This window comes from Streptomyces sp. NPDC035033 (genome assembly GCF_040636735.1).
In the GTDB taxonomy this organism is placed as follows: domain Bacteria; phylum Actinomycetota; class Actinomycetes; order Streptomycetales; family Streptomycetaceae; genus Streptomyces.
Genome location: NZ_JBEZUZ010000023.1, coordinates 1 through 55,809 on the forward strand (window position 1 = coordinate 1; position 55,809 = coordinate 55,809).

The 55,809-nt window shown below is 72.1% G+C and carries 50 protein-coding genes and 2 pseudogenes (1 of these 52 only partly in view); 19 read left to right on the plus strand and 33 right to left on the minus strand.

Translation table 11 applies throughout. The features are described 5' to 3' along the window. Positions 1–567: 567 nt before the first annotated feature. The 5 genes from AB0E83_RS12365 to AB0E83_RS12385 form a co-directional block, all read right to left on the minus strand. Positions 568–882 (minus strand): hypothetical protein, encoded by a 315-nt coding sequence (locus AB0E83_RS12365; RefSeq protein WP_362109409.1) that lies wholly within the window; start codon positions 880–882, stop codon positions 568–570. 227 nt (positions 883–1,109) lie between these two features. Beyond that, on the minus strand, positions 1,110–2,006 hold the full coding sequence (locus AB0E83_RS12370; protein ID WP_362109411.1) for an ATP/GTP-binding protein: 897 nt from the start codon (positions 2,004–2,006) through the stop codon (positions 1,110–1,112). Then, positions 2,000–2,599, minus strand: coding sequence for a hypothetical protein (locus AB0E83_RS12375; protein WP_362109413.1), 600 nt, complete (start codon positions 2,597–2,599; stop codon positions 2,000–2,002). Before AB0E83_RS12375 ends, AB0E83_RS12370 begins: the two co-directional genes overlap by 7 nt. A 942-nt stretch (positions 2,600–3,541) precedes the next feature. Then, entirely contained in the window at positions 3,542–4,003 is a 462-nt protein-coding gene (locus tag AB0E83_RS12380; protein ID WP_362109415.1) for a nucleoside deaminase, read from the minus strand. Further along, entirely contained in the window at positions 4,000–4,821 is an 822-nt protein-coding gene (locus AB0E83_RS12385; RefSeq protein WP_362109417.1) for an LLM class flavin-dependent oxidoreductase, read from the minus strand. The genes AB0E83_RS12380 and AB0E83_RS12385 overlap by 4 nt, the downstream gene beginning before the upstream one ends. A 93-nt stretch (positions 4,822–4,914) precedes the next feature. On the opposite strand from AB0E83_RS12385, the gene AB0E83_RS12390 reads away from it, so the two are divergent. Further along, a complete protein-coding gene (locus tag AB0E83_RS12390; protein WP_362109419.1) occupies positions 4,915–5,364 on the plus strand; it encodes an Lrp/AsnC family transcriptional regulator in 450 nt (149 codons plus the stop codon). Positions 5,365–5,895: 531 nt separating this feature from the next. On the opposite strand, the gene AB0E83_RS12395 is transcribed toward AB0E83_RS12390, so the two are convergent. The 3 genes and pseudogenes from AB0E83_RS12395 to AB0E83_RS12405 all read right to left on the minus strand — a co-directional run bounded on the left by AB0E83_RS12395 (position 5,896) and on the right by AB0E83_RS12405 (position 9,018). After that, positions 5,896–6,330, minus strand: coding sequence for a hypothetical protein (locus AB0E83_RS12395; RefSeq protein WP_362109421.1), 435 nt, complete (start codon positions 6,328–6,330; stop codon positions 5,896–5,898). A gap of 806 nt (positions 6,331–7,136) precedes the next feature. Further along, positions 7,137–7,229 (minus strand): annotated as a pseudogene (locus AB0E83_RS12400). 1,291 nt (positions 7,230–8,520) lie between these two features. Further along, positions 8,521–9,018 (minus strand): hypothetical protein, encoded by a 498-nt coding sequence (locus tag AB0E83_RS12405; RefSeq protein WP_362109423.1) that lies wholly within the window; start codon positions 9,016–9,018, stop codon positions 8,521–8,523. Positions 9,019–10,290: 1,272 nt separating this feature from the next. Between AB0E83_RS12405 and AB0E83_RS12410 the strand changes: the two genes are divergently transcribed. Both AB0E83_RS12410 and AB0E83_RS12415 read left to right on the plus strand, forming a co-directional pair. Then, entirely contained in the window at positions 10,291–10,548 is a 258-nt protein-coding gene (locus AB0E83_RS12410; protein WP_362109425.1) for a hypothetical protein, read from the plus strand. A 395-nt stretch (positions 10,549–10,943) separates the two neighbouring features. Next, positions 10,944–11,201, plus strand: a complete 258-nt coding sequence (locus tag AB0E83_RS12415) for a hypothetical protein (protein ID WP_362109427.1) — start codon at positions 10,944–10,946, stop codon at positions 11,199–11,201. A 311-nt stretch (positions 11,202–11,512) separates the two neighbouring features. Here AB0E83_RS12415 and AB0E83_RS12420 read toward each other — a convergent pair whose 3' ends face one another. The 3 genes from AB0E83_RS12420 to AB0E83_RS12430 all read right to left on the minus strand — a co-directional run bounded on the left by AB0E83_RS12420 (position 11,513) and on the right by AB0E83_RS12430 (position 15,435). Next, complete coding sequence (locus AB0E83_RS12420; RefSeq protein ID WP_362109429.1) at positions 11,513–11,947, minus strand: hypothetical protein; 435 nt, start codon at positions 11,945–11,947, stop codon at positions 11,513–11,515. Between the two features lie 1,094 nt (positions 11,948–13,041). Then, a complete protein-coding gene (gene ltrA, locus AB0E83_RS12425; protein ID WP_362109431.1) occupies positions 13,042–14,295 on the minus strand; it encodes a group II intron reverse transcriptase/maturase in 1,254 nt (417 codons plus the stop codon). Between the two features lie 837 nt (positions 14,296–15,132). Next, on the minus strand, positions 15,133–15,435 hold the full coding sequence (locus tag AB0E83_RS12430) for a hypothetical protein (protein WP_362109433.1): 303 nt from the start codon (positions 15,433–15,435) through the stop codon (positions 15,133–15,135). Between the two features lie 258 nt (positions 15,436–15,693). Between AB0E83_RS12430 and AB0E83_RS12435 the strand changes: the two genes are divergently transcribed. After that, positions 15,694–16,704, plus strand: a complete 1,011-nt coding sequence (locus tag AB0E83_RS12435) for a quinone oxidoreductase (protein ID WP_362109435.1) — start codon at positions 15,694–15,696, stop codon at positions 16,702–16,704. Positions 16,705–16,912: 208 nt separating this feature from the next. Here AB0E83_RS12435 and AB0E83_RS12440 read toward each other — a convergent pair whose 3' ends face one another. Continuing rightward, the gene (locus tag AB0E83_RS12440) at positions 16,913–17,212 is read right to left on the minus strand and encodes a hypothetical protein (protein ID WP_362109437.1); all 300 of its coding nucleotides are present in this window, start codon (positions 17,210–17,212) and stop codon (positions 16,913–16,915) included. Positions 17,213–17,765: 553 nt separating this feature from the next. Next, complete coding sequence (locus AB0E83_RS12445) at positions 17,766–17,918, minus strand: hypothetical protein (protein ID WP_362109439.1); 153 nt, start codon at positions 17,916–17,918, stop codon at positions 17,766–17,768. On the opposite strand from AB0E83_RS12445, the gene AB0E83_RS12450 reads away from it, so the two are divergent. From AB0E83_RS12450 to AB0E83_RS12470, 5 genes are all read left to right on the plus strand, one after another. Continuing rightward, positions 17,917–18,066, plus strand: a complete 150-nt coding sequence (locus AB0E83_RS12450; RefSeq protein ID WP_362109441.1) for a hypothetical protein — start codon at positions 17,917–17,919, stop codon at positions 18,064–18,066. The genes AB0E83_RS12445 and AB0E83_RS12450 overlap by 2 nt on opposite strands. Positions 18,067–18,115: 49 nt before the next feature. Continuing rightward, entirely contained in the window at positions 18,116–18,808 is a 693-nt protein-coding gene (locus AB0E83_RS12455; protein WP_362109443.1) for a hypothetical protein, read from the plus strand. After that, on the plus strand, positions 18,805–19,296 hold the full coding sequence (locus AB0E83_RS12460) for a hypothetical protein (RefSeq protein ID WP_362109445.1): 492 nt from the start codon (positions 18,805–18,807) through the stop codon (positions 19,294–19,296). Before AB0E83_RS12455 ends, AB0E83_RS12460 begins: the two co-directional genes overlap by 4 nt. A 670-nt stretch (positions 19,297–19,966) precedes the next feature. Continuing rightward, positions 19,967–20,842, plus strand: coding sequence for an AraC family transcriptional regulator (locus tag AB0E83_RS12465; protein ID WP_362109447.1), 876 nt, complete (start codon positions 19,967–19,969; stop codon positions 20,840–20,842). A gap of 323 nt (positions 20,843–21,165) precedes the next feature. Then, positions 21,166–21,930, plus strand: a complete 765-nt coding sequence (locus AB0E83_RS12470) for an SDR family oxidoreductase (RefSeq protein WP_362109449.1) — start codon at positions 21,166–21,168, stop codon at positions 21,928–21,930. A 290-nt stretch (positions 21,931–22,220) separates the two neighbouring features. Here AB0E83_RS12470 and AB0E83_RS12475 read toward each other — a convergent pair whose 3' ends face one another. Both AB0E83_RS12475 and AB0E83_RS12480 read right to left on the minus strand, forming a co-directional pair. Continuing rightward, positions 22,221–22,766 carry a dihydrofolate reductase family protein gene (locus AB0E83_RS12475; protein WP_362109451.1) on the minus strand — a complete coding sequence of 182 codons (546 nt, stop codon included), beginning with the start codon at positions 22,764–22,766 and terminating at the stop codon, positions 22,221–22,223. Between the two features lie 201 nt (positions 22,767–22,967). Beyond that, the gene (locus AB0E83_RS12480) at positions 22,968–23,165 is read right to left on the minus strand and encodes a hypothetical protein (RefSeq protein ID WP_362109453.1); all 198 of its coding nucleotides are present in this window, start codon (positions 23,163–23,165) and stop codon (positions 22,968–22,970) included. Positions 23,166–23,465: 300 nt separating this feature from the next. Here AB0E83_RS12480 and AB0E83_RS12485 point away from each other — a divergent pair, with 300 nt between their 5' ends. After that, the gene (locus tag AB0E83_RS12485; protein WP_362109455.1) at positions 23,466–26,369 is read left to right on the plus strand and encodes an NACHT domain-containing protein; all 2,904 of its coding nucleotides are present in this window, start codon (positions 23,466–23,468) and stop codon (positions 26,367–26,369) included. A gap of 186 nt (positions 26,370–26,555) precedes the next feature. Here the strand turns inward: AB0E83_RS12485 and AB0E83_RS12490 are convergent, their stop codons facing one another. From AB0E83_RS12490 to AB0E83_RS12505, 4 genes are all read right to left on the minus strand, one after another. Continuing rightward, positions 26,556–27,563: an MASE1 domain-containing protein gene (locus AB0E83_RS12490; RefSeq protein WP_362109457.1), complete on the minus strand. Its 1,008-nt coding sequence runs from the start codon at positions 27,561–27,563 to the stop codon at positions 26,556–26,558. Positions 27,564–27,805: 242 nt separating this feature from the next. Next, positions 27,806–28,648, minus strand: a complete 843-nt coding sequence (locus AB0E83_RS12495; RefSeq protein WP_362109459.1) for a PP2C family protein-serine/threonine phosphatase — start codon at positions 28,646–28,648, stop codon at positions 27,806–27,808. A gap of 937 nt (positions 28,649–29,585) precedes the next feature. Next, positions 29,586–30,053, minus strand: a complete 468-nt coding sequence (locus tag AB0E83_RS12500) for a hypothetical protein (protein ID WP_362109461.1) — start codon at positions 30,051–30,053, stop codon at positions 29,586–29,588. Between the two features lie 542 nt (positions 30,054–30,595). Beyond that, positions 30,596–32,248, minus strand: a complete 1,653-nt coding sequence (locus AB0E83_RS12505; RefSeq protein WP_362109463.1) for an AMP-binding protein — start codon at positions 32,246–32,248, stop codon at positions 30,596–30,598. A gap of 248 nt (positions 32,249–32,496) precedes the next feature. Between AB0E83_RS12505 and AB0E83_RS12510 the strand changes: the two genes are divergently transcribed. After that, a complete protein-coding gene (locus AB0E83_RS12510) occupies positions 32,497–33,393 on the plus strand; it encodes an alpha/beta fold hydrolase (RefSeq protein WP_362109465.1) in 897 nt (298 codons plus the stop codon). A 218-nt stretch (positions 33,394–33,611) separates the two neighbouring features. On the opposite strand, the gene AB0E83_RS12515 is transcribed toward AB0E83_RS12510, so the two are convergent. Further along, positions 33,612–34,883 carry an NAD(P)/FAD-dependent oxidoreductase gene (locus AB0E83_RS12515; RefSeq protein WP_362109467.1) on the minus strand — a complete coding sequence of 424 codons (1,272 nt, stop codon included), beginning with the start codon at positions 34,881–34,883 and terminating at the stop codon, positions 33,612–33,614. Between the two features lie 210 nt (positions 34,884–35,093). Here AB0E83_RS12515 and AB0E83_RS12520 point away from each other — a divergent pair, with 210 nt between their 5' ends. Together AB0E83_RS12520 and AB0E83_RS12525 are read left to right on the plus strand one after the other, a co-directional pair. Next, positions 35,094–36,023, plus strand: a complete 930-nt coding sequence (locus tag AB0E83_RS12520; protein ID WP_362109469.1) for an SDR family oxidoreductase — start codon at positions 35,094–35,096, stop codon at positions 36,021–36,023. A 420-nt stretch (positions 36,024–36,443) separates the two neighbouring features. Further along, the gene (locus AB0E83_RS12525; protein WP_362109471.1) at positions 36,444–37,310 is read left to right on the plus strand and encodes a hypothetical protein; all 867 of its coding nucleotides are present in this window, start codon (positions 36,444–36,446) and stop codon (positions 37,308–37,310) included. A 283-nt stretch (positions 37,311–37,593) separates the two neighbouring features. Here the strand turns inward: AB0E83_RS12525 and AB0E83_RS12530 are convergent, their stop codons facing one another. Further along, a complete protein-coding gene (locus AB0E83_RS12530) occupies positions 37,594–38,268 on the minus strand; it encodes an NUDIX domain-containing protein (protein WP_362109473.1) in 675 nt (224 codons plus the stop codon). Further along, positions 38,265–38,483 carry a hypothetical protein gene (locus AB0E83_RS12535; RefSeq protein WP_362109474.1) on the minus strand — a complete coding sequence of 73 codons (219 nt, stop codon included), beginning with the start codon at positions 38,481–38,483 and terminating at the stop codon, positions 38,265–38,267. The genes AB0E83_RS12530 and AB0E83_RS12535 overlap by 4 nt, the downstream gene beginning before the upstream one ends. A 48-nt stretch (positions 38,484–38,531) precedes the next feature. Here AB0E83_RS12535 and AB0E83_RS12540 point away from each other — a divergent pair, with 48 nt between their 5' ends. Both AB0E83_RS12540 and AB0E83_RS12545 read left to right on the plus strand, forming a co-directional pair. Next, positions 38,532–39,290 (plus strand): DeoR/GlpR family DNA-binding transcription regulator, encoded by a 759-nt coding sequence (locus AB0E83_RS12540; protein ID WP_362109475.1) that lies wholly within the window; start codon positions 38,532–38,534, stop codon positions 39,288–39,290. A 280-nt stretch (positions 39,291–39,570) separates the two neighbouring features. After that, the gene (locus AB0E83_RS12545; protein WP_362109477.1) at positions 39,571–40,449 is read left to right on the plus strand and encodes a MurR/RpiR family transcriptional regulator; all 879 of its coding nucleotides are present in this window, start codon (positions 39,571–39,573) and stop codon (positions 40,447–40,449) included. Between the two features lie 101 nt (positions 40,450–40,550). Here AB0E83_RS12545 and AB0E83_RS12550 read toward each other — a convergent pair whose 3' ends face one another. The 5 genes from AB0E83_RS12550 to AB0E83_RS12570 form a co-directional block, all read right to left on the minus strand. Beyond that, entirely contained in the window at positions 40,551–41,843 is a 1,293-nt protein-coding gene (locus tag AB0E83_RS12550) for a cyanophycinase (RefSeq protein WP_362109479.1), read from the minus strand. Between the two features lie 198 nt (positions 41,844–42,041). Next, positions 42,042–43,259, minus strand: coding sequence for a M20 family metallopeptidase (locus tag AB0E83_RS12555; RefSeq protein ID WP_362109481.1), 1,218 nt, complete (start codon positions 43,257–43,259; stop codon positions 42,042–42,044). Continuing rightward, positions 43,256–44,008 (minus strand): amino acid ABC transporter ATP-binding protein, encoded by a 753-nt coding sequence (locus AB0E83_RS12560; protein WP_362109549.1) that lies wholly within the window; start codon positions 44,006–44,008, stop codon positions 43,256–43,258. The genes AB0E83_RS12555 and AB0E83_RS12560 overlap by 4 nt, the downstream gene beginning before the upstream one ends. Positions 44,009–44,016: 8 nt before the next feature. Continuing rightward, entirely contained in the window at positions 44,017–44,982 is a 966-nt protein-coding gene (locus AB0E83_RS12565) for an amino acid ABC transporter permease (protein WP_362109483.1), read from the minus strand. A 2-nt stretch (positions 44,983–44,984) separates the two neighbouring features. Continuing rightward, positions 44,985–45,926 carry an ABC transporter substrate-binding protein gene (locus AB0E83_RS12570; RefSeq protein ID WP_362109485.1) on the minus strand — a complete coding sequence of 314 codons (942 nt, stop codon included), beginning with the start codon at positions 45,924–45,926 and terminating at the stop codon, positions 44,985–44,987. Positions 45,927–46,236: 310 nt separating this feature from the next. Here AB0E83_RS12570 and AB0E83_RS12575 point away from each other — a divergent pair, with 310 nt between their 5' ends. Both AB0E83_RS12575 and AB0E83_RS12580 read left to right on the plus strand, forming a co-directional pair. After that, entirely contained in the window at positions 46,237–47,664 is a 1,428-nt protein-coding gene (locus tag AB0E83_RS12575) for a hypothetical protein (RefSeq protein ID WP_362109487.1), read from the plus strand. A gap of 197 nt (positions 47,665–47,861) precedes the next feature. Beyond that, complete coding sequence (locus tag AB0E83_RS12580) at positions 47,862–49,157, plus strand: UDP-glucose/GDP-mannose dehydrogenase family protein (RefSeq protein ID WP_362109489.1); 1,296 nt, start codon at positions 47,862–47,864, stop codon at positions 49,155–49,157. Between the two features lie 131 nt (positions 49,158–49,288). Here the strand turns inward: AB0E83_RS12580 and AB0E83_RS12585 are convergent. Next, positions 49,289–49,405 (minus strand): annotated as a pseudogene (locus AB0E83_RS12585) (IMP dehydrogenase); the annotation flags it as partial. 47 nt (positions 49,406–49,452) lie between these two features. Then, on the minus strand, positions 49,453–50,058 hold the full coding sequence (locus AB0E83_RS12590) for a dihydrofolate reductase family protein (protein ID WP_362109491.1): 606 nt from the start codon (positions 50,056–50,058) through the stop codon (positions 49,453–49,455). A gap of 275 nt (positions 50,059–50,333) precedes the next feature. Here AB0E83_RS12590 and AB0E83_RS12595 point away from each other — a divergent pair, with 275 nt between their 5' ends. Beyond that, the gene (locus tag AB0E83_RS12595) at positions 50,334–50,744 is read left to right on the plus strand and encodes an SMI1/KNR4 family protein (RefSeq protein WP_362109551.1); all 411 of its coding nucleotides are present in this window, start codon (positions 50,334–50,336) and stop codon (positions 50,742–50,744) included. A 143-nt stretch (positions 50,745–50,887) separates the two neighbouring features. Here AB0E83_RS12595 and AB0E83_RS12600 read toward each other — a convergent pair whose 3' ends face one another. The 3 genes from AB0E83_RS12600 to AB0E83_RS12610 form a co-directional block, all read right to left on the minus strand. Next, entirely contained in the window at positions 50,888–51,583 is a 696-nt protein-coding gene (locus AB0E83_RS12600) for a triacylglycerol lipase (RefSeq protein WP_362109493.1), read from the minus strand. A 248-nt stretch (positions 51,584–51,831) separates the two neighbouring features. Then, entirely contained in the window at positions 51,832–52,095 is a 264-nt protein-coding gene (locus AB0E83_RS12605; protein WP_362109495.1) for a hypothetical protein, read from the minus strand. 108 nt (positions 52,096–52,203) lie between these two features. After that, on the minus strand, positions 52,204–53,067 hold the full coding sequence (locus AB0E83_RS12610) for a hypothetical protein (protein WP_362109497.1): 864 nt from the start codon (positions 53,065–53,067) through the stop codon (positions 52,204–52,206). A gap of 159 nt (positions 53,068–53,226) precedes the next feature. Here AB0E83_RS12610 and AB0E83_RS12615 point away from each other — a divergent pair, with 159 nt between their 5' ends. Next, positions 53,227–53,640 (plus strand): hypothetical protein, encoded by a 414-nt coding sequence (locus AB0E83_RS12615; protein WP_362109499.1) that lies wholly within the window; start codon positions 53,227–53,229, stop codon positions 53,638–53,640. A gap of 142 nt (positions 53,641–53,782) precedes the next feature. Here AB0E83_RS12615 and AB0E83_RS12620 read toward each other — a convergent pair whose 3' ends face one another. Then, on the minus strand, positions 53,783–55,809 hold the 3' portion of the coding sequence (locus AB0E83_RS12620) for a PQQ-dependent sugar dehydrogenase (RefSeq protein WP_362109501.1). It continues 106 nt past the right edge of the window; the window shows 2,027 of its 2,133 coding nt (coding positions 107–2,133); its start codon lies off the right edge, out of view — the gene reads right to left on this strand; the stop codon is at positions 53,783–53,785.

The window sequence follows — 55,809 nt, forward strand, 5'->3', positions numbered from 1 at the left end:
CCCCGAGCGGGCGGCGGCCGATGCGCGGCGCGGCTGCGGGACGGTCGGGAGCGGCGGTCCACTCCCCCGCGGCGGCGAGGCCGGCGGCCGTGCGGGCCCAGCGGTCGGGCGGGAGCTGGTCGGGGACGTCGGGGCCGGGGCCCAGGGGGCGGCGGGGTGCGGTGCTCACCCGGCCCAGTCTCCACCGCACTGGCGGGGTGTCAGAAATTTCTGACACCTCCGTCCGCCGGCTCGCCCCGCCCCTGCCCCGGCGGGAGGGGGAAGGATGCCTCTCCTGGTCTCCAGGAGAGGTGTCGGCGCCGGGATCGAGTGACCCACGGCCGGTGACCAGCGCGGACGCGGGGTGCGGCCGGAGAGGTGGGCAACCGGTGACGCAACCGGTGGCGCAACCAATGACGCAACCAGTGGCGCAACCGGTGAGGCAACTGGTGGCGCAACCTGCGGGGCGTGCCCGTGCGCCTGCTTCCGTCCGCCACAGGGTCAGGAGTGTCGCCCGCCTATGCCCAACGGCTCGGCGTGCGGGTCGAGCGGGCCGGCCCGGGGTCGCGTCCTGGGTGGCGGGAGCCGCTACCGGCCGCAGTCGCAGTCGGGCGGGCACGTCTCGCCGGTGCCGTACGGGTTCAGTGCCCGCTGGGCGTTCACCCGGATCCGGGTCTCCTCGGTGAGCCCGTTGACGAATCCCTCGAACAGCTTCGGACGCGACTCCTGCGGCCCGGCGTGCGGGTGTTCCTCGCGGACGTGGGCGCTGACGGCGGCGAGGACGTCGGGCAGGGGCGTGGCGATCCAGTGCGTCGGGCCCATGTACGAGCACAAGCGGCAGACGGCCGTGACCGTGTTGGCGGGCGGCTGGGCGGTCGGACGGCCGAGGAAGTCGAGACTCATGCCCACCCCAACTCGGCCACGCCCCGGTCGGTCACAGGCCGACGGCCCACCCGGACCCCCGCCGGCCCGCCGGACGAAGGTCCGGCGTGGCCCTGGGGACACGCCCGGGCAGTGACCCAAATACTGACCCTTGCAGGTCAGGACGGTGTGGCGGGGCTTGGTAAGGCCGGTGGTAAGCGGTGAGGGGGCGTGGTGAGTACGGGTCCGTCCGTACTCACCATGGCTGGTCAGGGCGCGTCGGGGACGTTGAGGACCTGGACCTCGACCACGCGGACGGTGAACGGCGTGGTGCGGGTCTCGGTGAGGGTGCCGGAGTCCCCGAGGGCCGGTGCCTCCCACTCGACGGTCCAGGTCGAGGTGGCGGAGCCTTTGTAGCGCTGGTCGGGGCCGACGTCGGAGACGCGTTCGTAGCGGTGTCCGCAGTCCGGGGACATGCGCTTGCCCTGGTCGGGGGTGTAGGGGGTGCCGGGGCTGTGGCAGGTGATGGTGGTGTCGTCGCCCATGTCCCAGCGCACCGAGGTGACCCGGGCGGTCGCGGTGACGGTGACGGCGCCGGCGGTCGCGGACGCGGAGACCGGCCCGAACGTGCTCGGGCTCGGGGTGGCCCGCATCCACATCGGCATCCCGATCACGTACGTGCCCGCCGCGCGCGGCGAGGCGACGACGGGGCCGTCCAGGCGCATGGCGTCGACCGCCCGGCGGGCGAGGGCCTCGGGGTCGATGACCGGCTCGTCGGGCGCGAGGACATCGGCGGTATTCGGGATGAAGACGATCCGGGTGGTGTCGCTGTCGGGACAGATGACGCCATAGAGCGCGCCCTTCTCGCGCTCGTGGCCGCGCCAGTACATGTTCTCCCCGCGGGAGGGCTGCGGGTTCAGCTTCTCGTACGTGCACGTCGGCTCCGACGAAGACGAACCGCCCTTCGCCCCCGCCCCGCCGCCGCTCCCGGTCCCGGCCGGGGTGACGCCGGCGGTCGAGGAGGAGTCCTCGGCGCAGACCGTCACCACGAGCCCGGAGGTGTCGCAGAGGCCGCCGGCGGGGCCGTCCGCGTGCGCGGCCGGGACGAGGACAGCGGCCAGGACCACGCCCCCGGCCGTGGCGGCTGCGCGGTGCCGGGTCAGCACGTGCGGGCCCCTTCCGGGGTGTAGGTGGTGACGATCCATCCGGCGTCCCACTTCTCCACCGTGGCGGTGGCGACGTACCGGCGCGGCTGGGCGGAGGGCAGCGGGATGACTTCCTTACGCGTGGTGCTGTACGCCTCGTAGGTGGTCATGTCGACGCAGCTGGTGAGCGTCGCGGTCGGGATCTCGGCGGCGAGGTCGAGCGTGGTCACGGTGGCGGCGGTCTGGCGCGGGGCGCTGCGCACGACGGTGCCGGCCTTCTTCATGCGGGCGAGGTCGAGGCGGATCTGGCCGAGGGCGTTCGTGGTGGCGTACTTCTCCAGGGCGGTGCCCTTCAGGTCGGCCTTCGCGTACGTCTTCGCTCGCTCCGCCCACATCGAGGCGAACACCTTGAGGGCGGCGGCTTTTTCGGCGGCCTGTGGGTCGGCGGAGGTCGTCGCCGGGGCCGGCGTCACCGTGACGGGCGGCGCCGGGGTGGGCAGCGTCCGGGCCTTCGCGTCGGTGTCGGCGGTGCAGCCGGTGAGGGCGAGGACGAGCGCCAGGCCGCCGCCGAGAACGGCGGCGGCGCGGGCGCGGGGCTGTCGGATCGTCACCATCGGGGGCCCGGCCGGGGACGGCCGGAGCAGCGATCCGGGTAGTGGCCCAGGTCATGACCCAAGTGATGGCCCTTGCAGGTCGCAGCGGTGCGGGCGGCGGCTTGGTGAGGCCGGTGGTGAGCGGCGGTGGGTCTGGTGGTAAGCGGGGAGCAGGATCGTTCTTGCCCAGTTGTGCGAGTTCCCCGCTTCCCTTGTCCGCCAAGGGGTCAGGGGGTGTCGCCCGCCCGTGCCCAGCGGGCCGGGGCGTCGGGGAGGGGGTCGTACAGGGCGCGTCCGCCGGGGCCGGACCTGGCGGTGCTGCGTCCCAGAACGGCGTCTGGGCGCCCGGTCTCACCCGGGCACGCCGTATCAGGCCTGTGCGGCTGGGCCGGTCGAGGTCGCGTCGTGTGTGTTCTCGGGGCGTGTCCTGGGTCGCGTCGGTTTTTGCGTGATGGGGCTTGGGTTGCGGGTGTGACCTGGTGTGCAGTCGCGGCGGGGGTGGGGGGCCGTCCTTGCGGGTGCGGGGAGCAGTGGTCGTCGGGCCCGTCGGCGTTCTTGGTGGCGGAGGCCGCTGCCGGCCGCAGTCATGGTCGGGCGGGCGTGTCTCGTCGGTGCCGTACGGGGTCAGGGGGTGGTGGGGGGGGTTGGGGTGTCGAACGGTTCGGGTCGGTGGGCTTGAGGGTGGGTGGGTGGGTTTGTTGGGGGTGATGGGGGTGGTGTCGTCTGAGGGGCATGTGTGTGTGGGGGGGTGAGGGTGTTGGTGGGGTCGTCTGTGGTGGGGTCGGGTTCGGGTGGGTGTGGGGCGGGGGTCGGGGTCGTGTTGTGCTTTCGTGGCGGTGGTCTCGTGGGCGGTGGGCTGCTGCTCGGGGTGGGGCGTGGGTTGGGTCGGGTGGTTCGGGCTTCTTTTGTTGTTCGTCCTTGTAGTGGTGGGGTTGTTGCTGTTTTTGTGTCTTTCGTCTTCGGTTATCGGGCTGGGGGGTTGGTTGATCGGGTGGGGTGGTAGTAGGCCGCTACGGCGGTGTGTGCTTCGTCGTGGAGGGCCGGGCCGTCGTGCGGCACTGTGGGCCAGGTGCCCGAGGGGGGGTTGAGCGCGATGAGTTGTTCCGTGGACAGGGCGTAGACGACCCGGCCGAGGCCGGAGCGGACGATGGCGCCGTCGCACATGCCGCACGGCTGGCAGCTGGTGTAGAGGGTGGTACGGGCGGCTGTCTCCGGGGTGAGTTCGCGGGCTGCCCAGCGGGCGAGTTTCAGTTCGGGGTGGGCGGTGATGTCGTCGTCCCGCCGGACTGTGTTGTGGGCTTTTGCGAGGACGGTGCCGTCCGGTCCGGCCAGAAGGGAGCCGTATGGTGCGTCGCCCAGGGTGACCGCGTGGGCGGCGATGGCGATGGCGTGTCGCAGGAGGTCCTTGTCGGCCGAGGTGATCATGATCGGGCTCTCCATTCGGTGGCGATGGTGGTGAGTGCCCGCCAGGCCGTTTCGGGTCGGTGGGTCTCCTTCGGGTCTCCGTGGTAGGGGTCGAGGACGACGGTGGTGGCGCCCATCAGGCGGAGTTGGTCGAGGTCGTCGAGGATCTGTTCGGCGGTGCCGGTCCCCGGGGGCCGGTCGGGGTCCTCGGGCGTGGCGGGTGTGTCGGTGAGGCGCAGGGCGATGCGGGGCGCGAAGCCGGGTAGGTCGGGGTGGCGTTGCAGGGCTGCGCGCAGGTGGGGGAGGGAGAGGCGCAGCGGGTGCCAGGCGTCGCCGAATTCGACGGCGCGTCGCAGGGCTGCCTCGCTGTTGCCGCCGATCCAGAGCGGTATGTCGCCGTCGTGGTGTCCTGCGTCCCGGTTGTGCCGGAGGAGCGCGAGAGACTCGTTCGTCAGGCGGCCGCGGGCGGTGAACGGTACGCCGAGTGCTTCGAATTCCTGCCGGGCCCAGCCGGTGCCCGTACCGAGGACGAGGCGGCCGCCGCTCAGTCGGTGGAGGTTGGCGGCCATCCGGGCCACCAGCAGGGGGTGGCGGTACGGCAGGACGAGCACGGTCGTGCCCAGGCGCATGGTGGTGGTGATGCCGGCCAGCCAGGACAGTGTGGTGAAGGGTTCGTAGAACGGCTCCGGGTAGCGTTCGGCCACGTCGGGGGTGACGACGATGTGGTCGGACACCATGAGGAGGTCGAGGCCGAGGTCCTCTGCGCGTCGTGCCCCTTCGCGCAGGACGCGGGGGTCGGTTCCGGGGCCGAAGTTCGGTAGGTTGAGGCCGAGTTGCATGGGGTGAGGCTATCCCGGTGATCATGCGTGATGGAACTGAAAGCTCCCGGTGTAGGTGCTGTTTCTCCGTGGATTTGCTGGTAGTTTCGGCGTATGGCCGGGAATCTTGACGACGTCGACTGGGCGATCATCGAAGAGCTGCAGCGGGAGGCCCGCGTCTCCCTCAGTGAGTTGGGGCGGCGTGTGAACCTCAGTCCGTCGGCGACCACCGAACGCGTCCGCGGTCTGGAGGCTCTGGGTGTCATCACCGGCTATCGCGCCGAGATCGACCTGGCCAAGGTCGGGTATCCCGTCCTGGCCGTCGTCCGGCTGAAGTACCCGGGCAACCGTCACGGACCGCTGCGCCGTCTCCTCGGCGAACGCCGCGAGATTCTGGAGTGCCTGCGCACCACCGGCGACGACTGCTACACGCTGAAGGTGGCCGCGACCTCCATGGAGCACCTGGAGTGCCTCATGGACGAACTCGCCGGCTTCGGCAGCACCACCACGAGCGTCGTCTATAGCCAGCCTCTCCCTTACCGCGGTCCTGTCGCCCCGAGCTGATGGAGGGGCGCGGGAGCCGGGGGCGTGGGAATTGGAGGGGGCGCGGGAGCCGGAGGGGGCTTCGGGGGCGGGTGCCGGAGGGGGGCTTCGGGGACGGGTGCCGGAGGGGGGCTTCGGTCGCGCGTGGGGCTGTCCGGGAGGCTCCGGCATCGGTGATGGGTCAGCGGTGGTCGGGGTTTCGGTGGGGTCACGGGCGGGGGACGAGGCGAGTTCGGGTGTGCGGCCGGTGATGGCCCAGGGTGTGGCGATCAGGCTGAGGTCGCTGGCGCCGTAGGGGCTGCGCGGCAGGACGGCGGCGGTCTTCTCGGCGGCCTTCCCAGCGGTCTTTTGTGGATTTCCGCGTTCTCCGGGGCGTAGGCAGGGGGCTTGGGCCGGGATCCATGAAGGGCCGTGGGCCGGGCGCGGCTCTCGGGGCCGGATCTCGATGGTGCAAGGTGGTTGGACTGCCCCTGCGGGATCGCGGGAGCAGTCCAGGAGGGCGTGATCCGTGCAAGTTCTTGAGGGCCTAAACGGTGGGGGCCCGTCGACGCGCTACTCGTCCTCTTTCTCGTCCTCCTTCTCGTCCTTCTGGGCTGAAGCGGACTCTTCGTGCGAAGGCACGTGGTCGTTTCGGCGGCTGGGTCCGCCGGACGGTGGTGACGACCACGGCGTGGTCACCGCGGCGTGCTCGGCGGCTGTGCGGGAGGGGGCGGCGATCGGCTTGATGCGGTCGGTGCGCGTGAACCGGTGGGCGCGGGCTGCCTCGCCGGAGGTGTCGCCGGGCGGGCCGGGCGGCGCGAGGATGGGCCGAGGGGCGGTGCGGTGCGGACCGCGTGCTGTTGGTGGCCCGGGGTGAGGGGTGAGGGGTGGGGGCGCGGTGAGACCGTGCGCGGCCGGCGAGGCGCGCACCGCGCCGGGGCCGGCCTTTGCCGTGCCGGCCGGTGTGCCGTCGGAATCGGAGGCATGGGCGTAGGCGTCGTGGCCCATTTCGCTCGCCAGGCGACGGGAAGTCCGGCCGGGTTGCGGCCGGCCCGATGCCGGCGGGTGCGCAGGGTGTCGGAGTCCGCCGCCGCCGGACGACACAGGCTCGGGAATCGCGTCAGCATGCCGGTGAGCAGCGTGCGTGGCTCGGTGCGGGTGAGCCGGTCACCCGGGCGAGGGTGCGGGCCGTGGCTGAAACCGGGGTGCCCGGTGGCCCCGGGGGGGGTGCGGGTCGAAGTCGCCCCGGGGTGGCGAGCCGGGCGGGGTCGTGGCCGGGGGCGAGCAGGTGCAGGGTGACGCGGAGCACGGTCGAGGCCTCGATGGTCTTGCCGGACGTTGTCCTGGCTGGTGTGCGGGACGTCGGCCGCGTAGGCGTCGAGCGAGGTCGGCAGCACGCGAAGTACAGGTCCTGGCCGGCCAGGGCCTTCAGCGCGGCGTTGTTCTCGACGGCCCGGCAGACCATCGCGGTGCAGACGCTGGAACCGGTGTGGGTGCCGGCGGCACGGAACACGGCCCCGACCCGGGCGAGACGCCCGGCCGGGGAGACGGCGAGCGGGGGCGAGCGGGGGCGGGGGCGATGTCACCGGCTGCGGGCGCGGCCTGCTGAGGGAGGCGGGGGCGGTCTGGACCCTGGCAGCGGCATTGTCCGGGAAGACCGCAGCGGCCGGGCGACGGCCCCGGTCCGGGCCAGGGCGGCGGGCCAGGGCGGGAAGGGGATGGTGGTGCGGCTGCGGCGGCTGGCGGGCGCCGTCTTCGGGGACCGCCGGGCGAGCAGTTCGTCCACGGCACACGGCCCGGCGGTGACGAGGAAGCGGAGAGGGCAGGATTCGAACCTGCGTGGACCCCTGAGGATCCGACATGGACTGATGTCCAGGTCCCCGATCAGCCGCTCCGGGCACCTCTCCCCGTGGCCCCTGAGGACCACACGATCAGTGTGCCGGAAGCCATCTGACCGACCGCTGACACCCAAACTCCGGACAGGGTCGGGTCCTACGTGAGGCAGAGAGCGGAGAGTTCTTCCCTGTCGGTGCCGGGCTCTGTTCGCAGGGCCGGGTCCGGCATCGGTTGTCGAGACCGCCGCGATCCGCGGGGTGGCGCGTATGTTGAGAACCGGCGTGCCCGGCACCACGCTGTTCGCCCCGATGACCCCGCACGCGGCGATCAGCGTCTTCAGCTGTCTCCGGGCCGTCCAGGCCGGCGGCGCGGGTACCGGCCCGCGGGTTCGTCACCACCGGACCGCGGACGCCTGGGCTGCTCGGGGAAGGCATCGAACGCATCGTCGTCCCGGTCACCGAAGATGCCGCGGATAAAGGTCACGCTGCCCAGCCCAGAGGCCGGGGGGTGCGAGCCGTGCGCGGGCGCCTTCGCCCTGAAGGCCGTCGGGCGCGTCTTCGTGAGCTCGCCGCGGGCGGCAGCGCGTCGGGGTGGTCGTCGTCCTGCGTGCGTATTGTCCCTCGTGGCGGGAGGCCGGTTTGCGTTGTGCCCCGTTTTCGGGTCGTCGGTTGGGTTCTGTGGTGGTGGGTTCGTGACTTGGGGCTCTGGCACAACTTCCGTGCAACCACGCCGACCGGGACTCGCGCCGATCTCTGGGCGAGCTGCCGACCTGCCGGCTCACCGGGGTTGCCGGCCTCGGACACCAGGGATCGGTGCGGGTTCACGGAAGTTGAGCCAGAACCTGACTTGGGGCGGCGGGTGTGTTCGAGGAGGTGTTGCCGCAGGCGGGGGCGGCCGGGGCCGTCGAGAGTCTCGTGGGCGGCCAGGAGGCCGCCGGTGGCCGCGTCGAGGAAGCCGCCGGGCAGGACGTCCTGGCCGGCGGGGTGCAGGCCGTCGGCCTCGGTGCGCGGGCGCGGGCGGTCCGTGAGACCCGGGCGGGTGCTGTCGCCGGAGGTGGCGCCGTCCTTGGCCGGGCCGTAGGAGCTGCCTCCGGTCGGCCGGCCGGCGGGTGGGGTGCTCGGGCGTCGGCGGGGTGCCGGGCTCGTGGTACGCCGCCCTGCCCCTGGTACGGGGGGGTGGGGCGGAAGTGTTGGAGGAGTTGTCGGGTGGGGCCGGTCTCCGAGGGCGGGGCGGTAACGGCTGCTGGAGGGTGAGTCGTCCCGGGCGTCCTCCTGGCCCGCGGTTCCTTTCGTACGGCCGTCTCCCATGAGGCGATGGGAGGGGCAGGGCCGGGTTCCGGGGCCAGGTGGACGTCGGGGTCCGTCAGGCGAGGTGGATCGTCAGGCGCCTTACGACCTTCGGGTCCGTGTCGATCGTCTCGGAGTGGACCGAGCCGCGCGCCTTCTCGTACTTCCCGGTGCCGCCGGTGATCGCGGCGTCGAAGGGACCCTGGTCGATGTAGTCGAAGTACACCCCCTGCGTGGTGAGCTGGCCGTCCGGGAGGACGTAGGTCACCAGGCACTGCTCCGCCTCGTCGGCGCCGCCCCGGGTGGTGGTGCACGAGCCGTGGGTCTCGCCGACCTTGTTGTGCGCCTCGTCGAGGAGGACCGAGCGAACGACGACCCGGTCGCCCTGCGAGACGGTGCCGGGGGTGACGGGGAAGCGGGTCAGCTGCTGCGCCTCGGCCAGAAAGGTGAGGGTGCGGGTTTTCCCCCCGGTCTGGACGGAGCCGGTGTCCGTCGCGCCGGCCGTGACGGGGGTGAAGGCGAGGAGGGTGACCAGCGTGGCCGTGCCGAGGCCGGCCGCTCTGATGGGGCGCATCGTGCGACTCCTGAGGTTGATGTTCGGGGATGCTCGGGAACGACCGGATGGCGAACTTCCATCCGATTCCGTTCGATTCCCTTCATAGCCTCCGCCCCACCGCCGCGCGGAACACCCCGGCACGAACCACCGGCACATCCAGCCGGTCGGACCATAGCCGGCGGTGACGTCCAAGGAGCGCGGGATGCCGACGAGCTCACCGCGCCAGACCGGGGCCGGGGCCGGGACCGGGTGGGAGGACCGCTCGTCGTGGGAGGACGGCTCGTCCAGGACGAGGATCTCCGGCTTCGGGGCGGGGGTCGTGGCGGGGGAAGGCCACCCGTCCGGGCCCCTCGTTCGGCCGCCGGGCGAACATCCCGGTGCTGCAACGGCTTCTCGCACCCGGGCCCGGGCCCGGTCCGGCCAGGGCGCGCTGGTCGGTGTGAAGCGCGGACGACACCGCATGGGCCGGCAGTCGCCTTTTGATGTCGGGCGTCTTGTGCGTCGTGCAGTTGTGCAGTTGTGCAGGATCAGATGAACCTGCAGATCGGCCGGGGCTTTTTTGTCCGGCTCGGCCAGGAACTTCTTGTACCGCGTCGACCGGTGGCGGCTTCGAGCGCGGCGGACAGAGGGGCCGTGCCGGTTCGGACGTGGTCGTGGCTGCGGTGTTCGGGAACACCGGGCGCCCTCGGCAGGACGGGCTGGAAGCGGTCCGGGGGCTGGATCTGCGGCTTCTCGTCCACGCGGAGGACGAGCGCCTTCTCCGGCGCGTCGGGGCAGGGGCCGACCGCATCGCGGTCCTTGTCGGGACGGTGTGCGCTGAGACCGGCTGTTGCGCAGTGGCGAGGTCCGGGGGTCCGTCATCACCTGTCCGGGCGTCCGGCACACGCGGCGTCTCTCGTCGGAGGGGGTGTGAACTGCGGCCATCTGCCGGGGGTGGCGGCGTGGCCGGGTCTTCGAGGAGTGCTCGGGCCGGGGGCTGCTGCCTGGGCAGTATGAACTTCCTCGGCGGGACCGGGCACCGCGGGGGCGCCGCACTCGCCAGGCGGGGTCGTGGCCTCCTCCCCCGTGCCGGGTCCGACGGCGTGCGGCGTGCGGCCGTTCCTGTCTCCGCCGGCGGCGGCGGGATGCGGAACGCTGCTGGGCTGCATGGCGGAACGGCGAATCGGTTCGTCCACCCCGGGCGGGTGAGGGTTCGCACGCAGGACCGGGCGTGGCGCACCGGCCGGTGGCAGCCCTGCCGGCGCGAGGGCGAGCGAAGGAGCCGCTTCGTAGCGCAAGGAGATCCCCCGTATGAGGACGTTCACGCGTCTCGTCGCCGTCGCCGCCTGTACGGCCGCGGCAGCGCTCGCCGTCGTACCCACGGCGCAGGCCGCTCCCGCGGCGAAGGCGGCGGCAGGCTGCCGCTACTACTACACCAGCTACTACACGGGCCCGAACGGCGAGAAGACCGGCAGCGGCGAGTACGCCGAAGGCGACCACGACCCCGAGGGCCGCATCTGCCGAAACGGCTGGTGGGTGTCCCCGTACGAGCTGGACGACTTCCGCTGAACCGGCGGTGAGGCGGGGGCCGTTGCGACAGCCCCCGCCGCGCCGGTGCCTCGTCCCCCGCCCACCGCGGTCTTTCGGTGGCGGACAGGCATGACACGACCTGCCGGCGGTAACCGGGCAGCCGTGGCACCGGCCGTTCCGGCACGGTCGTTCCGCGGTCCTGGCGGTCCCGGATCGGCGTGCATGCCGGCGGGCGGCAAAGCGGTCCAGCGGGCCGATGGGTGTGCAGAACCGCGGCCATCTGCCGGGGGTGGCGGCGTGGTCGGCCGGGATCGGTCCGTACGCCCTCGGACGAGCGGTGCCCCTTCGTCCGTCCGGGGCGGGTTCCTGACCCCGCCGTTCTCCCGACCGGGCGCCTCCCCGTGACCGGCGGGCCGCGGCCGCGTTCACCGGTCATGAGAAAGATCATCACCTGTGGCCTGCTGGCCGCCGCGGCACTCGCCGCCGCCACGCCGGCCTTCGCCGACAACGACGGCCACTTCGGCAGCGGCGCCGACGCGGCGAACGACTGGAACTTCACCGCGGCCGACGTCTGCCTCCAGGAACTCGCCGTCGTCCCCGCCCTGAGCGACCAGACCGGCAGCCACACGGACAACTGCGGCAACGGCAACGTCATCGACCACGCCGCCGGCGCTCTCCCGCTCAGCCGCTGACCGGCGGCACCTCGCCCGGGGTCCCGCCCACCCCTCTCGCCACCTCCGGACGGCGGTACCACGGCGGCCTCGCCCGGCCGGTTCCCCCACCGCCCCCGTCCCCCGCCGCCCCGGGGAGACTGGCAACACGCGCCGTGCCCGGCCTCCAGGCGTGCCCGGGGGCCGGGCACGGCGCCAAGGCCGCCGCACACCCGCTCGGGGCGATCACCCCGCCCTGCCGAAGGGCCCTGCGGTCCGCGACCGGACAAGAGTGTCGCCCCGGCCCCGGCCTCCGGCCTCGCCCGCAGGCACCGTGCTGCGCTGCGGGCAGGTCAGTCATCCGGGCCGCCGGGGAAGGACAGAGAAGAGCTGCCGGGTGCCGGTGAGGCCGAAGACCCGGCGTACGGGCCGAGCGAGGGGACCGGCCAGGAGCAGGCGCGGCGGGCGATGGTGGGCGATGGTGGCGGGCGATGGGCAGTGGTGGGCGGTGGTGGGCGGTGGTGGGCGAACGCCGCGTCGGCGAACTCGACCCCGGTCGGGTCGAGCAGCACCCGCTCGGTCCACGGGGTGCGCACCGCGTCGAGGGCTTCGCCCGGGCAGACGGCGCTGTGGGCGTCGAACTCCCCGGACCAGGCCAGCGCGGCGGTTCCTGGGTGTCGGGAAGGAAGGCGGCGGGCGGTCGCGTACCCGGGGCGGGACCGCCAGACGGGGGCGCCGACGCCGAGGAGGCGGACAAGGGGCTCTTGAGCCCGGGGACGTCTGGGCATCACGGGGAGACGCCTCGATCCTGCGCCGGCGGGAGAACCCTCCGCGGCGTGCTCCCGCCGTCCTTTGCCGGAGTTCAGGAGCCGCAGCCCGGTCCAAAGACGACACCGCCGTGGGCGGAAAGAAAGGCCACCGGCCGCAACCCGGATCGATCCGGACGCCCCTGCCCTCCTCCCTCTCCACCGGCAATGCGCACTCCGCAGATCATCGGTCCGCCCCAGGGCTGACAGCCCGGCATGCGCGCTCCGTCCGGCAAAACGGCACGGGGGCGGGCACAGGGCGCCGGGCGTGGACACGCGAACGGGCATCGAGGACCAGGCTCCGCAAACCGAACAGCAGCTCGCGGAGCTTCGGGCACTGGAGGGGCTGGAGGGGGCTGGAGGGGGTAGAGGGGGCTGGAGGTTCCCGGGTCCTCCTCGAAGACGACCGGGTCCTCGGTCGCGGCTTTCTGGGGCGAGGTTCTGCCGGCCGGTGGACTGCCGGCCGGTCGAGACCTGCTTGCAGAGCAGGTTCGCCACCGCGGGGCCCTTCCGCGCGCAGGATCGGGCCCTGTCTGTCGTCCGACCCTGTCAGTGATCACCGTCGGATCTGATGGGGTCCGCGGCGCCACGGACCCCCTGGATTGCGAGGAGGGCGCTGGACGCGTCGGCCGCCTGTCGTCGAAGGATCGTTCGACGGCAGGCGGCCGACGCACCTGTGGTGGGAGCGGGCGGCTCGGCGCCGTCTCGTGGTCCCGTGACGACAGATGACGGGCAAGGAAGGTCCTCACCCGGCGCCGTACCTCAGCGAGTGTCACCGCGGGGTCGCCGGTACCGATGCGCGCGGTCCGCGCCGTCGCTGTCACGAGACCGGAAGTCCGGAGGCGAGGGGCGAGCCGTATTCGGTGAACGCCCGGTGGTTTGCGTCGGGGAGCAGTGCGCGGTGGCCGAAAAGGCCTGCCCGGGACGACGCGGTTCGGGTGGCGCCGTCGAATCCGTCGGTGAGGGACAGCAGCAGCGGCTGGTCTGATGGTCGGGTCGCCCGAGGGAATCGCACCCTCGGGCTCCCACAGAACCGTGCGTAACAGTCGCCCGTTACACGGCTCTTGTCCTCCTGATCACGTGAACCCCGGTGTCCATGCCCACTGGGCGAAGAGCCTCGGGTACTGACGCGTGACGCGCTTCCAGCACGCGTGAGCTCTCTTGAACGACCGGAGCCGTCGATACTTCTTGCGGACCCAGCGCATCAGGTAGGCGTTGATGCGCTGGAGGAGAGGATGCAGCGCGGACCGATAGAACGCTCCGTAGTACTGCATCCAGCCCCGCACCATCGGATTGATGCGACGCGCGAGGTCGAAGAAGGTGAGGTGGATCTGCCGGTGGAGCCGCCATGAGCGGACCTCCGTGCTGATCTTCTTCTGGGCTTCCTTGCTGATCGCGGGCAGAAATCCGGTGAAGTTCGTACCGTTCCTGTTCCGCGCCCCGCGGGCTCGGAACGTGAACCCCAGGAAGGTGAACGACGTGTGCTCGTAAGGGCCACGCCGATTGCCGTCCTTGCAGTACACGATCCGGGTCTTGTCGGGATGCAGCCGCAGCCCGACGTCATCCATCCTGTTCGCAAGTGCGGCCAGGACCTCGCGGGCCTGGCGCTCGCTGACGCAGTGCACGACCGCGTCATCCGCATACCGCTCGAACTGGATGCCCGGGTAGTTCCGGGCGAGCCAGGTGTCGAACGCGTAGTGCATGAACAGGTTCGCCAGCACGGGCGAGACCGCCGACCCCTGTGGGGTCCCACGGTCCCGCTTCTGCAAGGTGCCGTTGGGCAGTTGAAGCGGCGCGCGGAGCCACCGATCAACATACAACTTCACCCAAACGGTGTCGGTGTGAGCTTCCACGGCCTTGACGATGAGGTCCCAGCGGACGCTGTCGAAGAACTTCTGGATGTCGAGGTCGATCACCCAGTCCTTTCCCCAACACCGCTGCCGGCATCGCTCCACCGCATCCAACGCGGACCGTCCCGGCCGATATCCATAGGAATCATCGTGAAACACAGGCTCCACTCGGATCCCCAGATGTCTGGCCACCACGGTTTGCGCCACACGATCGGCGACAGTTGGAATGCCGAGCATTCTCATGCCGCCGCCGTGCTGCTTCGGAATTTCCACCGCACGCACCGGAGGAGGAAAGTAAGTACCCGAAGACATCCGATTCCAGATCTTGTACAGGTTTCCCTTCAAGTCGGCCTCGAAGTCTTCGATGGACTGCCCGTCCACCCCTGGTGCCCCTTGATTCCTCTTGACCTCCCGATACACCTCCAGTACTTCCCACTTGGAGATCTCGAACGGCTTGTTCGGTGACTTCAGCTTGTCCATCGGCTCCTCCCGGAGAACGTCCGGTTGACCAGACACACACAGCCACGGATGACCCAGCCCCTTCGCTCCACCCCCATTACAAGGGCTTCAGCACTACTACGAGCCGGTCCGCCAGCACGCTCCGCGCCGGTACTCAACCCCTCACGGTTCAGCCGCTCAGGGCGCTCCCTCTCGCAGCCCCTTCCGGGGCGGCAGTGTCGAAGCGTGCCTTCCCACGTTCCATGCGAGACCAGCAGACCAGGCTCACGCCACCTCCGTGCCGGACACCGCCTGGCCAATAAGCGGACTCCCGCCAGCCTTATCCCGGGCGCAATCCTGTACTCCCGGTTTTGATGTCACTTAGATTTCAGTAACGACACTTCAGCAGTGGTTCACTTGCGTTCGTCTTCCTGATCCCCACCTGACGCCTCACGGGCGCCTTCTCCACATCGCTCACCACGATCGCGTCACCGCTTTCGCAGCATGTGGTGGTTTGAAGCCTCCCCCCGCAGGGCGGCTCCGAAGGGCCATACCTTCATGTCTCGCACAGCATTGCTTCCAGAACAGTTCCTACATACGGTTCCTTTCGCATTCGTGGCACACAGGATCTCTGGAATCGGCCAGGGCTGCTCGTCGCCCCACTTGCTCCGATCCTCAACCGAGTGGGGAGCAAAAACGAGCGCCTCGCAGGTGGAGAGCCAGGGCCGCCCGCTTGTGGAGTGTGCGGGCCGCGCCGGCCGGTCAAGGGCGCCTTCGGCGGCGCTACGCGCTGGTCTCCGGCCACCCTGGACAGTCCGTCCCGTCCCTGGACCTGGCTGCCTGTCGGGCGGCCCCTGCCGTGTGACGTCCGTCCGCAGGTCAGTGGGCCTGTGGGTGGGGAGATCCATCGAGCAGGTCTGGGGTCACCCCGAGCAAGAGGAGGCCGATTTCAGGAAGCGTCATCAGGTCGGGGCCGGCCGGCGCCGGGTGCGGGTCGGGATGGCCCTCCAGGTTCGCCACCGCGCCGGCCCGGCGGTCGTCACGGGCCGCGTGCACCGCCGCCGTGCCTCCTGCAAAGTGCCCGTGCGGCCCGGTCCGGTGGGAGTCCATGACCCGGGCGAGCGGAAGACGGCCGGGCCGGTCCGGGACGAGCCGGAGGTCCGCGATCCGGGTGTCCACCATCGTGCGGAAGGCTGCCGGGTCCGGAGGGGACGAACAGGGCGGCCGTCCGCGGCCCGTTGACGGCGGGCGGCCGTACGGCGGTGCGGAAGCGGCGGGTGGTGCGTCCGTCGACCCTTGACGGCCTCGGTCTTCCGCCCCGGGCCCGGGCGCACAGCGGGCGTCTTTGCTCTCGGCGAGGGCGGCGGGCTGGTCTGCTCGCCGGGAATCGGATCGCCGTCAACGGGGTTGGCGGAGGACGAGCCGATCATCGGAGGGGTCATGCGAGCGATACAGGTGTACGAAGTGGGCGGTCCCGAGGTGCTGCGGGAGGCCGAGGTGGACCAGCCGCGGCCGGGGCCGAACGAGGCGGTCGTGGAGGTCGCCGCGTCCGGGGTCAACTTCCTCGACGTCTACCACCGCGAAGGCCGCTACAGCCTCCCGCTGCCCTTCACCCCGGGCGCCGAGGGCGCCGGCACGGTCGTCGAGGTCGGGCCCGGCGTCGACGGCGTCGCGGTCGGGGACCGGGTCGGCTGGGTGGAGATTCCCGGCACGTATGCCGAGCGGGCCGTCGTGGACGCCTCCCGGCTGGTGCCGCTGCCCGACGACATCGGCTTCGAGACGGCCGCCGCCGTGCTCCTCCAGGGCATGACCGCGCACTATCTCGTCACAGACGCCTACCCGGTCCAGGCGGGCGATACGGTGCTCGTGCACGCGGCCGCCGGCGGCATGGGGCTGCTTCTGACCCAGCTCATCACCCATCTCGGCGGCAGGGTGATCGGCACGACGTCGACCACGGCCAAGGCCGAGGCGGCCAAGCACGCCGGGGCCGCCGAGGTGATCGTCTCCTCCGCGGCCGGCGACCTCGCGGCCGAGGTGAGGCGGCTCAACGGCGGTCAGGGACTGCCGGTCGTCTTCGACGGCGTCGGCGCGCAGACCTTCGACGCGAGCCTCGCCAGCCTGCGCCCCCGCGGCCGTCTCGTGCTCTTCGGCGCGGCCAGCGGCGCCGTGCCGCCGTTCGATCCGATGCGGCTCGCCCACGGCGGCTCGCTGACCCTGATCCGGCCCAGCCTCGACGACTTCATCGCCGATCGGTCCGAACTGCTCCGACGGGCCGCCGACGTGTTCGAATGGGTGCGCTCCAAAGCGCTCGAGGTCACCGTGACGGGCCGCTACGCCTTGTCCGAGGCCGCCCGGGCCCACAGCGATCTGGAGGCCCGGCGTACCACCGGCAAGCTGCTCCTCATACCCGATGCGGCCGCTACGGGACGGCGCGAGGAGACGCGGAGCTGATCGCGGGTGACGAGGCCGGGGATCTCGAAGACCGAGATGCCGAAGGCATGACCGACCGTCATCGCCGAGATCCCCGACAGCGTCAAACACTCAGCAGGCCGAGAACACGTTCTGGCGGGTTCCTCGCGTATCCGGGCCCCACCCCTTCAAGATCCCTCGGCCGAGACCTGGCTCACCCGCCCACGATCCCTGGGCCAGAAGAGTCGGTTCACCACAAGACGGAGCCACCGATCGCCACGCAGGCGAAGCACCTGATCACTCCGCCGAGAAGGACGGCAAGGAGCGATCCGACACCGAGTTCACCGGAGTGATCAAGGGAAGTGACAACGCCCCGCGCGGCCATGCAGCGGCGGGCGGTCTGGATGTCGGCGTGCCGCATGATCGCCTGGACCTCGACCGGGGCGAGCTGCTCGCCGTCGGCCGTCCGGGACGCCGCCGTGTGCCGAAGGTCGTACAGGGTCCAGTTCGTGACCAGCAACCCGTCCGCCCGCTGCACGATCCGGCGCATCACCCAGCAGGAGAAGGGGGGTGATCGCTCCCGCGACGGGTCCGCCAGACCGGCCCACCCCGTGCCGGCCTGCCCGCCCGGTCGAGGTAGCGGGCCGGCCGGACGAACGCCTGCGGCAAGGCCGGCACCGCTTCCCTCTCCCGGCTGCCCTTGGAGATCACGTGGATCCGCCGGCAGGCCCAGTCGATGCATCCACGCCCACCCCGAGCAGTTCGACCACACGGGCGCCCTGCTGGAGACGTAGAACTCCAGCAGGGCGCGGTCACGCTCACAGCCCATGCGATCGAACAGCCCGTCCCACAGCCGGCCGGAAATCGAACGGGGCGGCCGGTCGGAGACCTTCTGCCGAAGTCGGGCCCGGCCCACGACCGTCCATGGCTCCAAAGGGCTCCGGTGCGCAAGGGTATGCCGGCGCCGCGGAGACATGGGGACAGGGTCGACCGCTGGCCCGTTGCCCTGATGGGCGTGGAACCCACAGAAGCCGCTGACCACCGACAACGCAGGGCTGATCGTCCTGGGCCGTATCCGGCACGGGGCGTCGGCTTGCCGGTCCTCAAGTGATCGACGGTTGCCGCCGTGGGACAACGACCCGGGTCTCCGCCAGGACGACGCCGGTCACCGGAACGACGCCGATCACCGGGACGACGCCGATCACCGGGACGCGGCGCACCGGGACGCACAGGCTCCAGTCGGCGTCACCGGCCATGAGCCGGCCCCTGAACCGCGGCGACGCCGACACCTCCACCGAACTCGCCCTGACCGCTGGCGCGTTGTGGGCCGGTGCTGGTCTGCTGGTCCTCGTCATCCGCTCCGCGCTCCTGGAGGAGATCGGCATCATCGTCAACGGCGGCTGAGCTGAGACGCCGCCGGCCCCACCGGCACTTCCCACGATCAGGAGAGCCCGTGACCCAGCACCCCGCCCCGGCCGAACAGCCGCCCTGGACCCCCTTCGACGAGTACCTGTGGCACACCTGCGAGATCGTCGCCGACGTCGTCCAGGGACAGCTCGACCGCCGCCCGTTCGTCGCGACCGTCGCCCCGCTGCCTCCCGGCGACCGGGCGCTGGCCACCGGCCCGGCCCGGCCTTTCAAGTGGATGGCTCTGGGCGACGGCAGCTACCACCACAGCAACACCTTCGTCATGGGATCGCCGGCGTTCGTGATCGGCAGCCTCCTCGGTAACGCGGTCGGCAACTCCTCCCGGCGCGCCGCGGCCGCCCGCGACGCTCAGCCGCGGTGGGTTCCGGGAGACCCGGGCGAGGTGACGGTCAGCCGGATGGGGGTGTTCCTCATCCATCCCGTCAAACCGGCCGAGTCGGTCCTCCTGCACTGGTCCGGCCTGCGCTCGATCGACCTGGTCGCACCCGACGTCTTCCACACCCACTTCGTCAACACGAGCGGAACCCAGATGGCGATGCGCATCGCCACCCCCTGGGCCTCGCTGATGTTCGCCCTCGCCGCCCTCACCCGGTTCCCCTCACACCCCCGCCTCCTGGAACGAGGATGGCTCCCGCCAGGGTTCGAGCAGCGCAGCGCGGCCCTCGGCAGGCCCTGCCGGCCGGCCACCAGCCTTGTCCTCGGCAGAGGAGGAACATGACACAGCGCCTTCTGCGGATACGGCACGCCGACGGTGAACACGGATCCGCCCGCGTGGAGTTCGCGGATCTGGCCGTCGTCGCCCCCGCGCCGGGCTTCACCATCATCCAGACCGGTTTCCACTCCCACACCAAGAGCGACGCCCACTCCGCCGCCCGGCAAGGCATCCAGACCGGGCGGCAGCACAACGCGGGCGCGGGCGACGACGCGGGCGACGACGCGGCGCAGGCGCAGGCGCAGACGTATCTGGCGCGGCGCAGGCGTATCTGGCGCGGCGCGGTGGCAGCCTCCGGGGGGGGCGAGCGTGCCGGTTGGAGGGAACACGGCAAAAACGGTGCGCATCACGGTCCGCGGCCACATCGCGACACCGGTTCCCAGTCTGAGCCCGGACGCCGCCGAACACACGAACACTCCCGCGGAGCGGGTGACCGGCCCATAAGCCGATCCCTGGACCGTCCGGCACCCGGGGCCGCCAGCCTCTGTGCGTGACCACCCCATGCTCCGAACCCTGCACGCCCGGCTGGTACGGAGCCGTACGGAGCCCGGACCGCGACCGGGGCTCCTGCGCCCCGGAGACCGCGATCCTGCCCCCTGGCAGTGACCGACATGCTGCTGATGATCGCGTTCGGACAGGTCACCAACACGGCCGGCGTCCCTCGAACGATGATGCCGACAGCACGCAGACCCGCGCGCCGCCGGCCACGGCCGGCGGCCTCGCGGGCGAAAAGGGCACCTGCCGGACCTCCAGCGTCACGGCCGACACCTCCGGCCACTCCCCCGACACCGGACAGGAAACGACAGTCACCACGACGACCGCACGCACGGCGGACCCGTCCGACATCGGCCTGCCACACCCGCCCGGCTCCAAGACCCCCACCCCGTCATGAAACAACCCACTCGACACCCACCAAAAGCGACCAGAGAGCCGGGGATCCGTGCGGTGAGCACGCCGGCCCCGGTCAGGGCCGGGGAGGTGGCCGGCACGGAAGCCTGTGCGCCCCGGGCGCGCCGGTCGAACTCACGGAACACCACAAGAGCCGACAGGCCCCGTCGGCGGGGGCGAGGGTTTGTGGAACGCGGACATGCGGCGTAGGGCCTCGGACGGGCCGGTTTGGGCATCCGATTGGTGCAGCGTGATGAGGCGGGCCAGGATGGCAGCGTGAGTGGTTCGTACATCAAGCCTCACCTGCGGTGCCTGTCGGGCAGCGGTGACCGGCTCGCGCACGCCGTCGTCGAGCGTTGCGTGGAACGGGCGGCCGGCACCTCGGACGGCAACCCCCTGCCGGTCGGACCGTCGAGACACGTCCTGGTCGTCCACACCGGGCGTTCGGCGAACCTGCGCTGGTCGGCCGACGGAACAGCGCGACGCGAGCGGTTCCACACCGGACAGGCCCTGGTCAACCCGGCCGGCTGGGCCTCACGGCCGCGCTGGCAGGACGACGTCGAGCTGCTGCTGCTCGCTTTCGATCCGGACTGGCTGGAGAAGCTGGCCGCCGAAGCCGGGACGGCGGGCCGGTTCGAGCTGGCACCACGGTTCCACTTCACAGACCCGCTGCTGAAGGTCCTGCTGGAGCGGCTCACGGCGGAGTTCGAGCGGCCGGAGACAGCCGACAGGCTGTACGCGGAATCACTGGTACAGGCAGCGGCCGCCACGGTCATGCGTAACTGCGGAGACCTCACCCGGTCCGAAGCACGCCAGGGAAGCCTGTCACCACGCCGGCTCGGCGAAGTCGTGGACTACATCCACACCCACCTCGACACCAGAATCAGCCTGGACGACCTCGCCGCAGTGGCCGGTGTCAGCACCTCCCACTTCACACGAGCGTTCAAAACCACCACAGGCACCTCCCCACACCAGTACGTGACACAGATACGGCTGGAACAGGCCCGTCAAGCCCTGCTGCACACCCACCGACCCATCGCGGAAATCGCCCTCGAACACGGTTTCGCCGACCAGAGCCACCTGACACGCACCATGCGACGCCACACCGGCACCACACCCGGCACACTACGCAACAGCCACCCACCCGACTGAACACCCACCCCCGCGGCTCGCCGCCCCACTGTCGCGGAGCCGCCCGCCCCACCGCGGTGCCAGCCACACAGGCTGCCACCCCGGGGACGATCACCTGGCCATGCTCCTGTTCGTTTCCGCAGCCGAACGCGACCGCCGAGACCGGGCTGCCGGGTGCCTCCTCGCGGACAAGGCCGGTCCGCGTGATCGATGAGCGGTTTCTTCCACGGACGGCCGGATCGTTCAAGAGCGTTCCGGGGCCCTGGGAGTGGGATGGGGGTGTGGCACGAGGTCTGCTCAAGCCGACCTCGTGCCGGTCCGACCCTTTCTGCAAGGAGACTGCCATGGTCAAGACCCCGGACAAGACGCTCGACGGCAAAGTCGCCTTCGTGGGGGGCGCGTCGCGCAACCTCGGCGGGCTGATCAGCACCACCCTGGGCGCCGAGGGCGCACTGGTCGCCGTGCACTACAACAGCGACTCCTCGAAGGCCAAGGCCGAGGACGTCGTCGCGCGGATCAACCAGGGCCCCGGCGAGGCATTCGCGATTCAGGGGGACCTGACGAAGGTCGCGGAGGTGGAGCGGGTCTTCGACGAGGTCGTCAGCCGGTTCGGAAAGCTGGACTACAGCATCAACACCGCCGGCATGGTGCTGAAGAAGCCCCTCACCCAGATCACGGAGGAGGAGTACGACCAGATGTTCGCGGTCAATTCCAAGGCCGCGTTCTTCGTCATGCGCGAGGCGGCCCGCCGCGTCGAGGACGGCGGGAAGATCATCACCATCGTGACCTCACTGCTGGCCGCCTACACGGGCCTGTACTCCTCGTACGCCGGCAGCAAGGCCCCCGTCGAGCACTTCACCCGGGCCCTGTCGAAGGAACTGTTCGGCCGGAACATCTCGGTCAACAACATCGCGCCGGGACCGATGGACACCTCGTTCTTCTACCCGGCCGAGGACGAGAACTCCGTCGCCTACCACAAGTCCTCCGCCATGAACGGCGACCTGACCAAGATCGAGGACATCGTGCCGTGGGTCCGCCACCTGCTGCTCGACGGCTGGTGGGCCAACGGCCAGACCCTCTTCCTCAACGGCGGCTACACCACCCGCTGACCTTCACGGCCCGCCGGTGCGCCCCCATGACGCGGCCCATCCTTCGCGGCACGTCCTGTCCGCGGCACCGGCCGGCTCGCCCGCCCCCGGGGGAGGGCCGCTCCCCGCCCCTCCCCCTCTTCTGTCTCTTTCGTCCAGGAGACCCGTACCGGGAAGCGCTCTTCGCGGTACGGAGCCGGGCAGACCGTTCGCGACGCCGGGCACGCCATCGTCCTCGAACGAGCCGTCCTGGCCTCGTTCTCCGGCGAGGCGTCCTGACGAGCCAACCTCAGCAGTGGCTGCGACCGTGCCTACTCGGCCTGCTTGCGCACGTGGAAGCGCAGCATGGTGACCCCGCCCGACTGGACGTTGTCGAACGGTTCCAGGTCGATCCGGTCGAGGCCCGGCGGCGTGAAGCGGACGCCGTCGCCGAGCAGCACCGGCAGCACGTACACCAGGATCTCGTCGACGAGGCCCCTCCGCAGGCACTGGGCGGCCACGTCGGCGCCGAGGATCTCCAGGTTCTTGTCGCCGGCGGCGCGGCGTGCCGTGGCCACGGCTTCCTCGATGTCGCAGGTGAGGAAGGTGACGTCGGGGTCCGGTTCGTCGGGCGGGAGGTGGGTGAGGACGAACCGCGCCCCGCCGTCGTAGTCGGGGTTCGCGTCGGACATGCGCTTGCCGACCTCGTACGTGCCCCGGCCGATGAGCATGGCGCCCGTGGCCGCCATGACCTCCGGGAACGTCGCCGACGTCATGTGCTCGAAGATCCAGTCCATCGTGTGGCCGGGACCGGCGATGAACCCGTCGAGCGACATCACCCTGTTCACGACCACTTTGCCGGTGCTCACATCCGTCATGCGTCTTCTCCAAGCAGGTGGAGGGCCGGGATCGCATCATAGGTCGGCGAGCGACGTCTTCTCCGGCGGCAGCCACGGCCTGCCCGCCGTGCGTGCCCATGGCGTCGTCCATGCCTGCCTCAGCCACTGCGGCAGGGGCCCTTCGAGGCGGAACGTCCCCACGACCGGTCCAGCCCGTCTCCGGACCGGTCGTGGGGACGTTCACCTCAGGAGGTCGGCAAGGGCGCCGGCGGTCGTGGCGGCAAGAGTGAGGACCGCGGCGAAGGCGACGGCGGCGCGTGTCAGTGCGGTGCCGTAGGTGGCGCCGTCGAGGCGTGCGAGCTTTCCCGCCCCGGCGGCGACGAGAAGGGCGAGGACGACGACGAGCGCGAGGGTGAGGAGGACGACGGCGAGGGTCACGGCAGGCTCCCGGTGGACGGTGGTCACTGACGTCGTCGAAGGTGGCGGGAGCAGCGTTCACCGGAGTTCGCCCGAACCATGGTGAACGCCGGCGAACGCGGCACGGATCGGGAGGACGGGTCAAGGCGGGGTGCGACGCCATGGGCGAGCTGCGGGGAGAACGCGCACGGGTCCGGGCCGGCGGCGCGAACCAAGCGGTGGGCCGTCGCGAGGTTCGGGTTTTTCCGTTCCCATGAGCGCGCTCGGACCAAAATGGGCGAGGGGGGCTCCATGCGGCTTCCTCCTGACGGAGGAGAGGGCGTGGACGAGAGTTCCTTGGATCTGCTGGCGACGCGGCTGCGTACGCTCAGGGTGCGGCGGGGCCTGAGTATGACCGGCCTGCAGCTGCGGTCGGGGCTGGGCAAGACCACGGTCAGCCAAGCGCTCAACGGCAGCCGGGTGCCCTCGGAGGCGACGGTGGTCGCGTTGGCCAGGGCACTGGGGGTGGACTCCGGCCCGCTGCTGGCGCTGCGCCGGCAGTCGTGTTCCGCCCCGGCCGAGAACGCCTTCGACGCAGGGTCGGGGCACGGGCGGCTGTCGTTCGAGGACCGCTATCGGCGGTACGTGGCCGAGGTGCACGGGCGGCTCACGGTGGTGGGGCTCGACCTGAGCCGGCCGGACCGGAGCGGCTGGCCGCTCGACGCCGCCTATCTGAGCCTGGAACTGGCCCACGAACCGGCGGCGTGGTGGGCCGACGACGTGCGCACCGAACCGACCCTGGTGGTCCGGCGGGCGGAGCAGGCCCTGGCAGGACGGCGGCGGGCGCTGTTGAAGGGGCTCGCGGGCAGCGGGAAGAGCACGCTGCTCCAGTGGCTGGCCGTGGCCGCGGCGAACAACACCCTGCCGGAGGAGCTGGAGGAGTTGCGCGGCCGGCTTCCGTTCGTGCTGCCGCTGCGGTCGTTGGTGCGGCGCGGACGCCTTCCGGGCCCGGAGGGTTTCGTCACGGGAACGGCGGCGCCGCTCGCGGCTCTGGAACCCGCCGGGTGGGTCGACTCGGTGCTCTCGCGGCGCGGGCTGCTGCTGATCGACGGGGTCGACGAGGTCCCCCTGGAGCAGCGGCAGTCGGCCAGGGAGTGGCTCGACGGCCTGCTGGCCGCTTACCCGGATCTGCGGGTCTACGTGACGACCCGTCCGTCGGCCGTACCGGAGGGGTGGCTGGCGCACAAGAAGTTCACCGAACTGACGGTACGGCCCATGAACGCCGTGGACACGTCCGTCTTCGTCGAGCGCTGGCACGCCGCCGCCCGCCGCAACGCCGACGGCCCTGGGGAACGGGCTCACCTGGACGAGCTGGAAACGGCGCTGCGAACGGCCGTCCGGGCGCAACGTGACCTGGCGCAGTTGTCGACGACGCCGTTGATGTGCGCGTTGATCTGCGCGCTGCACCGGGAGCGGCGGGGGCATCTGCCCCACGGACGGATGGAGCTGTACGCGGCGGCTCTGTCCATGCTCCTGGTGCGCCGGGATCACGAGCGCGGCATCAGCCTCCCCGAAGGGATCCTGCTGACCGAGCAGCAGAGCACGCGGCTGCTCCAGCGACTGGCCTACTGGCTGATCCGCAATCGGCAGACCGAGATGGACCGCGACACCGCCCTGGCCCTGCTCGCCGACGCCCTGCCGGCCATGCCGACCGTGGCCGAACAAGGGGACGCCGAGCAGGTGCTGCACCACCTGATCGGGCGGACCGGGCTGCTGCGGTCCCCGGCCGCGGGCACGGTCGACTTCGTCCACCGCACCTTCCAGGACTACCTCGGCGCCCAGGCCGCCGTCGAAGGACGAGACCTCCCCCTGCTCGTCAACAACGCCCACGACGACCAGTGGGAAGACGTCATCCGCATGGCCGTCGCCCACGCCCGCCCCCACGAGGCGACCATCCTCCTGACCGAGCTCGTCCACCGCGGCGACCGCGAGGAGAACAACCGGGCCCGCCTCCACTTGCTCGCGGCGGCGAGCCTTCACCACGCCACGGAGGTGGATGCCGAGACCCGCGACCTCGTCGGGCGACGGACGGGCACGTGGCTGCCGCCCCGTTCTCCCCAGGAGGCCGACGTCCTGGCCGCTGTCGGACCGGGAGTCCTGGACCTGCTCCCCCGCACCGCGCACGGGCTGGAATCCGACGAGATGAGCGCCGTCATCAGGACCGCGGCCGAGATCGGCGGCGATCAAGCCTACGAGCTCGTGCGTCAGATCGTGCCCACGCTGCCCGCCTCCCTCCACGCCGATCTCGCGCTGGCCGACGGCTGGGCCCGTTTCGACGCCCACGCCTACGCACGGGACGTCCTCCTTCCCCGTACCGCCTACCCGTCCTTCCTCGGCGTCACTGTCCAGACGCCGGAACAGCTCGACGCGCTGAGCCTGCTGCCCCCACAACGACAGGTGACGTTCGAAGGGCCCTTCGGCGACAGCGAGATCCGGTCGCGTCTCTCGCCCGAGCGGATCGCCGAACTGCGGATCTACGACAACGAGGCCCTGACCGGCATCCGCATCGTCCGCGATCTGCCCGCGTTGCGCCGTCTCTCCCTGGCCGGTTGCAGGCAGCTCACACGCGTCGACGACCTGGCGGACCTGCCCTTGGAACACCCGCACCTCGCACGGATGCCCGCCGCGGTCCGCTTCGATCCCCTCTCCGACCTGCCCGCCCTCACGCGTCTCTCGCTGTACACCCCTCTGCCCTGGAAGGACATCACCGGGCTTCCCGTCCACGACCTCCTCACCGAGCTGCACCTCGGCGGGCTCGTACAGACGTCCCTGCACGGCCTCACCCGGTTCCAAGAGCTCCGCACCCTGGCCGTCAACCACCCCCTCACCGCGGAGGAATGGGCCGAACTCGCGGCCCTCCCCCGGTTGGGGGCGCTACGCATCGGAGAGAACGACCTCATGAGCGCCCCCGCATTGCCGGGCGTCACCCGCCTCGATGTCTTCCGCGGCCCCGCAGACGATCTCTCCCTCGACCTGATCCCGGACCGGTTCCCCCACCTCGAAAACCTCTGGCTCACCTGCCGCGACGGCTGGACCCCCGACCTCAGGCCCCTGCTGGCGTGCTCCGGTCTGCGCCGGCTGAACGTTCACGCACCACACGCCACCGGCATCGAACGCTTCCCACCAGAAATCATCCATCTCCGGCCCAGGCCACGAACACCATCGAACGGGCCGGCAGAACGCTGATGCGGCCGTCAGAGCCCTGATGCGGCCGTCAGGATTCTGATGCGAAGGAGCCCGCCGGCAGACCGGGGCCTGGCGAGCTCGTGCACGGTGGGTCCTGACGGACGGGTCCGTCCATGGTCCTCGCCCTCGGCCTCGTCCCATGGGCGTCGCAGTCGCCGCTGAGTGGGTCCATCGCGGACGCCGGGGTCATGGGTCCCGGTGCCCGCCGGGCGAGTGCTCGGTGGCGGGTGGGCCCGGTGGGGGGTCGCCGGCCGCGAGGTGTTCCAGGACCTCCGCCAGTTCCTGGCAGGCGCGGCGTACCGAGCGGCGGGTCGCGAGCTGCTCGGTGATGACGGCGGCGAGGAGCAGGGCGGTCAGGGCGGCGGAGCCGTTGAACGCCTGGAGCTTGACCATGATCTCGACGTCCGACAGGTGGAGGAACGCGCCCCGCTCGGAGGTCGCCTCGAAGGTGGTGAGGACGGAGGCGAAGAGCGCGCACAGCATGCTTCCGGCAAGCTGGAAGCGGAGCGCCGCCCAGATCAGCAGGGGGAAGACGAGGAACAGCATGCTCATCGGGCTGAGCACGGCCAGGGGCATGAGGACCAGGGTCGCCAGTCCCAGGAAGGCCGCCTCTTTCCAGCGCCGTACCTGGAGCCGTCCGGCCGGCCCCGCGAGGGCGAGCAGGAGCGGGGCGACGAGCAGCACCCCCATCGTGTCGCCCACCCACCAGGCCAGCCAGACGGCCCAGAACTCGCTCGTGCCCAGAGAGCCCGTCGCCACGTGCAGTCCGACCCCCGCGGTCGCGCTGATCAGCATGGCGCCGAACCCGCCGAGGAAGACCAGGGAGAGTCCGTCCCGCAGTCGCGCCATGTCGAGCCGGAAACCGACCCGTCTCAGCAGCAGGAAGGAGCAGAGCGGTGCGACGGTGTTGCTCGCCACGGTGACCAGCGTGGTGGGCCCCGGGGTGGTGAGGGAGGCGATGACGAGGAAGGAGCCGAGGGCGACCCCGGGCCAGACCCGCGCGCCGAGCAGCAGCAGGGCGGCGACGGCGACGCCGGTGGGCGGCCAGATGGGGGTGACCACCACGCCTTCGACGACGAGGCGGCCCAGCAGGCCGAGCCGCCCGGCCGCGTAGTAGCAAACCGCCACGGCAAGCGACGTCAGGGCGGCCCTTGTGAAGCTCCGGAACTGTCGAGTGACCAACACGTCAGCCATCAGACACCGGCCGGGCCGCCATGGCCGGGCAAGGGCTCCTGCGTGTCGGGCGCCGTCGTACGGTACGGGGCCGGGCCGATTCGTGGCCAGGACCGGTCCGCGGGGGTGCCGGCGGATCCTTGCGGACCCTCGCGGGTTCTCGCGGGTTCTCGCGGATTCCGTCCGATCGGGTCGGAGCATGTGGTCGGAGGCTGATGGGTGCCCGTGCGGGGACGGGCCGATCAGGGACGTTCCCTCCCCCTTCACCCCTCGACCGTCGGCCGGGCTGGGCCGCCGTCATGGCCGACGACCAGGACGGCCGCGTCGTCTTCGTGTCCCACCGTGGCCGCCAGCTTCATGACGGCGGTGGCGAGTGCGTCGACGTCCAGCCCGGCGGCGGCGGTGATTCCGGCGAGCCGCATCACCCGGTCCAGACCGTCGTCGAGGTGGAGCGAGGGCCCCTCCACCACCCCGTCGGTCAGGAGGACGAAGACACCGCCGGCGGTGAGCCGGTGGAGCGTGACGGGGTAGTCGACACCGGGAAGCACGCCGAGCGGAGGCCCACCCTCGCCGTCGTCGATGCCGGACCGGCCGTCGGCGGTGGCCCAGATGTGGGGGATGTGACCGGCCCGGGCGCACTCCAGGGTGCCGGCGGCCGGATCGAGCCGCAGGAAGGTGCAGGTGGCGAAGAGGTCGGCGTCCAGGGAGAGCAGCAGGTCGTTGGTGCGACCGAGCAGTTCTCCCGGGTCTCCGGTGACGGAGGCCAGCGCGCGCAACCCCACGCGGACCTGCCCCATGAAGGCGGCGGCCTCGATGTTGTGCCCCTGCACGTCACCGATGGACATGCCGATCCGCCCGTCGGGCAGGGGGAAGGCGTCGTACCAGTCACCGCCGACGTTGAGCCCGTGGTTGGCGGGCTCGTAGCGGACGGCCAGCCGGGCGCCCGGAAAATCGGGAAGGGCCGAGGGCAGCATGCCGCGCTGCAGGGCCACGGCGAGCTCGACACGGGAACGCTGTGTCTCGGCCAGCTCCCGCGCCCTGGCGGTCAGCGAAGCGAGCCGGACCAGGAGGTCCTCGCTGCTGTCGGCCGGCCGTCTGCGGAACATCGATCACTCCGACGTCACGGGGACCCTCGCATCAGTTCGTCCCATCTCCAGCGCGCAGGACCAAGGGGACCACCTCGGTATGAACAGGTCCTTCCCACTCTGCCCGGAGGTGCCGACGTCCGCATCTCATCGATCTCGCCTCCCGCCTCGCCTCGCCCTGCCCCGCCCTGCCCGCGATCGTCGCCACGGCACTGTTGCCGGCGCTGACGGCGTCGCGGTCGTGGTCTCGGCCGATGCCTGCGGCGGGGGTGGGAAGGCTGGGCAGACGGCGCCGGGCGACGCTCCGCTGGCGGCCTCGCTCAGGTTATGCCAGAGGTGCCGGCGATCTGCGACCTGGACGGCCTGCGGAGCGTCGGCGGTGGCGCCCCCGGCCAAGAGTGGCGCCCGGTCCCGGCACACGACCTCGGCACCGGGCAGGGCGGCGGGTTTCGGCGTCGACGAGAACGGTGCCGTAGTCGCGGCTTCTACCGGTGGCGTTCTCGGCGACGCCGACCACACGCAGGGCGAACACACCTTCGGCTCGGGAAGAGCGTCGACCCGGCTGAGCTCCGTGCTCCGGCTGACGAGTACCCCGAGCACGGAGCTCAGCCGAGGGCCGGCCCGGCCCATCAGGAACCGCGCCCAGGCTGCGGATCCCGTACGGTCACGGGGCGAGGTGATGTGCAGGGCCACCGCCTCTCGCGGACCGGCGCCGGTCTCCTGAATCCCCCCGAGCAGAGACCGGCGCCCCGCCCGGCCGGCTTTGTTGGTGAATTACGAGCGCACCTGTAGCTCGTCGTCGAGAGCGCGCTCTTTCACGGGACAGTGATGTTGTTGAGTTTCGAGAGTGCCTGGGTGCTCGCTTCGGGACCGTGGTTGCGCTCTGCACGACGAGGGGGCCGGGGTGCTGCCGAAGTCCAAGGTCGATCCGTACGCGGCGATCCGTCGTGATGCGACGTCAGATGTGGGCCCGGACCTGCTTCACCGGATGGCCCAGTCGATCCCCTAGAGCCGTCAGTTCGTCCTCGCTGAACCAGGAGCGTTCGGGGTTCCATATGGCGATCTCGAACCGGGCGAAACCGCAGGGCCAGTCGTAATCCAACGCGTCAAGAGTGGTTGATCCTCCACAGCACGGGGCCTCGATCGCGAACGTGGTGAACCCGTCGTCGCAGTGAGCCTCAAGGAGGTCGCCCCACCACTCCGTGTCGATGGCCGCCTGACACAAGGGGCAACCGATCCCCTCCAGGTTCGCCCCGCAGTCGACGGCCGTCACCACGTCGTGCCACGTCACCTCGATCTCCACGTCCACGCCGCCCGCCACACCAGGGGCCAGGTCCTCGACGAGCGCGACGACGTGGTCGACCGCATCGCGGTCCGGCTGCCACTGCGGATCACTCGGAATGATCGACAGGACATCATCGCTCATGGCTTCCTCACCTCGTCAGACCGCTGACCACCGCAGCGTCGCGACGAGATGCTATCGATCACACGTTCCAGTGCTGCACCGCCCTGGACCTGCCACAACCGGCACGGGAGCAGGGGCGCCCTCAGAACTCGGCACCCTTTCAGCGCCGGCCCAGCGTCAGTCGCTGCCGGAACCCACCGACATCCGCTCTCGCCCCTCACCTACGCACTCCCCGGCTCCACTCGGATGGAGTCTCCCCGCCGCGGGCCCGGCGCCCAGGCCGTTTCCCCCTCACCAGCCGAAGCCACGGCAGGGGGCGGAGCCGGCCGGGAGGAGGGGGCAGGGGCTGGAGAAGGCGCGCTCGGCCGGGCCGTTGCCGTGGGCGGGTTGGTGCCCTGGCTCTGGTGCTGTGTGAGGGCGATTCGTACGCGCCGTGCGCCCGGGGCAGTTCTCCGGAGCGCCTGGAGCGGTCGGCTTCGGCAGGGTCGGGGGCTGGGGGGTCGTGGTGCGGCTTCGTCGCGGTCCGCCGGCCCTTTCAGGGGTCGGTGCCCTGTGCGTCCTGGTCAGGTGGTGCTGTCGGGGCGGCGCAGGCGGGCGGTCGGGGTCTTGTCCGTGGTGCCGGGTGTGGTGGCGGTCTCCTCGTCGGTGTGCTTGCGGGCGGGACGGCGTCGGGTGAGCAGGGTTCGGAGCTGGTTCTTGTCCGGTTTGCCGATGGCGGTCCGAGGGATGTCCGCGACGAAGTGGACGGTGCTGGGTGCGTAGGAGGGGGTGAGGTGGGTGGTGACGTGGGCGCGCAGTTCCTCGGGGGTGATCCGGTGGTCCGCGGCCGGCACGACGGCGGCGTGGATGTGTTCCGCCGCGTCTTCGTCGCGGACGCCGAAGACGGCGCACTGCGCGATGGCCGGGTGGGTCAGCAGCACGGCTTCGACCTCGCTCGGGTAGACGCCACCGCCCGGGACTTTGATGAGGTCGTTGCAGCGGCCGACGAGGAAGAGGTAGCCGTCGTCGTCGACGTATCCGACGTCCCCGGTCCGGATCCAGCCGTCTCGCACGGTCTGTGCGGTGAGTTCCGGCTGCTTCCAGTAGCCGCGCATCATTCCGGGCGAGCGGGCGTAGATCTCGCCCTGGCCTCCGGCGGGAAGGGGCAGGCCGTTCGTGTCGCGGATGTCGAGTTCGACTCCGGGCATGGGGCGGCCCACGGTGATCTGGCCGTGGCGGCCGACGCGGGAGTGTTCCTCGGGCCGGACCTCGGTGAGGCCGAGCGTTTCGCTCTGTCCGTACCAGCTGTGCAGCACGGGGCCGAAGACCTCTGCGGCGCGGCCGAGCCGGGCGGCTGACGCGGGGCTGCCGCCGTAGGTGATGCGCGTGATGCCGGAGACGTCGGTGGTGGACAGGGACGGGTGGTCGAGCAGCTGGTGCAGCAGCGGCGGAAGCAGCCACAGGTGGGTGACGCCGTCGCGTGCGATCGCGGCCAGGGTCGCACCGGCGTCGAAGGCGGGTTGCAGGACGACGCTGCCGCCCCGGAGGAGCGCCATGTCGGCGCACAGGCCGGCGACGTGGGACAGCGGGGTGTTGGCGAGGAAGCGCGGCGGATCGCCCGCGTCGACGTGCAGGCTGTCCAGGCAGCGCTTGTACTGGCCGTGGGTGACCTGGATGGCTTTGGGGACACCGGTGGTGCCGCTGGTGTGACGGATGCACCAGTCTTCGTGGGGGTCGGTGTGTCCGCCGGGGTCGTGGGGGGAAGGGAGGGCGGCTGGGGCGAGGAGGTCGTCGTGGCCGGGGACCGGGCCGAGCGACGCCACCGCGGGGACGTCGACCAGGGACAGAAGGGGGCCCAGGTCGGTGTGCCGGCTCGCGTCGACGAGCAGCAGGCGCGTGTCGACGTCGGCGACGATGTGGGCGAGGGCCTTGGGCGGCATGACGTCGTAGAGGTAGACGAGGCGGGCGCCGGTCAGGGGCACGGCGTAGCGGGCGGCCAGGGCGAGCGGCGTGTTGCCGGTGAGCAGGGACACCGTCCGGCCCGGTCCGATTCCACCTGCTCGCAGGGCGCGGGCCAGACGGCGCGTGAGGGCGGACAGTCCGCCCGCGGAGAGGGGGCCGCGGTCGGCGGTGAGGACGGCGGGCCGGTCGGGGTGTCGTGCCAGAACCCGCAGGAGGTCCTCGGCGTAACCGGTGAAGCCGCGGCCGGTCCCCGTTTTCCGCTCGTCTTGTGACATGTCTGCTCCGGCGGGTCGGTGTGCGTCGTACGTGGCCCGCGGATCGGCGGGCCACGCACGAGGACAACGACCCGGTCGCCGCGAGCGGTGCGGCCGGATTCCGTCGTGTCCTGGTCGTCCCGCGTGTCGTTTCCGGGCGGGGCCGGGGACGCCACACGTTGGTGTGGGGCGGGGCCTGCGGTGAGAACCATGTCAGGGGCGGGTCGTTGATCACCGGTAAGCGTTCCCGTCGTCTGGAGTCCGTCCTCGTGACTGCCGATCAGGTGCACCGTTTCTTCTTCTCCGGCTTCGGCTATCAGTGCCGTGTCGTGCAGTGCCCCTCCCCCAGCACGGAGCCGATCGTCGTGATCGGCGGCGCCTTCCAGAACATGTACTCCTACCGGAGGATGGAGGGGCCCTGGGCGCGGACCGCTCCCGTCGTCAGTGTGGAGCTGCCCGGTTCCGGGAACGCCGACCCGCTGCCGGCGGCGTACGGGTTCGGGTTTCTCGCCGACGCCCTGACCGACCTCCTCGACCGTCTGGACCTCGGCCGGGTCAACCTCTACGCCGTCTCCTACGGAGTGCCGGTCGCCTACCACCTCGCCCAGCGGGATCCTGGCCGCCTGTCCCGGCTCGCCCTCATGGGAGCTGCCTCCGCCTACCCGCCGGAGGGGCTGGTGGGGCTTCGGGCCATGGCGGACGCGCTCGCCTCGGGGGACGCCGACGGCTATGCCCGCCGCAGCGTGGAGGCGCTCATGGCCCCGGCCGACCGTACGGTGCGCAACCGGGCCGCCGTCACCCGCGTGCTGGCCCGTGACATGGCGGCCGTCGCGGGACCGGACTTCGAGCGTCACCTGGCGTCCATCCGTCGTGTGATCGACTGGTCGGGGCTGCCCGACGGCGGGGTGAGCGGCGTCCCGACCCTCTGTGTCACCGGCGAGCACGACACCCTCACCCGCCCCGACCTCGGCCGGGAGGCCGCTGCCACCATCGACGGCAGCGTCTTCACCCTCGTCCGCGACACCGACCATCTGCCGGCACTCGAACGACGCCGGGAGGTCGGCGAACTCCTCCTGCGCTTCTTCACCGACCAGCCCCTCGACGGTCTGGACTTCCTCACCCCGCTCGAACGGCCCACGAGGCCGCTTCCCGCCGGAGTCGCGTGAGCCCCTGCGCCACCTCGGCGCCGTCGTTCCAGAGCGGTCGACGAACGCGGCGGCTGACCGGTCGCGTGTCGCCGGAGCGGGCGAGGGGCTGTGGGCGACGGGCTGTGGGCGGCGGTCGACGGCCCCCGCGTCCGGGCGTCACGACGTGGTTTCTCGCGGCGGGTCCCGGGAGCACGGGTGGCTGAGTACGAGAAGCAGCTCTTGCGCGTGTGCGTCGGTCACGCACCGCCCTCTCGGAGCGCGCCCGCCCGCAGGTCCTCCAGGACCGCGCGGGCCGCCCGCGCGCCCGAGGCCAGGGCGCCCTGGACCGAACCGGTCGCCCGGTGGTCCCCGCACACGTACCGTCCGGGAGCCCACCGCACGGGGCGCGAGAGCGGCGCGGGGCCCGGCATCGCCGGCAGCGCGTCCGGGACCGTGACGCGGTGGACGGGCTCCCAGTCGCCCGTGTCCGCGCCGTACACCTCGCCCAGGGCCGCGAGCACCGCCGCCGTGTCCGACGGTCCGGCGGAGCCGAGCACCGACGTCGAGACCAGCGCCCGGCCGTCGCCGGAGAACCCGGGCTGGACGGCCGTGAGGACGCAGGTGTGGAGGAACCTGCGCGCGGAGTCCACGACCAGCACGGGCTCGTCCAGGGGAGGCCGGGCGGTCGCGTGGTACAGCGTGGTCACGGTCCGGCCGTCCGGGACCTGAAGACCGGGGAGCAGCTCCGCAGCGACCCGCTGCCCGGTGGCGACGACGACCGCGCGGGCCCGCACCTCCCGCCCGTCCGCGAGGACCACGCCGTCCGGCCCCAGGGCGGACACCACGGTTCCGGTGCGCGGCACGTCCGACGGCAGCCGCGAGGCGAGCTGGGCGGGCACGGCGCCGATCCCTTCGGCCGGCAGGCACAGGGTGCCGCGCAACATGCTGCGCCACACCAGGTGGAAGAAGCGCGCCGAGGTCTCCAGCCGGTCCTCCAGGAACACGCCGGAGAGGAACGGCCGGAAGAACGTCTCCACCAGCCGCGGCGACACGCCCGCCGCGGCCAGCGCGTCGCGCGTGGTCCCGTCGGCGCCGCGCCTCAGCAGGGACGCGGGCGCCAGCGCGTCCCGCGCCGACAGGGCGGAGAGCGCCAGCAGGTCGCGGCCCGACGCGAGCCGCCCCGGCAGGAGGTCACGCGCCTCGCCCGGGCGCCTGCTCGGGTCCGAGAACCGGCGGAGTCCGCGCTCGGTGTGCACGAGCACCCCCGGCGTGAACGGCCGCAGCCTCAGGGGCCGCAGCATCACCCGCCGCTTCACCTGCGGATACGAGGTGTTGAAGACCTGGAAACCGCGGTCCACGGTGAAGCCCGCCACCCGGTCGGTGCGCATCCGGCCGCCGACCGCGTCACCGGCCTCCAGGAGCAGCACCCGCAGGCCCGCCGCGCACAGGTCGGTGGCGCAGGCGAGACCGGCGGCCCCCGCTCCGACGACCACCGCGTCGTACCGCGTGCCGTCCGTCGTCCTCTTCATGCCGCCCTCTCTCCGTGTCCCGTGTCCGGTGTCCGGGGCCGCCCCCGCGTGTCCGGAGACTCGCGTACGGCCCCGTCGATCCGTCTTCGCCGCGGACGCGCCCGCCGGATGCGTCCGCGCCCGGTCCGGAGCGCTCCGCCGCATCCGCCACCCGCCCGGCGGAGGAACTGGACGTGAGCTCCTCGAACCCGTCAAGAACCGGAGGCCCCCATGGCCCGCTCCTGGGAACTCGAAGGACGCACCGCCGTCGTCACCGGAGCGGCCCGCGGGCTGGGCGCCGGGCTGGCCCGCCGGCTCGCCGGGCGCGGGATGCGCGTGGCGCTGCTCGGGCGGGAGCGTGCCACGCTCGCCGCCGTGGCCGGGACGCTCGGCACGGAGAGCCACACCGTCGAGGTCGACGTGACCGACGACGCGGGGATGGAGCGGGCCGCCGCGGAGATCACCCGGGTCCTCGGCGCCCCCTCCGTCGTCGTCGCCAACGCGGGCGTCGCCGAGGGCGGGCCGTTCGAGACCTCCGACCCCGACACCTGGCGCCGCGTGGTGGAGGTCAACCTCGTGGGCGGCGCGATCACGGCCCGCGCCTTCCTGCCCGGCCTGCGGGCCGAGGGCGGCTACTTCCTCCAGGTCGCCTCCACCGCCGCCTTCGGCGCCGCCCCCATGATGAGCGCCTACTGCGCCTCCAAGGCAGGCGCCGAGGCCTTTGCCCGCTCCCTGCGGGCCGAAATGGCGCACCAGGACGTCGGCGTGGGCGTGGCGTATCTGCACTGGACCGACACGGACATGGTCCGCGACGCCGACCGCCACCGGGTGCTGCGCGAACTGCGCGGGCACATGCCCGGCCCCGCCCGCCGCGTGTATCCGGTGGACCGGGTGGCGTCCTGGCTGGTACGGGGAGTGGAGCGGCGTTCGGCGTCCGTGTACGCCCCGCCCTGGCTGAGGCTCGCCCAGGCCGGCCGCCCGTTCTTCCCCCTCGCGGTGGACCTGCTCTCACGGCGCGAGCTGCCCCGTCTCATGCGGGAGCACTCGTTCGAACAGACCGGTCTGCTCGGCGTGGGCGGCGGCATAGAGGAGAGGCTGATCGACCGGACGTCCCCCGGACCGACCGCGGACGGGCAGGGGAGGCGACGAGGAGGAGGGTGAGGCCCCCGATCGGCGGCGCCTCCAGCGGGCGAGGGTACCCACCGCTGGAGGCGCCGGCGTCCAGGACGGCGGTGAGGCCCGCGCCGGGGCAGAGCGTGCGGCGCGGGCACGCGGTGCCGAGGCGGCAGGCGTCGGCGAACGGGGGCACGGGCGTGTCCAGGTCGCGCGGCGGGCGCAGGCCGCGGCGGCCCGGCACCGTGGCACAGGCGTCCTGTGCTCGGCTCGATCGGTCGGGTGGGAGGGAAGGAGGCACGCCGAAAAGGTTTGTCACGGGGGCCGGGTGTCGACGATGATCGCCCCATGACGATCAGAAAGGGTCATGCCGTCTAGGCGCCCCGCTCCGCTCTCCACCGCTCGCGCGCCGCCGGTCGCCGCTCGCCCCCGCGCCCGATCGCCGTGACCACTCTGGAGAGCCCACTCGTGCAGAAGACCGCCCTCGTCCCTTACGCCCACCTTCCCCGAGCGCACCACGACCTCCACGTCCTGACCAGTACCGTCGACGTCTTCGGCGCCGCTCACTGGCTGCTTGCCGAACGCGCTCCGCAGCGCGGCGGCGATCTCCTGCCCTTCGACGCGCTGGTCGTCTCGGTCGATCCGGACGGCACCGTCGGACTCACCGAGCTGAGCGCCGTGCGGGCCCGCTGGCCGCACCTGGACCGTCTGCCCGACGGCGGGTTCGTCGTCGCCGCGTCCCGCGCCCGCCGGGACGAGGACAGGCACCAGGTCCAGGTCTTCGACGTGCTCGGCCGCGAGACCTCGTCCTTCTCCGTCGGGGATGCCGTCGAGCACCTGATGGTGGACGAGGCCGGTCAGATCTGGGTCGGGCACTTCGACGAGAACCCGGCCGGAATCCGCCGCTGGAGCGCCGCCGGCCGGCTCACCTGGACGTCGGACGACGCCGGCATCCCCGGCCTCCTCGACTGCTACGCCCTGAACGTCTCGGGCACCGGCGCCTGGGCGTGCCCTTATACGGACTTCCCGCTCGTCGCCATACGCCCCGACCGTGCCGACCGAGCCGTGAGGGTGTGGTCGAACCGAGTCCGGGGCGCCCATGCGGTGGCCGTCCACGGCGGGCTGGTCGCCTTCTACGGCGGTTACGGCGAGGAGAAGGACCGACTCGCTCTCGGCAGGGTCACCGAAACGTCCGTCGAGCCGACGGGCACCGGCCTGCTCACCCTGCCCGACGGCCGTGCCCCCGGCCGCCGGCGGGTCGTCGCCCGGGGAAGCAGGATCTACGTCCAGGCCGAGCCGTTCACCGCGTGGGGCGTGTTCGACCTGAGCTTCTGACACCCGGCGCGGAAGGACCCGCTCGCCCTTGGGCCGATGGTCCCGCAGGGCGCCGTGGCGCGTGCCGGCGAGGTCTCGGCGGTCGTCGACCGCCGAGGTCTCCCCGGCGTCCGAGGCGCCACCGGCAGTTCCTCGCTCGATCGGGCGAACCGGCTTGTGCCGCACATGCCGGTGGTCGGCGTCCTGTGCCGCCTGGTCGGTCCCGGCAGTCGTCCAACGGGCGTTCACCGGACGCACGAAGAGCCCGGATTGAAGAGTCCCCGAACTCACGGGCGGCAGGAGCTCAGACGTTCCACTGGTGGGAGAAGGGGCCGTTCAGGGCTGCCCATTGCAGGAGCAGGATGGTCTTGCCGTCGACGATGCGTCCGTCGCGGGTCATGGCGAGGGCCTCGGCGAAGGGCAGTTCGAGGACTTCGATGTCCTCGCCCTCTTCCTCGACTCCTCCGCCGTCGCCGGTCCGGTCGGCCGGGGTGTAGGGGGCGGCGAAGAAGTGGAGGCGCTCGGTGACGGAGCCCGGGCTCATGTAGGCGTCGAGCACGTGGGTGAGCGGGCCGAGTCCGACGCCGAGTTCTTCGGCGCTCTCGCGGCGGATGGCGGTGTACGGGTCCTCCGCGTCGAGCAGTCCGGCCGCCGCCTCGACGAGCATGCCGTCGGGGTGGTCGTTCACGTAGGCGGGGTAGCGGAACTGACGGGTGAGCAGGACCCGGCCGCGTGCGGTGTCGTAGGGCAGGACGACGGCGCCGTTGCCGCGGTCGTAGGTCTCGCGCTGCTGGGTCTCCCACCGCCCGTCGCGGCGCCGGTAGTCGAAGGTGGTCCGGCGCAGGACGTGCCAGCCCTGGGAGGTGAGTTCGACGTCGCGTATCCGGACGCCGGGGTTGCGGTCGAGGTCGCGTCCGGCGAGGTGGAGGCCGGTACGTCCGCGGTGGTCGGGGACGTCGACACCCGGGCGGCCCGTCACGCGGTCTCCCGCGGGGCGCGGCGCGGGATCTCGGCGACGTCGTGGTGGACGGGCAGAGCGATCCGCTCGCCGATCACGGGGAGGTGCCCGGCCTCGAAGACGGTCCGGGCCGCTCTTTCCAGGTGGGCGGGGTCGGCGGCCATGGCCCGCGGGTCGCCGCCGGTGCCAGAGCGGTGGGGGCCTGCGACGAGGACGAGCGGGGGCTTGTCGGTCATGGCGGCTAAGATACACGCAGAAACGTGAAAGAACAGGAAGGAACGTGAATGCTGGCCGCTGAACGACGTGAGCACCTGCTCGATCTGCTCGCCCGCACGGGAAAGATCGTGGCCAAGGACGTCGCCGCCGACCTGGGCATCTCCGAGGACAGCGTGCGGCGCGACCTCCGCGATCTCGCCGCCGAGGGGCTGTGCCAAAGGGTGTACGGCGGTGCGCTGCCCGCGTCCCCCGCGGTGGTGGACTACGACGCCCGGCGGGCGGTGGCCCCGGAGGGCAAGCGGAAGGTCGCCTCGGCGGCCGCCGCGCTGGTGCGGCCGGGCGGCTCGCTGATCCTCGACGGCGGCACCACCGCCCTCGCCGTGGCGCGGGCGCTCCCGAAGGACCTCTCCTGCACGGTGATCACCCACAGCCCGACGATCGCCACGGCCCTGATCGGCCACCCCCGGGCGGAGCTCTTCCTCCTCGGGGGGCGCGTCTTCAAGCACTCGGCGGTCACCTGCGGCGCCGCCGCGGTCGAGGCCGCGCAGAACGTCTCCGCCGACCTGTGCCTGCTCGGCGTCACCGGCGTCCACCCCGAGGCCGGACTGACCACGGGGGACGCCGAGGAGGCGGCGATGAAGCGCGCCCTGTCCGCCCGGGCCGCGGACACCTACGTCCTCGCCTCCTCCGAGAAGATCGGCACGGCCTCCCCGTACCGCGTCCTGCCCTGGGGGGAGATCACCGGGCTGATCACCGACGCCGAGCCCCACGACGCGGTGGTCGAACAGCTCAGGGCGCTCGGCGTGAAGATCCTCGCGGCCGGCTGACGGCCGGGCGCGACGGCCGCCGGGAGGACGGGAGGAGGAGGCGTCGGCACCCCGAGCTTCGGCGCGCCGCGAAGCCCCGGGCCACTGACGGGTCCTGGGGCTCCGGTCGCAGGGGCGCCCGCGCGGGGCTCCGGGGTGTCCGGCGGGGACTGGGCAGGGTTCGTAATGGGCGGTACATTTGGCGGCCGTAACCCGGTGATCTGAAACGCGAGAAGCCCGATGCCCTCGCCCCGGGGGCTGTGAGAAGCCCCCGGTTTCCCACGTCGCGGAAAGGAAAGCGATGAGTCCGACGCTGGCCGACGAGATCCGCAACAGGCTCGGAGAGCTGAGCCCGGCGGAACGCAAGGTCGCGCGGGTTCTCCTCGCGGGATACCCCGCCGCGGTCTTCGAGACGGTCGCCACGATCGCGGAGCGGGCCGGTGTGTCGGCGCCCACGGTGCTGAGGTGCGCTTCGCGGCTGGGCTTCAGGGGCTTCCCCGATCTGCAGGCGGCGCTCCGCGCGGAACTCGACGCCCGCAACGCCTCGCCCATCACCCTGTACTCGGCCGCGGAGGCGTCCGAACAGCAGCCCGCGGAGACCTCGCGGGATTCCGCCGGCTCCCGCCTCGGCGAGCGTGCGGCGCTGGTGCGGCAGGCGGTCTCCCAGACGTTCGACGAGGTGGCGCCGCACGAGTTCGAGGACGCGGTCGCCCTCCTCGGCGACCCCAGGCGCCGGGTGCACCTGGCCGGAGGACGCTTCACGCACCTCCTGGCGGAGTATCTGGGCCTCCACCTGATGCAGTTCCGCGACCAGGTGGGGCTCGTGCCCCACAAGGACGTGGAGCGGACGTCCTACCTCACCCAGCTCGCCCGGCGCGACGTCACCGTGCTGTTCGACTACCGGCGGTACGAAGCCGACAAGACGCTGATCGCGGAGCTGGCCCGGGAACGGGGAGGCAAGGTCGTCGTCTTCACCGACCCGTGGCTCTCCCCCGCCGCCGCCCATGCGGACGTCGTCCTCATCACCCAGGTGTCCTCCGACTCCCCGTACGACAGCCTGACCCCGGCCCTCGCCATCGTCGAGTCGCTCGTCGGTGCCGTCCTCGAACGGCTCGGCGGCGAAGGCCACGAGCGGATGAAGGAAGCCGAGCGGGTCGCCCGGCGCACCGGCCTCCTGTGAGGCGGGGCCTCCGCCGCCCGCCGCTGTGAGCGCTTCCGCGAGCCCGTCGCCCGTCGTGGAGGACAGAGCGGTGCCGGGTGCTCGGACCCGGCACCGGCCGGCTACTTCGGTGTGATGTCGATCCGCAGGGCGACGAGGGTCCGCGGGGTGGTGGCGTCGTCGGTGAAGGCGGCGAAGCCGGGGGCCTTGGTGAAGGTCACCGTGAACCGCGGTCCGCTCTCGAAGGTCGTCGCGTCCGCGCTGTTCCGCGCCCGCGTCGCGGCGAGCGCGCGGGCGGTGGTCCGGAAGGAGTAGGCGCGGCCGTCCGGGTGGGAGGCCGAGTGGAAGACGTCGTCGTTGGGCGGCACGGGTGTCGTGGCCCCGGGGGCGAAGGGCCGCTTGGCGGGGGCGACGCGCGGGGTCCAGGTGCGGGCGTCGTACCGGTCGCCGTCGGTGAGGTAGCTGTAGCGGGCCCGGCGCAGGGACCAGCCGTGGGCGGAGTCGCGCGCGCGGGCGTCGCGCAGGTCGAGGACGGCGACGCCGTGCGGACCGAGGACCGTCAGGTGTTCGCGGTGGGTGCCGGGCCGGTCGACGACCAGCGCCGTGTTCTCCTCCAGGGCGTAGACGCGGTCGTGGCCGGTGTCGGAGGCGAGGCGCAGGGCGCGGCCCTCGCGTCCGTAGGCGCCCGTGTGGGTGTCGACAAGTCCTGAGCGGAGGAAGCCGAACCCACCCCGGGGGATGTACCCGAGGCGGGTCGGGTCGTCGAAGTAGCCGGGCGCGCTGCCGTCCCGCAGGGCCTCGTAGGACTCGCCGCCGCTGACCATGTCGGGGCCGGAGGCGATCTGGGCGCCGGCGGAGGAGCCGGCGACGACGGCGCCGTGGGCGAGCTTGGCGCGGATGGCGGCGAGCACCTTGGAGTCCTTGCGCCCGTCGTCGCGGAGGAGGGTGGTGACGTAGCGGTACTGGTCCCCTCCGCCGAAGAAGAAGCCGGTCATGGACTCGACCTGGGCGACGACGGCGTCCGAGTCGGCGTCGGCCACGTGGTCGGTGTCGAGGGGGATCCACTGCGCGTCGGCGGCTCCGTGCCGTTCGAACAGGGCGGCGTAGTAGGCGCCGTTGCAGGCGGAGTTGCTGCACCGGTCGGGGTCGTCGGCGTGGGGGTCCTGGCTCTCGGGGACGGAGGCGGCGGTGATGACGCCGATGCGGGCCTTCGGGCCGCCGGCCCGCTCGATGATCTCGCCGTAGACCTGGGTGTTGTCCTCCTTCAGAGCTCCGCCGATCAGGACGAGGGAGCCTTCGCGGGCCGCCCTGTCCGGCCGAGGTGCGGCGTGTGCGGCGGAGGCGCCGGTGAGGAGGGCGACGGCGAGGCCGCAGGCGAGGACGGTGCGACGTGCGGGGAGGGGCGGGACGCGCATGGTGCCTCCGGGGTCGGGAGAAGGGGTGGTGGGGGCCGTCGGCCGGCCGGGGCCGTCCGGCGGTGGGGGCTGCCGGCCGGTGGGAGCCGTCCGGCGGTGGGAGCCTTCGGCCTGCCGGGCGGACCGGACCCGTGTCGGTCCGCCCGGTGCGGCCGGTGCGGGGGTGGAGGGATCAGGCCCGGGGCGTGCCGGCGCCGTTCAGGCGGTGCCGGCCGCGCCGAGGGAGGCGATCAGGTCGGCGAGCAGGGCGACGCGCTGGGGGACGCCGGTGGTGTCGAGCCACTCCTGGGGGGTGTGGTCGGCGCCTCCTACGGGGCCCAGGCCGTCCAGGACGGGGACTCCGGTGCCCGCGATGAGGTTGGCGTCGCCCACTCCGCCGGTCGCGGCGGCGCCGAGCTCGATCCCGACCGCGCCGGCGGCCCGCCGGGCGTGGTCGAGCATCCGCCGGGAGGCGGGGGTGTCCTCCATGGGAGGGCAGAGGTCGAGCTGTTCGACCTCGACGGTGACGCCGGGGACCCCCGGATGGCCGGCGGCCTCCCGGATGGCCCGGGTGACCCGTTCGATGTCGGCCGTCGTGGCGGCCCGGACCTCGATGCGGAGCTCCGCCCGGGGGCAGACGATGTTGGCGCGGGTCCCGGCCCTGACGACGCCGACGTTGACCGTCACGTCCTCCCAGTGGCCGTTGAGGGCCTGGAGCGCGACGGTGAGGTGGGCGGCGGCGAGGGCCGCGTTCGCTCCGCGCTCCGGTTCGATGCCGGCGTGGGCCGCCCGTCCGGTGACGGTGAGGCGGAAATCGGCCACTCCCTTGCGGGCGATGACGAGGTCGCCGTTCTCCCGGGCGCATTCGAGGCCGAGACCGTGGTGCACGCCCCTGGCGGTGCTCTCGATGAGTGCGCGGCTGGCGGGGGATCCGATCTCCTCATCGGGAGTGGCGAGGAAGACCAGCTCGTCGTAGGCGTCGACGCCGGACGCGTCGAGGACCTCCAGAGCGGTGAGGCCCGCGAGGAGCCCTCCCTTGTCGTCGCTGACGCCCGGGCCGTACGCCACGGAGCCCTCGACGCGGAAGGGACGGGCCGCGGCGGTGCCGTCCTCGAAGACGGTGTCCATGTGGGCGGCGAGGAGGATCCTGCGGCCGCCCGCCGCCTCGGGCAGTCCGCCCCGCTTGCGGCCGACGAGCGCGTCGCCAGTCCGGTGCCCGTCGGGCGCGGCCGGGAAGCGGACGCGTTCCACGTCGAAGCCGAGCCGTGCGAGCCGGCGTTCGATCCAGTCGGCGACCCGGTTGACGCCGTCGGCGCTGTAGGAGCCGGAGTCGATGGAGACGAGCTGTTCGAGGTCGTGCAGGTAGCGGGGGCGGAGGGCCCGGGCCAGGTCGAGGAAGGGGTGGTGCGTCTCCTGCCGGCGGACGGGGGCGCTCACAGGACCTTGGACAGGAAGGCGCGGGTGCGTTCCTGCTCCGGGTCGACGAGGACCTGCCGGGGGTCTCCGGCCTCGACGACGACGCCCTCGTCCATGAAGACGGCGGTGTCGCCGACCTCGCGGGCGAAGCCGATCTCGTGGGTGACGACGACCATGGTCATGCCGTCGGCGGCGAGCTGCCGCATGACGTCCAGGACGTCACCGACGAGTTCGGGGTCGAGGGCCGAGGTGGGCTCGTCGAAGAGCATCAGCTTCGGCTTCATGGCGAGTGCCCGGGCGATGGCGACGCGCTGCTGCTGGCCGCCGGAGAGCTGGGCCGGGTAGTGGCCGGCGCGGTCGCCGAGCCCGACGCGCGCGAGCAGGTCGTGCGCGTGGGCGCGCGCTTCCGTGCGGGAGGCGCCGGAGACCTTGACGGGGGCCTCCATGACGTTCTCGACGGCGGTCATGTGGGGGAAGAGGTTGAAGCGCTGGAAGACCATGCCGATGTCGCGGCGGCGGTCGGCGACCTCGCGCTCGCGCAGCTCGTGGAGCCTGTCGCCGTGCCGGCGGTAGCCGACGGGTTCGCCGTCGACGGTGAGCAGGCCGCCGTCGACCTTCTCCAGGTGGTTGACGCAGCGAAGGAAGGTGGACTTGCCCGACCCGGAGGGGCCGAGGAGGCAGCAGACCTGGCCGCGTTCCACGGTGAGGTCGATGCCCTTGAGGACCTCCAGTTTCCCGAAGTGCTTGCGGACGCCTTCGGCGCGCACCATGGGGGTGCTCATCGGCTCTGCTCCTTGCTGTTCTTGCCGAACCGCTCCGCGGTGCCGCCGAGGAGGCGCCGGAACGGCGAGACGTGGCCGGCGCGGGTGGTGCCGCGTCCGTAGCGCCGCTCCAGCCACGCCTGCGGCACGCCGAGGAGGGTGACGAGGGCCAGGTACCAGATGCCGGCGACCACCAGCATGGGGATGACCTGGTAGTTCTGGGCGTACACGTCCTGGATGTTCGACATCAGGTCGTGGGCGGAGATGACCGAGACCAGCGCGGTCATCTTGAGCATGTTGATGGTCTCGTTGCCCATGGGCGGAATGATCACGCGCATGGCCTGGGGCAGGACGATCCGTCGCATGGTGAGCGCGGGGCGCATGCCGAGCGAGTGGGCGGCCTCGGCCTGGCCCGGGTCGACGGACTGGATGCCGGCACGGACGATCTCGGAGGCGTACGCGGCCTCGTTGAGTCCGAGGGCCAGGAGTGCGGCGATGGCCGGTGTCAGCAGGGCGTTGGTCTCGGCCTGGAAGAACGTGACGTCGGTGAAGGGGATACCGATCTTGACGTACTTGTACAGGGCGGCGGCGTAGCCCCAGAAGATGATCTGGACGAGCAGCGGGGTGCCGCGGAAGACCCAGACGAAGGCGTTGGCGAGAGCGTAGAGCACGGGGCTGGAGGAGAGCCGCATGACGGCGACGAGCGTGCCGAGAGCCAGGCCGAGGAGCATGGCCGCGGCCGTCAGCCAGAGGGTGGTGGCCAGTCCGTCGAAGATGAGGTCGGCGAAGAGGTAGTCGCCGACGACGTCCCAGCGCAGGTTGTCGTTCCTGGCGAGGGAGCCGATCAGTCCGACGAGGGCGAGCACCGCGGCGACGGCCGCGATCCAGCGCCCGTAGTTGCGGACGGGAACGATCGGGAGGTCCGCGCCGAGGGGCCGGTCCGCGGCGGTGGTCCGCTCGGGAGTCTTGGTGATGCCGGGCATCTCTAGTCCACCGCCGCGTTCTTGGTGGCTTCCTTGACGGCGATCGAGGCGACGCCGTACTTGCCGTACACGGCGACGACCGTGCCGTCGTCGATGAGGGCCTGGAGCGCCTTCTGGATCGCGTCGGTCAGCTGCGGGAGGTCCTTGCTGACGGCGATGCCGTTCGGCGAGGCGTTGTAGCCGCCCGGGGCGGCGGGGTCCTCGGCGAGGTCGAAGGCCTTGCCGTCGTCCGCGGTCTTGGCGACCCAACCGGCGGCGGGCTTGGTCAGGACCTGGGCGATGACCTTGCCGGAGCGCAGGGCGAGCTGGGCGTCGGAGTCCTTGGGGAAGGTCTGGATGTCGATCTTCCCCTTGCCGGCCTTCTCGCAGGCGGCCTGGTGTTCCTTGAGGAGGTCGAGCTGGTTGGTCGCCGTCTGGACGGCGACCTTCCGCCCGCAGAGGTCGTCCAGGGTGGTCACCTCGGACGGGTTGCCCTCGGCGACCAGGATGCCGGAGCCGGACCGGGAGTAGTCGACGAAGTCGACGACCTGCTGCCGCTCCTTGTTGTCGGTGATGGCCGACATCGCGACGTCGAACTTTCCGGCCTGGATGGCGGGGACGATGCCGTCGAACTTCTGCGGGGTGAAGGTGAACCTCACGCCGAGCTTCGCGCCCAGGGCCTGGCCGAGGTCGTAGTCCAGTCCGGTCAGGGCGGGCTCGCCCTCCTTCACGAACATCTCGAACGGCGGGTAGGGGACGTCGGTCGCGACGCGGACCTCGCCCGCCTTCTTGATCTTCTCGGGGAGGAGGTCGTGCAGCTTCTGGTCCTTGACGACCTCCGCCCCGGCGATGACGGCCTTGCCGGCCGGGGCGGCGGCGTCCGCGCCCCCACAGGCGGACAGGGAGGCGAGCATGGCCGCCGCGAGGGCGGCGGCCGCGACGGGGCGTGCGATACGAGTGTTCATCGCGTGGGACCTCTCGGTGGTTTCCTGCCGACGGAATCGGGCCGTCAGACACAACAGGGAAGTTACATATCGGCGCCAAAACTGGCTAGATGTAAAACCCATTACGTTCATGTAACGCGCACCTCGACGCTCAACCGATGTGTCTTTTGCGGCTTCTGAGCGCCTATACCGCTCCGCAGCGGGCGGCTGAGAGCTTCCCTCGTCTTACATCTTCCGCTTGATCCGCGTTACTTGTATGTTCCGCAACCAACCGCCCCGCCCCGCGATGGGCCGGAGCGGAATCGACGAACCCCCCTCCCTTGGAGCGCAGATGCCACTCCGTTCGCCCAGGTTCACTTCGGCCGTCGTCGGACTCGCCGCCCTCACCACGGCGTTGGTGGTGCACCAGCCGGCCCACGCGGCGGCCGACAGGATCCGGCTCGGCAGCACGGCCGACGTCGCCCGGGGGTCGTGGAACGGCCCGGCGTTCACGATGAACGGTGCCGGCGGCATCGTCGCCGCCTCGATGACCCGTGCCATCGACGACATCAGGGGCGGTACCGGGACCCTCGACGTGGTCGTCCTGGCCGGCTCGGCACCGACGTCGGGCAGCAAGACGCCCGAGTGCGACGCCATCACCGCGCTGGCCGGGGTCAACTCGTGCACGACGTGGACGCTCACGGCGGCGAGCGACGGCAACAACAGCCAGGTCAACACGGACGTGCGCAACGCCGAGTTCGTCTACTTCGCCGGTGGCGACCAGTGCCGCTACGCCGCCTGGAAGGGAACGGCCCTGGAGGCTTCCGTCGAGTCGGTGGTGGCCAAGGGCGGCGGCTCCGGCGGCGGCAGCGCGGGCCACCACATCAACAGCCCCATCGTCTACGACGCCTGCAACGGCAGCGTCACCAGCACGGAGGCGCTCGCCAACCCCTACGACCGGTCCATCGGCTTCACCACCGGCATGTTCGAGTGGCCCCACTACGGGGCGGTCGTCAACGACTCGCACTTCGTCACGCGCGATCGCATGGGCCGCACGATGGCGTTCCTCGCCCGCGCGGTGAAGGACGGCCTCGCCCCCGGGGGTGCCGCCTGGGGCGTCGGGGTGGAGGAGGGCGGCGGCTCGCTCTTCCTCGACCGCGACGGCGTCGCGACCCAGTACGGCAAGGACGCGTACGTCGTGCTCGCCGACCACCAGCCGGAACAGGCGGTCGACAGGAAGCCCCTCACCTACAGCGGCTTCAAGATCTGGCGCCTGACGCCCGGCTCGACCTTCGACTTCACGTCCCGTCCCACCTGCGGCTACTACCTCCGCAGCGTGACGAACGGCGTCACCGACGCCGGCCTCTACAGCGGTACGCCGGTGACCGACTGCGGCGGCCAGGGCGGCGGGGCCACGCTGGCCGAGAGCGAGCCGAACGACACCCGCGACACCGCCGACGACGCCACCGCCCTGGCCTCCCCCGGCTCCCTGACCGGCACCATGAAGTCGAGCAGCGACCGCGACCACTTCGAGCTGACCCTCTCGTCCGGCCGGACCGCCTCCGTGAACTGCGCCGTCCCCTCCGCCTACGACGCCGACCTGTACTGGCTCGCCTCCGACGGCAGCACCCTGACCCGCTCCGTCAACGACGGAGCCGGCGCCGACGAGTCGCTGTCCTTCACCAGGACCGCCTCCGGCTCGGGCACCTACTACCTCGACGTGGAGGCCTACAGCGGCTCCGGGACCGCGCCCTACAGCTGCGCCGTGACGAAGAGCTGACCGGCCCTCACGTGCCCGGCGACCGGACCGCGCCGTGCGGCCGGGCCGCCGGGCACGACGGCTCCCGCGCGGAGCGCCGCTTCCCGCGGCCTCGGGAAGGGGTGCGGGGAGTAGGGTGGTCGCTTCGTTTCGCGGGGTTCTGCGGGAACTCTCCCTTTCGGCTCGCCGGTTCGGCGGCCGGGATTGGACGGACCACCATGGCAAACCGACGTGCTTTCCGGGTCGCGGTGTTCGGGGCGGGCTACATCGGACTGGTGACGGGTGCGTGTCTGGCGGAGCTGGGGCACGAGGTCGTCGTGCGCGACATCGACCCGGAGAAGGTGCGGGTCCTCCAGGGCGGGGAGGTGCCGATCTACGAGCCGGGCCTGGGGGACGTGATCGCCCGGAACAAGGAGCGGCTGCGGTTCACGCTCGACCTCGGCGAGGCCCTGGAGGGGGCCGAGGTGGCGTACGTGTGCGTCGACACCCCACCGTCGCCGTCGGGGGACGCCGACCTGTCGAAGGTGTGGTCGGTCGTCCGGTCCCTGACCGGCACCGCGCGTCTGCGGGCGGTCGTGATGAAGTCGACGGTGCCGGTGGGCACCGGGGCGCGGGCGCGGGTGCTGCTGGACGAGGCCGGGCTCGGGGCGACCGGGTACGTGTCGAACCCGGAGTTCACCGCCGAGGGCCGGGCCGTGAGCGACTTCATGGGTCCCGACCGGATCGTCGTCGGTTCCGACGACGCGGCGGCGGCCGCGCTCGTCGCGGAGCTGCACGCGGGGATCGACGCGCCGGTGGTGACGATGGACGTGCGGTCGGCGGAGATGGTGAAGCTCGCGTCGAACGCGTTGCTCGCGACGCGGATCAGTTTCGCCAACGAGATCGCGACCCTGTGCGAGAACACCGGGGCGGACGCGACGAAGGTGCTCGGCGCCGTGGGGCTCGATCACCGCCTGGGCCCGCATTTCCTGCGCCCGGGGATCGGGTGGGGCGGGTCGTGCTTCCCGAAGGACTCCGAGGCGTTGCGGCAGATCGCGTCGAACACGGGGTTCCATCCGATGCTGCTGTCGGCGGTGATCGACGTGAACAACATCCAGAAGCGGCGGGCGGTCCAGAAGCTCAAGGACGTCCTGGGGGACCTCGCGGGCAGGGAGGTCGTCCTGCTGGGGATGGCGTTCAAGCCGGGTACGGACGACATGCGCGAGGCGCCGTCCGCGGTGCTCGCCTCCCGGCTGCTGGCGGAGGGGGCGAGCGTGCGGTGCTGGGACCCGCTGGCCCGCCCCGGCGCGGTGGAGCCGTGGGCGTCCGCGGTGCGGTACGCGAGTCCGGAGGAGGCGCTGGAGGGCGCGGACGCGGCGGTGGTGGTCACGGAGTGGCCGCGGCTGGCGGAGGTCGACTGGGCGGCGGTGGCGGGGCGGATGCGGCGTCCGGTGGTCTTCGACGGGCGGAACCTGCTGGAGCCGGCCCGGATGCGGGGGTTCGGCTTCACGTATCTGTCGGTGGGCCGCCCGTAGTCCTGCGGGTGCGCTGCCGCCCCGGCCGGAAGGAGTTCGGCCGGGGCGGTGGCGGGGTCGGGCGAGACGGGCGGGGGCGATCGAGCCGCGGGGGATCCCCCCGAGGGGTCCTTCGCAGGGGCGGGGGCGGGTCAGGGCGTGAGGAGGGCCTTGATCGCGCGGCGCTCGTCCATCGCCCGGTGGCCGTCGGCGACCCGCTCCGGCGGGAGGGTGCGGTCGAAGACCCTCCCGGGTTCGATGCGGCCGGTCGGGGCACGGCCCGGTGGTCGCGTCCGGGCCTGCGGGGCGGGCGACGTCACGCGGGGGCGCCGAGCGGCGGGTGGTCGAGCACGCGGGGCTTGTACTCGACCAGCTGGGTGCGGCCGTCGAAGGTGCGGTGGTCGGTCATCTCCAGGGCGACGTCCGGATAGCCGTCGTAGATGCGCTCCTCACCCGTGGCCCCGGTGATCACCGGGAACATCACGACCCGGAACCGGTCGACGAGTCCGGCCCGCAGCAGGGACCGGCAGAGGCTGAGGCTGCCGATCGTGCTGAGGAGCCCCGAGCCGCTCGCCTTCATGGCGCGGACCGCCTCGACGGCGTCGTCGCGGACGAGCGTGCAGTTGGCCCACGTCAGGGGCTCTTCGAGCGAGGAGGAGAAGACCACCTTGGGCGCTCGCGTGAGCTCGTCGACGGACGCCTCTTCTTCGGGCCGGAACTCGTCCTGGCCGTCCGGGACCTTGCCTGCGGCGAAGCCCGACATCAGGCGGTAGGTGTTCGCTCCCATCAGGTAGGTGGCCTCGGGCTGCTCGCCGAGCCAGGAGAGGTACTCCGGGCCCTCGAGGCCCCAGAACCCGGGCCATCCCTCTCCTGACGCGTAGCCGTCGAGGGTGGTGATGAAGTCGACGAGAAGCTCCGACATGGCGGCGTCCTTTCCTGGGCTGTCACGAGTGTGGACCGGCCGGGAGCCGGAAACTCATCGGCCGCCGGGCCGCCGGCGGGGCTGAGGAGGAGGGCGGTCGGAGAAGGGCGACGGCGCCGAACCGGATCCTGAACGCGCGTGTCCGCCCTCAGCCACGCCCGCCACCCCGCCGCCGCTCGCACGCGACCCTCGTGCGGACGCGGGTGACCCCCGGCCTCAGAATGATCACCGGGGTTCACGGTCGTGGGTCCGGAGCAGCAGACGTGGGGAGATTCGTGAAGGACGTCATCCAGTACATCCAGGAGACCCGCTGGCCGGACGAGGCTCCGCCGGAGCTTCCCGACGAGCGGTTCCTCGCGCGGTTCGAGGAGGAGCACGGCGTCCGGCTGCCCGCCGGGCTCCGGGAGTTCCTGCTCCACGTCGGCAACGTCGAGCGCGGCCGCCTGGAGCCCGTCACCGTCACGGACGAGGGGGCGTACACGTACCTGCCGGAGCTCATGACCATCGCCTGGGACCAGGGCGTCCCGCGCGAGCTGATCGTCCTGTGCGAGGACGAGGGCGACTTCTACCTCGTCGGACCCGACGACGCCGTCGTCTTCTGGTCGTGCCTCGGGACGGGCGGCCTCACGGGGGACCGCTGGGAGTCGGTGTGGCACTGGGCCCGCGACAAGTGGCTCCGCTTCTGATCCACGGCCCGCGCCACGGGTCCGTCTGTCGGAGGGCGTCCTCGCCCGTCCGCGCCGGTGCGGACGGCTGCGCGTCCGCCACGGGCGGCGCGACGTGAGCGGGTGCTCCGCGGGAGGGCGGGCGGCCCTCCCGCGGGGCCGGGTCACGGCGCGGTGAGCGTGGCGAGGACCTGCTCGGCGACGCCCGCGTCGCCGAGCAGGTCGTTGTGGCCCATGTCGGCCACCCGCACGTTGCGCGCCCCCGACAGGGCGGTGCTGCTCGTGGGGAGGATCTGGCCGTCGCCGGCGGACCAGAACGTGGTGTAGCGGACGTCGCCCGGCGTCTCGTCGCCCTCGTTCAGGCGGGAGACCACGTACGAGCCGGGCGTCATGTCCCGGCAGCCCTGGTCCCACAGCGCGCAGGCCCACGCGAGGCCGGTGCCGTGGTTGGGTCCGGCGAGCGAGACCCAGTTGCGGACCTTGGAGGCGCCGCCGTACTTGACGTACCAGCGGGTCGGCAGGGAGCCCAGGCTGTGCGCCACGAGGTCCACCTGGCCGGCCCCCGTCCGCCGGAGCACGTCGTCGACGTAGGCGGCGAGCCGGCCGGCGAGCACCTCGTTCGTCGACTGCGACGAGTCGTAGCTCCACGCGAAGATCCGGTCGGCGGGCGTCCCGGCGGCGGTCAGGCGCTCCGTCAGCGACCCCCAGACGCCGGGGCCCGCGTTGCGGCCGTGGACGAACACGACCGGCCGGGGCGCGCCCGCCGTGGCGTCCCGGGGCGCGGCCTGGGCGGTGGCGGGGAGGGCGGCCGTGCCGGCGAGGAGTGTTCCGGCGAGGAGCAGGGTGGCACTGCGGCGCATGGGTGACCTCCGGACGGGGGCGACGGAACGGGTCTCCCCCATGTCTGACGCATCGCCAGGTCTCTCAAACCCCTTGCGCGCCAGTGGATTTACCGTCGGTAAGTCCTGGCGCGGGCAGAACACCCTCCGCGCGGCCGGTCCGTCGGCCCCGTTCGGGATCCGGGCTCGGGCCGGGGTGGTGTGAACGGGTGACGCGGCGGTCGCGCTCGATCGCGCGGGCTCGCCGGTCCCCGTACGGCGACGGCCGCTCAGGCGCCGAGCCTGTCGCGGATTCCGGCGAGGGCGGCTTCCAGGGTGTCGGCCACGTCCTCGTGGCCGGTGAAGCCGTCGTCGGTGCCCGGGTCGACGGTCCAGCCCCAGCCGCTGGAGTCATGGCCGTCGACGGTGGCGGTGTGCTCGCCGGTGGTGAGGGTGATGGCCAGGTTGCCGCCGGGGAACGTGGTGACGTCGGCGTGGACGTCGGCGCCGAGAACACGCGCGATGGTGTCGCGGGCGGTCCGCTCGGTGGTCATGGTGGTCTCCTTCCGGGGCGGTCAGGACGACCGTACGACCGTCCGGGCCGGTCGGCATCCGGCGGATCGGCCCGTCTCGCGACGCCGGGGCTCCCGGGGCCTGGCCCGTCAGGCGTCTTCGTCGTCGGGGTCGTGGGGCGGGATGGTCCATCGCATCACCGTCTCGCCCGCCCGGTCGGCTTCGAGCGTGACCGGATAGACCTGGCCGGCCTCCCGCTCGCCACGGTGCCTCATCGCGTGGTCGCCCTGGTCCCAATCGATGCCGAGCGTCCGGCAACCGCCGACGTCGATCGCGCCGACGCGGAGCGGATGGTGCCGGCCGGCCCGCTGGAAGCGGTGGAGATCGGTGTGCTCCTCGACGGAGACCACGAGGCCCCTGCCGTGGACGCGGTCGCGCCAGTCGGTGAGCTCGGCCGCGCGTGCGGCCGCCTCGGCCACCGGGAGGTCCAGCCACCCGTACGGCCCGTCGGCGCCGTGCTCCGCGATCCGCTCACCGCCGAACTGCGCGTGCGCGTCGTCCTCGTACCGGCCCCAGTAGAAGACGTCGGCGAGCCCGTTGGCGGGCTCGTCGTCCGTTCCGGTCCACGCGTCCAGGCCGTCGGCGTCGCCGACCACCATGCCGCACCGGTCGACGGGCAGGTCCCCGAGCCGCACGGGTGCCGACCGGCTCATGGTGCCGGGCCACGGAAGACCGAGGCCGATCTCCAAGGTCGCGATCGTCGGTTCCCCGTCGAACGGGGACGGCGACGTGCTCGCCCGCACGCTCAGGGGACGGTCGGCCGCCGCCGGGACCGCGACCGCCTCGCACGACCACTCCTGAAGGTGGCCCCCGCCGTTCGCCGCCGCCGTCCTCGCGCGTTCGGACAGGGGCCGCCCCAGCTCTCTCCACTGGTCGACGCCCCCGGCCGTGCCCAGTACCAGCACACCGGACGGCGCGTCGACGGTTCCCAGAGCGACGAAGGTCTCAGCCATGCGCCGATTGTGCCTTCCCCGTACGACACGTGCCCGCGACTTCCCGGCCTCCCCCGCGGTGGTGCGGGGTCTGCCGTGAGCAGAGGGCGCCCGTTCTTCGCGGCCCCGAACGCGGGGGCCGGGCGTACGGGCGGGGGGAGGTGTGCCAGAGTGAGGGCCGTGTCCCGTTCCGATTCTCCCGGCGAGCTGAACCCGCTCCTCCAGGAGGCCGCTTCGGCGTCCTGGTCCGTTCGAGCGGCCGCGGGGCGACGGCTGGCGGCCTTCGCGGAGGTTCCCGAGGCGGCCGAGGCCCTGCGGCGGCTGTTGCTGGACGATCGCGACACCTTCGTCACCCAGGAGACGGCGGAGGCTCTGCTCGCACGCCGGGACGTGCTCGGTCTGCGCATGGTGCTGGCCGCGTTCGCCGACGCGGACGACGACACCGCCGATCACCTCGATGACGCGCTCCTCGGCGTCCGCGGCGGGTCCGAGGAGGACGGGCGACGGCTCGCGGCCCTGTGTTCGGCGCTGGCCTCGGACCCGGACGGCACGGTGCGCCGGGAAGCCCGCGGGCTTCTCGGACCGCTGCGGTGACCTGACCGCTCCTCGCCCCGGGCGGGGCCCGGAGCCCGGTCCGGAGGAGCGCGGAGGACGCCCGCGAGCCCGCCGCGGGGCGTACGCGGGGCCCTCGGGGCGGGTTCGCCGCCCCGAGGGCCCCGCGCGAGCGGGGTGCGGGTCAGTCGGCCGGGGTCAGGGCCACCTCCGCGCTGCCGGAGAGGGAGGGCAGGCCCGCCGGGGGCGTGTCCTTGTACGAGGCGTTGAAGACGGCCTTCAGGTTGTCGGCGCCGGCGTGGCCGCCGTCCACGAACGTGCGGAACGAGCCCGAGCAGCCGGTGCTCGTGGAGAGCGGGTGGCCGTGGGAGTCGTGGCCGAGGATGAAGGAGACGGTGACCTTCGCGCAGTCGACCGGCTGGTCGTCGGTGACGTCGACCCGCCAGGTGACCGTGTCGCCCCAGTGGAAGGCGGTGCCTCCGTGCGGGGCGGGGTCGGTGGTGAGGGAGACGACCGGTGCCTTGTTGCCGACGACCACCTGGACGGCGGTGGCGGCGGAGCGGTCGGTGCTGTCGGTGACGTTGAGGGTGGCCTCGAAGACGCCGTTCGTGGTGTAGGTGTGGGTGGGGTCGGCCTGGGTGGAGTCCACGGTGCCGTCGGCGTCGAAGTCCCAGGCGTAGCGGAGCGCGTCCCCGTCGGCGTCCTTGGTGCCGGCGGCGGAGAAGCGGACCGTCAGCGGGTTGACGCCGTTGACGACGTCGGCGGCGGCCTTGGGCTCGGGGGTGCTGTTGCCCCGGAGGTAGTCGATGCGGGAGAGCTGGGCCTCGGGCAGTTCGGCGAAGTAGCCGGTGCCGTACTCCAGGACGTAGAGCGCGCCGTCGGGGCCGAACTCGGCGTCGATGGGTCCGTCGGTGCGGATGCCGGGCACGGCGTCGTCGATGGCCAGCACCTCGTTGCGCTTGCCGAGGGTGAGGGCCTTCATCTGGTCGCGGGTCCACTCGTAGAAGAGCGGCTTGCCGGCGAGGGAGGCGGGCCAGCGGTTCTCGGCGGTGTTGTGCTTGTCGTACCGGTAGGCGGGGCCGCCCATGGGGCCGATGCCGCCGGTGCCGAGCTGCGGGAACTGCGCGGAGGCGCCGTAGCCGTAGATGATCTCGGCGTCCTCGACCGGCGGCAGCAGGTCGAGGCCGGTGTTGTGGCGCGAGTCGTTGACGGGGGCGGCGCAGTCGAAGGCGCCGCTCGACTTCTTGGTGGCGAAGTCGTAGTCCTGGTACGGCATGTCCTGGCTCACGCAGAACGGCCAGCCGTAGTTGGCGGGGCGGTCGATGACCATCCAGCGGCCGTGGCCGGCGGGGCCGCGGTCCGGACTGGCCTTCTGGGCGTCGGGCGAGTAGTCGCCGACGTAGACCTCGCCGGTGCGCTTGTCGACCCCGAAGCGGAAGGGGTTGCGCAGGCCCATGGCGTAGATCTCGGGGCGGGTCCTCGGGGTGCCGGGGGCGAAGAGGTTGCCGTCGGGGATCACGTAGCCGCCGTCGCGCTTGACCTTGATGCGGAGCACCTTGCCGCGCAGGTCGTTCGTGTTGCCGGAGGTGCGGCGGGCGTCGTAGGCGGGGTTGCGGTCGGGGCGGTCGTCGATCGGGGCGTAGCCGTCCGAGGAGAAGGGGTTGGAGTCGTCGCCGGTCGACAGGAAGAGGTTGCCCCGGTGGTCGAAGTCGATCTTGCCGCCGACGTGGCAGCAGAGGCCGCGGTCGGCGGGGATGTCGATGATCTTCTGCTCGGAGGCGTAGTCCAGCTTGTTCCCCGTGAGCTTGAAGCGGGAGAGCCGGGTGTAGCCCTCGTACGGGGCGAAGTCCGCGGGCGTGCCGGTCTGCGGGGCGTCGCCCTCGTTGACGCCCGGGGTGGCGGGGTCGTCCACGGGGGTGGAGAGGCGGGGCGAGTAGTAGAGGTAGACCCAGTGGTTCCTGGCGAAGTCGGGGTCGACAGCGATGCCCTGGACGCCCTCCTCGTCGTGCTGGTAGAGCCCGGCGGGGCTCTTCTTCATGTCGGCGGCGAGGAAGTTGACGCCGCTCTTCGGGTCGTGGATGCGGATCTCGCCGGTGCGCGCGGTGTGCAGGACGCGCAGGTCGGGCAGGACGGCGAGGGCCATGGGCTCGCCCGGCCGGTCGTTGAGGGTGACCTTCTGGAAGGCTGGGGCGGCGGACGCGGCCGGTGGGG

Bases quoted from the DNA above. Each gene is read 5' to 3' on its own strand.
- AB0E83_RS12365 (WP_362109409.1), bottom strand. From the start codon at position 882: ATGAGTCTCGACTTCCTCGGCCGTCCGACCGCCCAGCCGCCCGCCAAC.
- AB0E83_RS12375 (WP_362109413.1), bottom strand. From the start codon at position 2,599: ATGGTGACGATCCGACAGCCCCGCGCCCGCGCCGCCGCCGTTCTCGGC.
- AB0E83_RS12380 (WP_362109415.1), bottom strand. From the start codon at position 4,003: ATGATCACCTCGGCCGACAAGGACCTCCTGCGACACGCCATCGCCATC.
- AB0E83_RS12385 (WP_362109417.1), bottom strand. From the start codon at position 4,821: ATGCAACTCGGCCTCAACCTACCGAACTTCGGCCCCGGAACCGACCCC.
- AB0E83_RS12390 (WP_362109419.1), top strand. From the start codon at position 4,915: ATGGCCGGGAATCTTGACGACGTCGACTGGGCGATCATCGAAGAGCTG.
- AB0E83_RS12395 (WP_362109421.1), bottom strand. From the start codon at position 6,330: ATGGGCCACGACGCCTACGCCCATGCCTCCGATTCCGACGGCACACCG.
- AB0E83_RS12405 (WP_362109423.1), bottom strand. From the start codon at position 9,018: ATGCGCCCCATCAGAGCGGCCGGCCTCGGCACGGCCACGCTGGTCACC.
- AB0E83_RS12410 (WP_362109425.1), top strand. From the start codon at position 10,291: ATGAGGACGTTCACGCGTCTCGTCGCCGTCGCCGCCTGTACGGCCGCG.
- AB0E83_RS12415 (WP_362109427.1), top strand. From the start codon at position 10,944: ATGAGAAAGATCATCACCTGTGGCCTGCTGGCCGCCGCGGCACTCGCC.
- AB0E83_RS12420 (WP_362109429.1), bottom strand. From the start codon at position 11,947: ATGCCCAGACGTCCCCGGGCTCAAGAGCCCCTTGTCCGCCTCCTCGGC.
- ltrA (WP_362109431.1), bottom strand. From the start codon at position 14,295: ATGGACAAGCTGAAGTCACCGAACAAGCCGTTCGAGATCTCCAAGTGG.
- AB0E83_RS12430 (WP_362109433.1), bottom strand. From the start codon at position 15,435: ATGGTGGACACCCGGATCGCGGACCTCCGGCTCGTCCCGGACCGGCCC.
- AB0E83_RS12435 (WP_362109435.1), top strand. From the start codon at position 15,694: ATGCGAGCGATACAGGTGTACGAAGTGGGCGGTCCCGAGGTGCTGCGG.
- AB0E83_RS12440 (WP_362109437.1), bottom strand. From the start codon at position 17,212: ATGCGCCGGATCGTGCAGCGGGCGGACGGGTTGCTGGTCACGAACTGG.
- AB0E83_RS12450 (WP_362109441.1), top strand. From the start codon at position 17,917: ATGAGCCGGCCCCTGAACCGCGGCGACGCCGACACCTCCACCGAACTC.
- AB0E83_RS12445 (WP_362109439.1), bottom strand. From the start codon at position 17,918: ATGGCCGGTGACGCCGACTGGAGCCTGTGCGTCCCGGTGCGCCGCGTC.
- AB0E83_RS12460 (WP_362109445.1), top strand. From the start codon at position 18,805: ATGACACAGCGCCTTCTGCGGATACGGCACGCCGACGGTGAACACGGA.
- AB0E83_RS12470 (WP_362109449.1), top strand. From the start codon at position 21,166: ATGGTCAAGACCCCGGACAAGACGCTCGACGGCAAAGTCGCCTTCGTG.
- AB0E83_RS12475 (WP_362109451.1), bottom strand. From the start codon at position 22,766: ATGACGGATGTGAGCACCGGCAAAGTGGTCGTGAACAGGGTGATGTCG.
- AB0E83_RS12490 (WP_362109457.1), bottom strand. From the start codon at position 27,563: ATGGCTGACGTGTTGGTCACTCGACAGTTCCGGAGCTTCACAAGGGCC.
- AB0E83_RS12495 (WP_362109459.1), bottom strand. From the start codon at position 28,648: ATGTTCCGCAGACGGCCGGCCGACAGCAGCGAGGACCTCCTGGTCCGG.
- AB0E83_RS12500 (WP_362109461.1), bottom strand. From the start codon at position 30,053: ATGAGCGATGATGTCCTGTCGATCATTCCGAGTGATCCGCAGTGGCAG.
- AB0E83_RS12505 (WP_362109463.1), bottom strand. From the start codon at position 32,248: ATGTCACAAGACGAGCGGAAAACGGGGACCGGCCGCGGCTTCACCGGT.
- AB0E83_RS12515 (WP_362109467.1), bottom strand. From the start codon at position 34,883: ATGAAGAGGACGACGGACGGCACGCGGTACGACGCGGTGGTCGTCGGA.
- AB0E83_RS12520 (WP_362109469.1), top strand. From the start codon at position 35,094: ATGGCCCGCTCCTGGGAACTCGAAGGACGCACCGCCGTCGTCACCGGA.
- AB0E83_RS12535 (WP_362109474.1), bottom strand. From the start codon at position 38,483: ATGACCGACAAGCCCCCGCTCGTCCTCGTCGCAGGCCCCCACCGCTCT.
- AB0E83_RS12540 (WP_362109475.1), top strand. From the start codon at position 38,532: ATGCTGGCCGCTGAACGACGTGAGCACCTGCTCGATCTGCTCGCCCGC.
- AB0E83_RS12545 (WP_362109477.1), top strand. From the start codon at position 39,571: ATGAGTCCGACGCTGGCCGACGAGATCCGCAACAGGCTCGGAGAGCTG.
- AB0E83_RS12550 (WP_362109479.1), bottom strand. From the start codon at position 41,843: ATGCGCGTCCCGCCCCTCCCCGCACGTCGCACCGTCCTCGCCTGCGGC.
- AB0E83_RS12560 (WP_362109549.1), bottom strand. From the start codon at position 44,008: ATGGTGCGCGCCGAAGGCGTCCGCAAGCACTTCGGGAAACTGGAGGTC.
- AB0E83_RS12565 (WP_362109483.1), bottom strand. From the start codon at position 44,982: ATGCCCGGCATCACCAAGACTCCCGAGCGGACCACCGCCGCGGACCGG.
- AB0E83_RS12570 (WP_362109485.1), bottom strand. From the start codon at position 45,926: ATGAACACTCGTATCGCACGCCCCGTCGCGGCCGCCGCCCTCGCGGCG.
- AB0E83_RS12575 (WP_362109487.1), top strand. From the start codon at position 46,237: ATGCCACTCCGTTCGCCCAGGTTCACTTCGGCCGTCGTCGGACTCGCC.
- AB0E83_RS12580 (WP_362109489.1), top strand. From the start codon at position 47,862: ATGGCAAACCGACGTGCTTTCCGGGTCGCGGTGTTCGGGGCGGGCTAC.
- AB0E83_RS12590 (WP_362109491.1), bottom strand. From the start codon at position 50,058: ATGTCGGAGCTTCTCGTCGACTTCATCACCACCCTCGACGGCTACGCG.
- AB0E83_RS12600 (WP_362109493.1), bottom strand. From the start codon at position 51,583: ATGCGCCGCAGTGCCACCCTGCTCCTCGCCGGAACACTCCTCGCCGGC.
- AB0E83_RS12605 (WP_362109495.1), bottom strand. From the start codon at position 52,095: ATGACCACCGAGCGGACCGCCCGCGACACCATCGCGCGTGTTCTCGGC.
- AB0E83_RS12610 (WP_362109497.1), bottom strand. From the start codon at position 53,067: ATGGCTGAGACCTTCGTCGCTCTGGGAACCGTCGACGCGCCGTCCGGT.